52 protein-coding genes and 1 pseudogene (2 of these 53 only partly in view) are annotated in these 55,250 nt (G+C 71.5%); 26 read left to right on the top strand and 27 right to left on the bottom strand.

What is annotated here, in order from left to right:
- From ACLJQZ_RS28115 to ACLJQZ_RS28130, 4 genes are all read left to right on the top strand, one after another.
- A protein-coding gene (locus ACLJQZ_RS28115; RefSeq protein WP_410622873.1) for a universal stress protein crosses the window boundary here: on the top strand, positions 1 to 467 show its 3' portion. It extends 445 nt beyond the left edge of the window; the window shows 467 of its 912 coding nt (coding positions 446-912); its start codon lies off the left edge, out of view; the stop codon is at positions 465 to 467.
- Positions 468 to 616: 149 nt separating this feature from the next.
- Positions 617 to 1,228 carry an HPP family protein gene (locus tag ACLJQZ_RS28120; RefSeq protein WP_410622874.1) on the top strand — a complete coding sequence of 204 codons (612 nt, stop codon included), beginning with the start codon at positions 617 to 619 and terminating at the stop codon, positions 1,226 to 1,228.
- Positions 1,225 to 2,130: a universal stress protein gene (locus ACLJQZ_RS28125; protein ID WP_410622875.1), complete on the top strand. Its 906-nt coding sequence runs from the start codon at positions 1,225 to 1,227 to the stop codon at positions 2,128 to 2,130. Before ACLJQZ_RS28120 ends, ACLJQZ_RS28125 begins: the two co-directional genes overlap by 4 nt.
- A gap of 196 nt (positions 2,131 to 2,326) precedes the next feature.
- Positions 2,327 to 2,965: a response regulator gene (locus ACLJQZ_RS28130; RefSeq protein ID WP_410622876.1), complete on the top strand. Its 639-nt coding sequence runs from the start codon at positions 2,327 to 2,329 to the stop codon at positions 2,963 to 2,965.
- Here the strand turns inward: ACLJQZ_RS28130 and ACLJQZ_RS28135 are convergent.
- Positions 2,962 to 3,951, bottom strand: a complete 990-nt coding sequence (locus ACLJQZ_RS28135) for an Acg family FMN-binding oxidoreductase (RefSeq protein WP_410622877.1) — start codon at positions 3,949 to 3,951, stop codon at positions 2,962 to 2,964. The two genes, ACLJQZ_RS28130 and ACLJQZ_RS28135, sit on opposite strands and share 4 nt — an antisense overlap.
- Positions 3,952 to 4,084: 133 nt before the next feature.
- Between ACLJQZ_RS28135 and ACLJQZ_RS28140 the strand changes: the two genes are divergently transcribed.
- The 5 genes from ACLJQZ_RS28140 to ACLJQZ_RS28160 all read left to right on the top strand — a co-directional run bounded on the left by ACLJQZ_RS28140 (position 4,085) and on the right by ACLJQZ_RS28160 (position 13,103).
- A complete protein-coding gene (locus ACLJQZ_RS28140; protein ID WP_410622983.1) occupies positions 4,085 to 5,830 on the top strand; it encodes a GAF domain-containing protein in 1,746 nt (581 codons plus the stop codon).
- Between the two features lie 128 nt (positions 5,831 to 5,958).
- Positions 5,959 to 8,586 carry a GNAT family N-acetyltransferase gene (locus ACLJQZ_RS28145; protein WP_410622878.1) on the top strand — a complete coding sequence of 876 codons (2,628 nt, stop codon included), beginning with the start codon at positions 5,959 to 5,961 and terminating at the stop codon, positions 8,584 to 8,586.
- Positions 8,587 to 8,603: 17 nt separating this feature from the next.
- On the top strand, positions 8,604 to 9,689 hold the full coding sequence (locus tag ACLJQZ_RS28150) for an acetate/propionate family kinase (protein WP_410622879.1): 1,086 nt from the start codon (positions 8,604 to 8,606) through the stop codon (positions 9,687 to 9,689).
- Between the two features lie 22 nt (positions 9,690 to 9,711).
- A complete protein-coding gene (locus ACLJQZ_RS28155) occupies positions 9,712 to 10,428 on the top strand; it encodes a hypothetical protein (protein WP_410622880.1) in 717 nt (238 codons plus the stop codon).
- A 2-nt stretch (positions 10,429 to 10,430) separates the two neighbouring features.
- Positions 10,431 to 13,103: a cation-translocating P-type ATPase gene (locus tag ACLJQZ_RS28160; protein ID WP_410622881.1), complete on the top strand. Its 2,673-nt coding sequence runs from the start codon at positions 10,431 to 10,433 to the stop codon at positions 13,101 to 13,103.
- A 260-nt stretch (positions 13,104 to 13,363) separates the two neighbouring features.
- On the opposite strand, the pseudogene ACLJQZ_RS28165 reads toward ACLJQZ_RS28160, so the two are convergent.
- A pseudogene (locus tag ACLJQZ_RS28165) lies at positions 13,364 to 13,657 on the bottom strand (universal stress protein); the annotation flags it as partial.
- Between the two features lie 220 nt (positions 13,658 to 13,877).
- Here ACLJQZ_RS28165 and ACLJQZ_RS28170 point away from each other — a divergent pair.
- The 5 genes from ACLJQZ_RS28170 (at position 13,878) to ACLJQZ_RS28190 (ending at position 18,503) form a co-directional block, all read left to right on the top strand.
- The gene (locus tag ACLJQZ_RS28170) at positions 13,878 to 14,786 is read left to right on the top strand and encodes an ATP-binding cassette domain-containing protein (RefSeq protein ID WP_410622882.1); all 909 of its coding nucleotides are present in this window, start codon (positions 13,878 to 13,880) and stop codon (positions 14,784 to 14,786) included.
- On the top strand, positions 14,783 to 16,372 hold the full coding sequence (locus ACLJQZ_RS28175; RefSeq protein WP_410622883.1) for an ABC transporter permease: 1,590 nt from the start codon (positions 14,783 to 14,785) through the stop codon (positions 16,370 to 16,372). Before ACLJQZ_RS28170 ends, ACLJQZ_RS28175 begins: the two co-directional genes overlap by 4 nt.
- Positions 16,373 to 16,670: 298 nt before the next feature.
- Positions 16,671 to 17,267 (top strand): hypothetical protein, encoded by a 597-nt coding sequence (locus ACLJQZ_RS28180; protein ID WP_410622884.1) that lies wholly within the window; start codon positions 16,671 to 16,673, stop codon positions 17,265 to 17,267.
- 22 nt (positions 17,268 to 17,289) lie between these two features.
- Positions 17,290 to 17,799, top strand: a complete 510-nt coding sequence (locus ACLJQZ_RS28185; RefSeq protein ID WP_410622885.1) for a universal stress protein — start codon at positions 17,290 to 17,292, stop codon at positions 17,797 to 17,799.
- A gap of 11 nt (positions 17,800 to 17,810) precedes the next feature.
- Positions 17,811 to 18,503, top strand: a complete 693-nt coding sequence (locus tag ACLJQZ_RS28190) for a CBS domain-containing protein (RefSeq protein WP_410622886.1) — start codon at positions 17,811 to 17,813, stop codon at positions 18,501 to 18,503.
- Positions 18,504 to 18,561: 58 nt separating this feature from the next.
- Here the strand turns inward: ACLJQZ_RS28190 and ACLJQZ_RS28195 are convergent, their stop codons facing one another.
- From ACLJQZ_RS28195 to gap, 4 genes are all read right to left on the bottom strand, one after another.
- The gene (locus tag ACLJQZ_RS28195; RefSeq protein ID WP_410622887.1) at positions 18,562 to 19,599 is read right to left on the bottom strand and encodes a zinc-dependent alcohol dehydrogenase family protein; all 1,038 of its coding nucleotides are present in this window, start codon (positions 19,597 to 19,599) and stop codon (positions 18,562 to 18,564) included.
- Between the two features lie 76 nt (positions 19,600 to 19,675).
- Positions 19,676 to 20,275, bottom strand: coding sequence for a DoxX family membrane protein (locus tag ACLJQZ_RS28200; RefSeq protein WP_410622888.1), 600 nt, complete (start codon positions 20,273 to 20,275; stop codon positions 19,676 to 19,678).
- Positions 20,276 to 20,398: 123 nt separating this feature from the next.
- A complete protein-coding gene (locus tag ACLJQZ_RS28205; protein WP_410622889.1) occupies positions 20,399 to 20,644 on the bottom strand; it encodes a PLD nuclease N-terminal domain-containing protein in 246 nt (81 codons plus the stop codon).
- A gap of 110 nt (positions 20,645 to 20,754) precedes the next feature.
- The gene (gene gap / locus ACLJQZ_RS28210) at positions 20,755 to 21,768 is read right to left on the bottom strand and encodes a type I glyceraldehyde-3-phosphate dehydrogenase (protein WP_410622890.1); all 1,014 of its coding nucleotides are present in this window, start codon (positions 21,766 to 21,768) and stop codon (positions 20,755 to 20,757) included.
- A gap of 159 nt (positions 21,769 to 21,927) precedes the next feature.
- Here gap and ACLJQZ_RS28215 point away from each other — a divergent pair, with 159 nt between their 5' ends.
- Positions 21,928 to 22,407, top strand: coding sequence for a universal stress protein (locus ACLJQZ_RS28215; protein ID WP_410622891.1), 480 nt, complete (start codon positions 21,928 to 21,930; stop codon positions 22,405 to 22,407).
- A gap of 368 nt (positions 22,408 to 22,775) precedes the next feature.
- Here the strand turns inward: ACLJQZ_RS28215 and ACLJQZ_RS28220 are convergent, their stop codons facing one another.
- A complete protein-coding gene (locus ACLJQZ_RS28220; protein ID WP_410622892.1) occupies positions 22,776 to 23,237 on the bottom strand; it encodes a hypothetical protein in 462 nt (153 codons plus the stop codon).
- A gap of 10 nt (positions 23,238 to 23,247) precedes the next feature.
- On the opposite strand from ACLJQZ_RS28220, the gene ACLJQZ_RS28225 reads away from it, so the two are divergent.
- The 4 genes from ACLJQZ_RS28225 to ACLJQZ_RS28240 all read left to right on the top strand — a co-directional run bounded on the left by ACLJQZ_RS28225 (position 23,248) and on the right by ACLJQZ_RS28240 (position 27,224).
- On the top strand, positions 23,248 to 24,090 hold the full coding sequence (locus ACLJQZ_RS28225) for an ice-binding family protein (RefSeq protein WP_410622893.1): 843 nt from the start codon (positions 23,248 to 23,250) through the stop codon (positions 24,088 to 24,090).
- Positions 24,091 to 24,313: 223 nt separating this feature from the next.
- Positions 24,314 to 25,189 (top strand): slipin family protein, encoded by an 876-nt coding sequence (locus tag ACLJQZ_RS28230; protein WP_410622894.1) that lies wholly within the window; start codon positions 24,314 to 24,316, stop codon positions 25,187 to 25,189.
- Between the two features lie 44 nt (positions 25,190 to 25,233).
- On the top strand, positions 25,234 to 26,538 hold the full coding sequence (locus tag ACLJQZ_RS28235; protein ID WP_410622895.1) for an Acg family FMN-binding oxidoreductase: 1,305 nt from the start codon (positions 25,234 to 25,236) through the stop codon (positions 26,536 to 26,538).
- The gene (locus ACLJQZ_RS28240; RefSeq protein ID WP_410622896.1) at positions 26,535 to 27,224 is read left to right on the top strand and encodes a hypothetical protein; all 690 of its coding nucleotides are present in this window, start codon (positions 26,535 to 26,537) and stop codon (positions 27,222 to 27,224) included. The genes ACLJQZ_RS28235 and ACLJQZ_RS28240 overlap by 4 nt, the downstream gene beginning before the upstream one ends.
- A 1,188-nt stretch (positions 27,225 to 28,412) precedes the next feature.
- On the opposite strand, the gene ACLJQZ_RS28245 is transcribed toward ACLJQZ_RS28240, so the two are convergent.
- Positions 28,413 to 29,147, bottom strand: a complete 735-nt coding sequence (locus ACLJQZ_RS28245) for a hypothetical protein (RefSeq protein WP_410622897.1) — start codon at positions 29,145 to 29,147, stop codon at positions 28,413 to 28,415.
- A gap of 14 nt (positions 29,148 to 29,161) precedes the next feature.
- On the opposite strand from ACLJQZ_RS28245, the gene ACLJQZ_RS28250 reads away from it, so the two are divergent.
- Positions 29,162 to 29,674: a flavodoxin family protein gene (locus tag ACLJQZ_RS28250; protein WP_410622898.1), complete on the top strand. Its 513-nt coding sequence runs from the start codon at positions 29,162 to 29,164 to the stop codon at positions 29,672 to 29,674.
- A 115-nt stretch (positions 29,675 to 29,789) separates the two neighbouring features.
- Here ACLJQZ_RS28250 and cydD read toward each other — a convergent pair whose 3' ends face one another.
- From cydD to ACLJQZ_RS28270, 4 genes are all read right to left on the bottom strand, one after another.
- Entirely contained in the window at positions 29,790 to 33,155 is a 3,366-nt protein-coding gene (cydD, locus tag ACLJQZ_RS28255; RefSeq protein WP_410622899.1) for a thiol reductant ABC exporter subunit CydD, read from the bottom strand.
- Entirely contained in the window at positions 33,152 to 34,171 is a 1,020-nt protein-coding gene (gene cydB / locus ACLJQZ_RS28260) for a cytochrome d ubiquinol oxidase subunit II (RefSeq protein WP_410622900.1), read from the bottom strand. Before cydB ends, cydD begins: the two co-directional genes overlap by 4 nt.
- Positions 34,172 to 34,187: 16 nt before the next feature.
- Positions 34,188 to 35,588, bottom strand: a complete 1,401-nt coding sequence (locus ACLJQZ_RS28265; RefSeq protein WP_410622901.1) for a cytochrome ubiquinol oxidase subunit I — start codon at positions 35,586 to 35,588, stop codon at positions 34,188 to 34,190.
- Positions 35,589 to 35,712: 124 nt separating this feature from the next.
- Positions 35,713 to 36,171: a universal stress protein gene (locus tag ACLJQZ_RS28270; protein ID WP_410622902.1), complete on the bottom strand. Its 459-nt coding sequence runs from the start codon at positions 36,169 to 36,171 to the stop codon at positions 35,713 to 35,715.
- A gap of 195 nt (positions 36,172 to 36,366) precedes the next feature.
- Here ACLJQZ_RS28270 and ACLJQZ_RS28275 point away from each other — a divergent pair, with 195 nt between their 5' ends.
- The 3 genes from ACLJQZ_RS28275 to ACLJQZ_RS28285 all read left to right on the top strand — a co-directional run bounded on the left by ACLJQZ_RS28275 (position 36,367) and on the right by ACLJQZ_RS28285 (position 39,894).
- Positions 36,367 to 37,356: an Acg family FMN-binding oxidoreductase gene (locus ACLJQZ_RS28275; RefSeq protein ID WP_410622903.1), complete on the top strand. Its 990-nt coding sequence runs from the start codon at positions 36,367 to 36,369 to the stop codon at positions 37,354 to 37,356.
- Positions 37,357 to 37,431: 75 nt separating this feature from the next.
- Entirely contained in the window at positions 37,432 to 38,802 is a 1,371-nt protein-coding gene (locus ACLJQZ_RS28280) for an MBL fold metallo-hydrolase (RefSeq protein ID WP_410622904.1), read from the top strand.
- Positions 38,803 to 38,907: 105 nt separating this feature from the next.
- Complete coding sequence (locus ACLJQZ_RS28285; protein WP_410622905.1) at positions 38,908 to 39,894, top strand: Acg family FMN-binding oxidoreductase; 987 nt, start codon at positions 38,908 to 38,910, stop codon at positions 39,892 to 39,894.
- A 3-nt stretch (positions 39,895 to 39,897) separates the two neighbouring features.
- On the opposite strand, the gene ACLJQZ_RS28290 is transcribed toward ACLJQZ_RS28285, so the two are convergent.
- Positions 39,898 to 40,296 (bottom strand): HPP family protein, encoded by a 399-nt coding sequence (locus ACLJQZ_RS28290; RefSeq protein WP_410622906.1) that lies wholly within the window; start codon positions 40,294 to 40,296, stop codon positions 39,898 to 39,900.
- 235 nt (positions 40,297 to 40,531) lie between these two features.
- Here ACLJQZ_RS28290 and ACLJQZ_RS28295 point away from each other — a divergent pair, with 235 nt between their 5' ends.
- Positions 40,532 to 42,043 (top strand): WS/DGAT domain-containing protein, encoded by a 1,512-nt coding sequence (locus ACLJQZ_RS28295; RefSeq protein WP_410622907.1) that lies wholly within the window; start codon positions 40,532 to 40,534, stop codon positions 42,041 to 42,043.
- A gap of 6 nt (positions 42,044 to 42,049) precedes the next feature.
- Here ACLJQZ_RS28295 and ACLJQZ_RS28300 read toward each other — a convergent pair whose 3' ends face one another.
- Genes ACLJQZ_RS28300 through ACLJQZ_RS28315 form a run of 4 tightly spaced genes read right to left on the bottom strand, consistent with a single transcriptional unit; the run spans position 42,050 to position 46,263 of the window.
- Positions 42,050 to 43,414, bottom strand: coding sequence for a wax ester/triacylglycerol synthase family O-acyltransferase (locus ACLJQZ_RS28300; protein WP_410622908.1), 1,365 nt, complete (start codon positions 43,412 to 43,414; stop codon positions 42,050 to 42,052).
- Positions 43,415 to 43,431: 17 nt separating this feature from the next.
- A complete protein-coding gene (locus ACLJQZ_RS28305; protein WP_410622909.1) occupies positions 43,432 to 43,665 on the bottom strand; it encodes an SHOCT domain-containing protein in 234 nt (77 codons plus the stop codon).
- A 13-nt stretch (positions 43,666 to 43,678) separates the two neighbouring features.
- Positions 43,679 to 44,698 carry an Acg family FMN-binding oxidoreductase gene (locus tag ACLJQZ_RS28310; protein ID WP_410622910.1) on the bottom strand — a complete coding sequence of 340 codons (1,020 nt, stop codon included), beginning with the start codon at positions 44,696 to 44,698 and terminating at the stop codon, positions 43,679 to 43,681.
- A gap of 2 nt (positions 44,699 to 44,700) precedes the next feature.
- Positions 44,701 to 46,263, bottom strand: coding sequence for an AAA family ATPase (locus ACLJQZ_RS28315; protein ID WP_410622911.1), 1,563 nt, complete (start codon positions 46,261 to 46,263; stop codon positions 44,701 to 44,703).
- A 269-nt stretch (positions 46,264 to 46,532) separates the two neighbouring features.
- Between ACLJQZ_RS28315 and ACLJQZ_RS28320 the strand changes: the two genes are divergently transcribed.
- Positions 46,533 to 47,510: an Acg family FMN-binding oxidoreductase gene (locus tag ACLJQZ_RS28320; protein WP_410622912.1), complete on the top strand. Its 978-nt coding sequence runs from the start codon at positions 46,533 to 46,535 to the stop codon at positions 47,508 to 47,510.
- Positions 47,511 to 47,547: 37 nt separating this feature from the next.
- Here the strand turns inward: ACLJQZ_RS28320 and ACLJQZ_RS28325 are convergent, their stop codons facing one another.
- Genes ACLJQZ_RS28325 through ACLJQZ_RS28345 form a run of 5 tightly spaced genes read right to left on the bottom strand, consistent with a single transcriptional unit; the run spans position 47,548 to position 50,971 of the window.
- On the bottom strand, positions 47,548 to 48,795 hold the full coding sequence (locus ACLJQZ_RS28325; protein WP_410622913.1) for a GNAT family N-acetyltransferase: 1,248 nt from the start codon (positions 48,793 to 48,795) through the stop codon (positions 47,548 to 47,550).
- Entirely contained in the window at positions 48,792 to 49,133 is a 342-nt protein-coding gene (locus ACLJQZ_RS28330) for an ArsR/SmtB family transcription factor (RefSeq protein WP_410622914.1), read from the bottom strand. The genes ACLJQZ_RS28325 and ACLJQZ_RS28330 overlap by 4 nt, the downstream gene beginning before the upstream one ends.
- Before the next feature lie 28 nt (positions 49,134 to 49,161).
- Entirely contained in the window at positions 49,162 to 49,569 is a 408-nt protein-coding gene (locus tag ACLJQZ_RS28335) for an arsenate reductase ArsC (protein ID WP_410622915.1), read from the bottom strand.
- The gene (gene arsB / locus ACLJQZ_RS28340; protein ID WP_410622916.1) at positions 49,566 to 50,612 is read right to left on the bottom strand and encodes an ACR3 family arsenite efflux transporter; all 1,047 of its coding nucleotides are present in this window, start codon (positions 50,610 to 50,612) and stop codon (positions 49,566 to 49,568) included. The genes ACLJQZ_RS28335 and arsB overlap by 4 nt, the downstream gene beginning before the upstream one ends.
- Positions 50,609 to 50,971: a metalloregulator ArsR/SmtB family transcription factor gene (locus ACLJQZ_RS28345; RefSeq protein ID WP_410622917.1), complete on the bottom strand. Its 363-nt coding sequence runs from the start codon at positions 50,969 to 50,971 to the stop codon at positions 50,609 to 50,611. The genes arsB and ACLJQZ_RS28345 overlap by 4 nt, the downstream gene beginning before the upstream one ends.
- An 83-nt stretch (positions 50,972 to 51,054) precedes the next feature.
- On the opposite strand from ACLJQZ_RS28345, the gene ACLJQZ_RS28350 reads away from it, so the two are divergent.
- Positions 51,055 to 51,534, top strand: a complete 480-nt coding sequence (locus tag ACLJQZ_RS28350) for an ArsI/CadI family heavy metal resistance metalloenzyme (protein WP_410622918.1) — start codon at positions 51,055 to 51,057, stop codon at positions 51,532 to 51,534.
- A 19-nt stretch (positions 51,535 to 51,553) separates the two neighbouring features.
- Here the strand turns inward: ACLJQZ_RS28350 and ACLJQZ_RS28355 are convergent, their stop codons facing one another.
- The 5 genes in view from ACLJQZ_RS28355 to ACLJQZ_RS28375 are tightly spaced (at most 50 nt apart) and all read right to left on the bottom strand, a layout consistent with a single transcriptional unit that may run on beyond the window.
- Positions 51,554 to 52,099, bottom strand: a complete 546-nt coding sequence (locus ACLJQZ_RS28355) for a hypothetical protein (protein WP_410622919.1) — start codon at positions 52,097 to 52,099, stop codon at positions 51,554 to 51,556.
- Between the two features lie 47 nt (positions 52,100 to 52,146).
- Entirely contained in the window at positions 52,147 to 52,881 is a 735-nt protein-coding gene (locus tag ACLJQZ_RS28360) for an FAD:protein FMN transferase (protein ID WP_410622920.1), read from the bottom strand.
- Positions 52,878 to 53,321 carry an FMN-binding protein gene (locus ACLJQZ_RS28365; RefSeq protein WP_410622921.1) on the bottom strand — a complete coding sequence of 148 codons (444 nt, stop codon included), beginning with the start codon at positions 53,319 to 53,321 and terminating at the stop codon, positions 52,878 to 52,880. The genes ACLJQZ_RS28360 and ACLJQZ_RS28365 overlap by 4 nt, the downstream gene beginning before the upstream one ends.
- A 13-nt stretch (positions 53,322 to 53,334) precedes the next feature.
- Entirely contained in the window at positions 53,335 to 54,723 is a 1,389-nt protein-coding gene (locus tag ACLJQZ_RS28370; RefSeq protein ID WP_410622922.1) for a ferric reductase-like transmembrane domain-containing protein, read from the bottom strand.
- A 50-nt stretch (positions 54,724 to 54,773) separates the two neighbouring features.
- Positions 54,774 to 55,250 carry the end of an ATP-binding protein gene (locus tag ACLJQZ_RS28375; RefSeq protein WP_410622923.1) on the bottom strand. 903 nt of this gene lie beyond the right edge of the window, so 477 of the gene's 1,380 nt are visible here — the last part of the coding sequence; its start codon lies off the right edge, out of view — the gene reads right to left on this strand; it ends in the stop codon at positions 54,774 to 54,776.

Here is a 55,250-nt window from a genome sequence, read left to right on the forward strand (position 1 = left end):
CGCACAGCCCGCCGCCGGTCACCGGTCCGGTGCTCGTCGGCGCCGACGGCTCGCCCGACAGCGAGGCCGCCTTGGCGTTCGCCTGCGAAGAGGCCCAGCTGCGGGGAACCGGGCTGACCTTGGTGCACACCTGGACCGACGTCCTCGCCGACGACGTGCCGCGGCTCTATCCGCTGCACGTGGACGCGGCCGCCATCGAGCGCACCGAACGCGCGAAGCTCACCGAGCAGCTGGCCGGCTGGCAGGAGAAGTATCCGGACGTCCCGATCGAGCTCGACGTCGCCCGCGGGCGGCCGGTGCGCACGCTGCTGGAGCGCGGGGAAGACGCTCAGCTCATCGTGGTCGGTTGCCGCGGCCTCGGTGGATTCACCGGCATGCTGATGGGCTCGACGAGCCAGGCGCTCATCGTGCACTCGCCGTGCCCGGTGGCCGTCGTGCGACCCCAGCCGACCGGGAACGGGTCGTGAGTGCCCCGCACGACCTGCGCGAGGATCTTCGTCCTTTGTGGACGTATTCGGTCGAAGGGACGTAAGTCCTCGCGACCGGTGACCGACGCCAGCTGTGCCCGAGGTGTCGCCATCTTAAGTTGGAAGTGACACGAAAGGCAGGAAACCCGATGCGAGCACGCGACGTGATGACCTCGCCGGTGATCACTGTGCAGCCGTGGACGTCCGCCAAGGAGGCGGCCGAGCTGCTGTCCACGCACGGCTTCACCGCGCTCCCCGTGGTCGACGACGACGACGGCCTGATCGGCATCGTCACCGAGGCGGACCTGATCCGCGGCCGGATCCCCGTCGACGTCCGGTTCACCCACGAGCACCACGAAGCCGTCGCCGCGGGCAAGACGGTGGGGGACCTGATGACCAGCCCCGCCACCGCCATGAGCACCGGCACGGACGTGGCCGACCTCTGCCAGGCGTTGATCGACGCCCGCATCCGCGCGATGCCGATCGTCGACGGCTCCGCCGTGGTCGGCATCGTGACCCGCGGCGACATCGTCCGCGTGCTCGCGCGGGACGACTCCGCCATCGCCCGGGACGTCAAGCACCGGCTGGAGATCTACGGCGGCAGCGGCCGCTGGGAGATCGACGTCCACGACGGCAACGTCCACATCGCCGACCGGTTCGACGACGACTCCGACCGGCACGTCGCCCAGCTGCTGGCGCTGGCCGTGCCCGGCGTCATCACCGCCGACACCGCTTATGCAGGTCAGGAGCAGAGCCGATGAACACCATCGACCCGAGGATCACCGTAGGCGTGGACGGCTCCGCCGGTTCCACGGCCGCGCTCGCGTGGGCCGCCAAGACCGCGTCCCTGCGCCATCTGCAGCTGCGGATCGTGCACGGACTGCAGCTCACCAGCCTCTACTACGGCGGTGGCCTGCCGGGCGCCGGCGCCGGTGCGTTGTTCGACGCGATCCAGGCCGACGGTGAACGGATCATCGCCGACGCCCGCAGCCTCGCGGCGTCCGTCGACAAGGACCTCGTCATCACGACGGAACTGCCGAACGCCCCGCCCGTGCCGATGCTCATCGACGAGTCCCGGCACACCCGGATGCTCGTCGTCGGCCGAAGCGGCTCCGGCGGGTTCGCCGGGATGCTGGTCGGCGCGACCGCGGCCACGGTCGCGAGCCACGCGCACAGCCCGGTCGCCCTCGTCCGCGGCCGCGAGGACACCTCGATGGTCCCGGATTCGGGCCCGGTCGTGGTCGGCGTCGACGCCAGCGCGAACAGCGAGCCCGCGCTCGGCGTCGCGTTCGAGGAGGCCTCCCTGCGCGGTGTGCCGCTGGTCGCGGTGCACGCGTGGGACGACGTCACTTACGAGGACACCCACGGCACCGCCCGGATCCTGACCCAGGCCGGCACGCTGGAGGAGGGGGAGCGGCGGCTGCTCGCCGAACGGCTCGCGGGCTGGCACGAGAAGTACCCCGACGTCACGATCCGGCCCCGGCTCGTGCACGACCGCCCCCGCCACGTGCTGCTCGAAGAGAGCGAGACCGCGCAACTGGTCGTCGTCGGCAGTCACGGCCGGGGCGGCTTCACCGGGATGCTCCTCGGCTCGACCAGCCAGGCGCTGATCCAGCACGCCCAGTGCCCGGTGCTCGTCGTCCGCCCGGAACGGAAGGCATGACCGCGGCTCGATGCCCGGCAGCACCGCACTGACCGGTGGACGCACTCGGCGGGTCGCGAACTACTTCGCGGCCCGCCGAGTGCGCTGCCCCGAAGTGACCTCCGGCGCCGGTTGGAGGTCTTTGGTCGTCTTCCCGAGAGCTTTCGCGGTCGTACGCTGGCCCCTGTCGAAACGTTCCCGTCACAGGAGGTCGGAGATGCTCCGCGTGTTTCTCGTCGACGACCACGAGGTCGTCCGTCGTGGGGTCGCCGACCTGCTGGACGAGGACGAGGAGCTGACGGTGATCGGCCAGGCGGGCAGCGTCTCGCAGGCCTTGGCCCGGATCCCGGCGCTCAACCCCGACGTCGCGGTGCTCGACGTCCGCCTGCCCGACGGCAACGGCATCGAACTGGCCCGTGAGCTGCGCTCCAAGCTGCCGGAGCTCAAGTGCCTGATGCTCACCTCCTACACCGACGAGCAGGCGATGCTCGACGCGGTGATGGCCGGCGCCAGCGGGTTCGTCATCAAGGACATCAAGGGCATGGACCTGGTCTCGGCCGTACGCGACGTCGGCGCGGGCAAGTCCCTGCTCGACGCGCACGCGACGGCCGCGCTGATGGCCAAGCTGCGCGAGAGCCAGACGAAGAAAGGCCCGTTGTCCGACCTGTCCGACCAGGAGCGGAAGCTGCTGGAGCTGATCGGCGAAGGCCTGACCAACCGGCAGATCTCCGAGCGGATGTTCCTGGCCGAGAAGACCGTCAAGAACTACGTCTCGCGCCTGCTGACCAAGCTGGGCATGGAGCGCCGCACCCAGGCCGCCGTCCTCGCCACCGAGCTGCGCCAGCACGGAAACTAGGCGCTGAGCCGATCCGGTTCCAGCAGGACGTCGTCCAGGGACCGGCGCGGTGTCCACGACGCCGGCGTGCCGCGGCCGAGGCGCAGCACGACCTGCGGCCACAGCCCACCGCCCAGCAGGGTGCGCAGCTGCGCCCGGACCGCGGGAACCTCGACCGGCTGCGAGATGAACGACGCGTCGAATCCGGCGGCGGTGGCCGTCAGCAGGACCCGCTGCATGGCCTGACCGGCCCGGATCCGGTCGGCCTTCTTGTCGTCGAAGGAGCCCACGACCACGACCAGGGGGTCGGAGTCGTCGACCGGACTCCGCCGTGGCGAGCCGGAGTCGCTCAGGATCCGGTCTCCGTCTTCCGCAGGCACCGCGCCGGCGGCGTACTCGGGGGCGCCGTCGCGGCTGTCCCGGGAGCGAGAGGTCCAGTGCCGCCGCTCGGCCAGGAACGCGGGGTCGGACACCTGAGCGTGGTGGCTCTTGTGCACCAAGTCGCGCAGCCGGTCCAGCTGGTTCGCGTCCAGCCGGGGCAGCCAGGCCTGCTCGGCCTCGGCGGCGAGGCGCAGCTCGGCGACGACCGTTTCCGGGATCACGGCGCCCTCGAAGGGGGTACGGTTCGTGTGGCGCCGAGGGATCGCGTCGGCCAGCCTGACGAGCCGTCGATCGGGCTTGCGAGCCGCGAACGGCCGGACCACCGCGAGCAGCGTCGGGTCGTCGCGCCGGGGCAGCAGCGTCGTGGCGGGGTGCGCGCCCAGCGCGTGGATCGCGGTCCGCAGGTTGAACAGCACAGCACCGCAGGAGATCAGCAGTTCGCGCCGGTCGGCGTCGGCCACCGGCAGGGCGCGGTCCGGATCGGCGTGCAGCTCGATCCCCGCTGCCGTGCAGCGGAACCGCCAGGGCTGCGTGTTGCGCGTCGACGGGGCGAGCACCGCCGCGCCGAGCACGGACTTCACCTGATCAGGATCCAACAGGCCGATCGAGGTGATGGGTGGTGTCATGGTTCCCTCTCGGTGCTGCCGGGCGGCACACTGTGGTTCCGGACAGCTTCCGATGACGGTCTCTCGTGCCACCGGACGGTGGAAAGGGGAGAAAGTCACCAGCGGTGAGGCTGGAGTGGACAATGTGAAGGTCGTGGGCAAGGTGTCGGTGAACGAATCCGGACAACAGCCGGACTACGGCTCCCGGCGAACGGCCGGAACGCTGTCCGGGCTGCGGCTGCGCGAGGTCCTGCGCGATCTGCAGGACCGCATCGAGCTGCTGATCGGCACCCGCGACAAGATGGACGGCCTGCTCGACGCGGTACTGGCCGTCGCGTCCGGACTCGAACTGGACGCCACGCTGCGGCGCATCGTGGAGGCCGCGATCGAGCTCGGCGAGGCCAAGTACGGCGCCCTCGGCGTGCTCGCCGAGGACGGCTCCTTATCCGAGTTCATCTACCTGGGGATCGACGACGACGCCCGGCACCTGATCGGGCACCTTCCCGAGGGGCATGGTGTCCTCGGCGTGGTCATCGACGAAGCGAAACCGTTGCGGCTGGAGGAGATTTCAGCCCATCCGGCGTCGGCCGGTTTCCCGGCACACCACCCCCCGATGCACTCGTTCCTCGGCGTGCCGGTCCGGGTGCGCGACGAGGTGTTCGGCCGGCTTTACCTGACCGAGAAGAAGAACGGCGAGCCGTTCACCGACGACGACGAGGTCGTCGTGCAGGCACTGGCTGCCGCGGCCGGCATCGCGATCGAGAACGCGCACCTCTACGAACAGGCGCAGGTGCGGCAGCGGTGGCTGGCCGCGACCGGCGAGGTGACGACCGAGCTGCTGGGCGGCACGGACCCGGCCGAAGCGCTCAACATCATCGCGACCCGCGCGCTGGAGCTGACCGGCTCCGACGTCACGATGCTCGCCCTGCCGAACTCCGGCCGGCTCGACGTCGACGAGGACTGGGGCGACGACGTCGACGACCTGACCGTCACCGTCTGCGCGGGGGTCCGGGCGGCCGAGCTGTCGGGCCTGCACATCGACCTCGAAGGCAGCCTGCCCGGCGCGGTGTACCGGGACCGGACGCCGCGCAGTGTCCCCGAGCTCGAACTCGGCGAATACCGCTTCGGGCCGGCGCTGGTGGTGCCGCTGCGGGCGGGCGACCGCACGACCGGCGTGCTCATCACCGTCCGGGAGCCGGGCGCGGCGTCGTTCGAGTCGGCCCAGCTGTCGGTCGTGGCCTCTTTCGCCGACCAGGCCGCGCTGGCTCTGCAGCTGGCGGCGCAACAGCGCGCCGCCCGTGAGCTGGACGTGCTCGGCGACCGCGACCGGATCGCCCGTGACCTGCACGACCACGTGATCCAGCGGCTGTTCGCGGTGGGTCTGTCGATGCAGAGCACGCAGCGGCGGACGAAGTCGCCGGAGCTGCAGAAGCGGCTCGGGGACAGCATCGAGCAGATGCACGAGATCGTGCAGGAGATCCGGACGGCCATCTTCGATCTGCATGGCGGCGCAGCGGGGGAGACCCGGCTGCGGCACCGGCTGCACGACGCGATCGCCGACCTGACCGACGACGCGCCGGTGCACCCGACGGTCAGCATGTCCGGCACGCTCGACGCGGTGCCCGTGCAGCTGGCCGAGCACGTCGAAGCGGTGGTGCGTGAGGCGGTCAGCAACGCCGTCCGGCACGCGGAGGCCTTGACGGTGTCGGTGTCGGTCGCGGTGAAGGACGACGTGCTGCGCGTCGTCGTGGTCGACGACGGCAAGGGCATCCCCGCCGACGTCTCGCCGAGCGGGCTCGGCAACCTACGCGAACGGGCGGAGGCTGCCGGCGGGCGGTTCTCGCTCGAACCCGGGCCCGAGGGCGGCGTGAAGCTGGAGTGGTCGGCACCGCTCGGTTGATCGCAGCGCACTTCGGTGACGAAGGTCCTCGGAGTTCGGGTAGTCCGGCCGCGTCGCGGCGCCCCCGGTCCGAGGTCTCCTTGACAGGCGACGCCAGACCGTCCTGGTGCCGCCCGAGGAGGGACAGCATGAGTGTGGACGCAGGCTCCCGAGCCCTGCTCGCGGACGGCGACGTGGTGTTCGTACGCCCGTTGCACCCGGCCGACACCGCCGAGGTGCTGGGCCTGCACACCCGGCTCACCGAACAGGACACGTACTTCCGGTTCTTCGGGGCCCGGCCGTCCATTTTGGACAAACTGGCCGGGGAGATCGCCGCGGAGACGGGTCCTGGCCACTACGCCGTGGGTTGCTACCTGCGCGGTGAGCTCGTCGGCGTGGCGAACTACGAAGTCCTGAAGGACACCACCGACGCCGAAGTCGCGCTCGTCGTGGACGCGGCCGTGCGCACCCAGGGCGTCGCGACCCTGCTGATGGAACACCTCGTCTCCCACGCCCGGAAGACGGGTCTGAAGCGCTTCGTCGCCGAGGTGCTCGCGGAGAACGCCAAGATCATCCACGTCTTCGCCGACCTCGGGCTGCGGTTCGAGGCGAGCGTCGAGGGCCCCGAGCGGGACGTCGTGATGGTTCTCGAGGAGGACGCCGCCTACCTGGACGCGGTGCTGAAGCGCGACTCCGTCGCCGATGTGGCCAGCCTGGCCCACGTGCTCAAACCCGCGTCGATCGCGGTGATCGGTGCGGGACGGCGGCCCGGTTCGGTCGGGCACGCGGTCCTGGCCAACCTGGTCGCGTCCGGCTACCCGGGTCCGGTCGAGGTGGTGAACCCGAACGCCGGCGAGATTCTCGGCGTGCCGTCCGCGGCGAGCGTCGCCGAGCTGGCCCGGACGCCCGAACTCGCCGTGATCTGCCTGCCCGTCGCGGCCGCCGCCGACGCCGTCGAGGCGTGCGGCGAGCGAGGCGTGCGTGCCGTGCTCGTGATCTCCTCCGGGCTGACCGGGACCCCGGCGGGGACCCGGGTCCGCGAGGCCGTCGGCCGCTACGGCATGCGGCTGGTCGGCCCCAACTGCCTCGGCGTCGTCTCCACCGACCCCGATCGCCCGCTGAACCTGACTTTCCTGGCCGGAGCGGTCGCACCCGGCAACATCGGCGTGGTCACCCAGTCCGGCGGCGTGGGGATCGCGCTCGCGGAATCCCTCGGCGATCTCGGTCTCGGCATGTCGAGCCTGGTCTCGACCGGTGACAAGTACGACGTCAGCGGCAACGACCTGCTGATGTGGTGGACCGCCGACCGCCGGACCGAGATCGCCGTGCTCTACCTCGAATCCTTCGGCAACCCCCGCAAGTTCAGCCGCGTCGCCCGGCAGCTGGCCCGCACCCGTCCGGTGCTCGCCGTCCGCTCGGGCAGCAGCAAGACCGCGCAGCGCGCCGCCGCCTCGCACACCGCCGCCGCCGCGACCCCCGCCGTCACGCGTGACGCGCTGTTCGAACAGGCCGGGATCATCGCCGTCGACACCGTGGCCGAGCTGGTCGACGTCATCGCCGGGCTGTCCTGGCAGCTGCTGCCGGGCGGCCCGCGCGTGGCCGTGGTCAGCAACGCCGGCGGGGCCGGAGTCCTGGCCGCGGACGCCTGCGAGCGCGAAGGCCTGGTGATGGCAGAGCTGTCCGACGACACGCGCGAGCGGCTGGCGAAGTTGCTGCCACGCGAAGCCGCCGTGCGGAACCCGGTCGACACGACCGCGGCCGTCCCCGCGGAGGTGTTCGCCGACGCGCTGCGCGCGGTGCTCGCCGACGACGGTGTCGACGCGGTGATCGCCGCGACCGTACCCACCGCGGTCGGCGACCCCGGGACCGCGCTCGCCGCCGTGCTCCTGCCGGAGTTCAAGACCGTCTTCGCGGTGCGGCCCGGGCAGCGCGCCCGCGTCGCCCCGCTGGTGCCCGGCACCGGCGTGACCGCGTGCTACGACGACCCGGCCGCGGCTGCCGCGGTCCTGGCCCGCCTCGTCCGCTACGAGCAGTGGCTGAACCGGCCCGAGACCGACGATTCCCTGGCTCCGCTGGAAGATCCCGACGCGCTCCGCGCCTTCGCCGCCGGACACGAGGGCTGGCTGGCCCCCGCGGACGCCGTCGAACTGCTGCGCCTGGCCGGCATCCCGATGGTGGAAACGACGTACGTCAAGACCGGCGACTCGATGGATGCCGTGGTCTTCGACCCCGGCTCGGCGGTCGTGCTGAAGGCCGACGCCGAAGGCCTGCTGCACAAGTCGGCGGGCGGCGGCGTACTGCTGAACGTGCGCGGTGCCGAGATCCTCGACGCGTTCCGCACCTTGCGCTCCCGGTTCGGCGCCGCCCTGCACGGGGTCACGGTCCAGCCAATGGCCGAACCGGGCCGGGAAGTGCTGGTCGGCGTGCGTTCGGACCCGGTGTTCGGGCCGCTGGTCGTGTTCGGCCTCGGCGGTGTCGACACCGACCTGATCGCCGACCACGCCGCTCGGCTGGCCCCGCTCACCGGGGCCGACGCCGACCTGCTGCTCGACGGCCTGCGCTCGGCGAAAGCGCTCTGGTCGGCGCGGCTCGACCGGGCGGCCGTGCGGGAACTGCTGCTCAAGGTCAGCCGGCTGGCCGAGCTCGTGCCCGAGCTCGCCGAGCTGGACCTCAACCCGGTGCGGGTCCGCTCCGACGGCTGTGTGGCGCTCGACGTCCGCGCCCGGTTCGAGCGGTCCACGTCCACCGACCCGTTCCTGCGCCGGTTGCGGGACTGATCCCGAGGAGGAAAGCCGTGCGCGTACTGACCCTGAACCCCGGCTCGTCGAGCATGAAGGTCTCGCTGGTCGTCGACGGCACCGCGGTCGGCTGGACCGCGTGGGACCTGGCCGACCCCGGCGCCGTCGCCCAGACGATCCGTCGCTGGTCCGACGTCGACGCGATCGCTGTCCGCTTCGTCCACGGAGGCGCTCTGACCGCGCCCGCGCCGGTCGGCGACGAACTGCTCGCCAGCCTCGAACAACTCACCTCGCTGGCGCCGAACCACCAGCCGTTGTCGCTCGAGGTGACGCGGGCGGTCCGGCGCCTGTTGCCGGACGTCCCGGTCGTGGCCTGCTTCGACACCGCGTTCCACGCCGAGATGCCCGAATCCGCCGCGCGGTACCCGTTGCCGCGGGCGTGGACCACGCAGCACCGCCTGCGCCGCTACGGTTTCCACGGCCTCTCGTGCCGGCACGCGCTGCACCGCACCGCCGAACTGCTCGGCCGGGCGCCGGACGAACTGCAGCTGATCTGCGCCCACGTCGGCGCCGGGGTGTCGGTGACCGCGATCCGCGACGGCCACGGCGTCGACACCAGCATGGGGTTCACGCCGCTGGAAGGCGCCATGATGGCCACCCGGTCCGGCTCGGTCGACCCGGGTCTGCTGCTGCACGTGATGCAGACGGTGCCGATGAGCCCGGCCGAGATGGCCGATGCCCTGTTCAACCACTCCGGGCTGGCCGGGATGAGCGGTACCAACGGCGACCTGCGCCAGGTGCTGGCCGCTGCCGCCCGCCGGGAACCGGACGCCGAGGTCGCCCTCGACGTCTACCGGCACCGCCTGCTCCGGGAAATCGGTGCGGCCGCGACCAGCCTGTCGCGGCTGGACGCCGTCGTGTTCACCGGCGGCGTCGCCGAGTACCAGCCGGAGGTGATCACGTCGGTCATCGAGGGGCTGGGTGTCCTCGGCCTGCGCGCCGGCGACGTCCCGCGCACGGACGTCGACCGGATCGTCACCGCGGCCGGTTCGCCGGTACCCGCCCTGATCGTCCTGCCCCGGGAAGAACTCGAACTCGCGCGCGGCGCCGAAGACGCGCTTTCCCGTCTGGCTGTGGCGTGAGCAGGCACTTCGGTGTGGGCCGATGACAACACTGGGCTTCCAGTGGGACCGGTCGTCGCGGACGGTGCTGGCCGACGCGCTGCTGCGGCTCGGCCCGAATCGCTGCGTCGCGGAGGTCCGGCCGGACGAGGTCGTGCTGACCGAGCCGCCCACCCGGCGCACGGCCGCTGGCCTCGAATGCGGGGCGGCGCTGTCGACGATCTGGACCGTCGTGCGGGTGCTGGGCCGCGAACCGGTGGTTTCGTTCCCGCACGACCCGGATCGCCCCGACGTCGCGGCCGTCGTCCGGGCCGGCGACGCACGCGGGACGTCCAGCGGCGAGTGGGCGCGCTACGCGGCGCTGCGCAAGCTCGACGAACCCGGCCGCGGCACGGTGCTGCGCCCGGTCAGCCTCGCCGTGCTGGGCGCGCTGGCCGGCGACGACTTCTGGCCGGACACGACCGTCCGGATCGTCCGTCCCGACTGGGTCCCGGCACTCAAACGCCTCGGTGGCGACGTCACCGGGCATTCGTCGTTGCTGATCACCACGCCGGGCGACAGCCGTCGCCACCACGTCCTGGCCGGTGCCGCGCTGCACTCGACGCGGCTCGCCGCGGCGAGCCGCGGCTTCGCCTCGCGGGTACTGCCGATGCGATCACCCGCCGAGCGAACCCGGTACGCCGAGGAGTCGTTGCTGCCCGGCATCCCGCAGGCGGTGCTCCTGGTCGGCCTCGCCACCCCGAAGCGAAGGAAACCCTGACGATGACCACGGAGCTGAAGACGACGCCGGACGCCGAGGACGCCGCGGCGATCGACGCCCGGGAGCCCGTAGACCGGCTGATGCGGGACCTGCGCACCAGCGTCACCGGCTTGACCGCCCGAGAAGCCATTCGACGGCTCCAGGTGAGCGGTCCCAACACGTTGCCGTCGCATCGCGGCGCGACGTGGCCGCTGGCGCTGCTGCGGCAGCTGATCCACCCGCTCGCGCTGCTGCTGTGGGTCGCGGCCGGGCTCGCCTGGCTCGCCGGGACGGCCAACCTCACGTTCGCGATCGTCGGGGTGATCCTGCTCAACGGTCTGCTGGCGTTCTTCCAGGAGCAGCAGGCGGAAAAGGCCGTCGAAGCACTCGGCCGCTACCTGCCCGACCGCGCGTCCGTGCTTCGCGACGGCGCGGTTTGCCAGGTGCCCGCGACGGAGGTCGTGCCCGGGGACGTCCTGGTGCTCGCCGAGGGCGACCGCGTCCCGGCCGACGCCCGGCTCGTGGCGGGCACCCTCGACGTCGACGCCTCGATGCTGACGGGGGAGTCGGCCCCGGTGACGCGGATGGCCGACACACCCGACGACGCGACGCGGCCGCTGGAGTCACCGGTGCTCGTCTTCAGCGGCACGGTGTGCGTCGCCGGCGCCGCACACGCGGTCGTGCACGCCACCGGGCGGCACACCGAGATCGGCCGGATCGCGTCGCTCTCGGCCCGGGTGGGACGCGAAGAGAGCCCGCTGGAGCGGCAGGTGCGCCGCGTCGCGTGGCTGATCGCCGGCGTCGCGGTCGTGGTCGGCATCGGGTTCCTGCCGCTGGGCTGGCTGGCCGGGCTGTCGTGGTCGGCGGCGTTCGTGTTCGCGATCGGCCTGCTCGTCGCGAACGTCCCCGAAGGCCTGCTCCCGACGATCACCCTCGCGCTGGCCGCCGGGGTGCGGTCGATGGCCAAGGAAGGCGCACTGGTCAAACGGCTGTCGGCGGTGGAGACCTTGGGCTCCACGACGGTGATCTGCACCGACAAGACCGGGACCCTGACCCGTAACGCGATGCACGTCGAAGAGGTCCGGGACGGGCTGGGCGAGCCGTTGGACGACGCGAGGGTGCTGGCCGCATCCCTCGCCCGCTGCAGCACCGCGGACCGCGCTTCGGCCACCGGCGACCCGACCGAGCTGGCCCTGCTGGACTACGCGGCCGACCACGGAACCGTGTTCGACCCGGCCGCCCGCGAGGCCGCGCGGGAGACCCTGTACTCGTTCGACCCCCGGCTCAAGCGCATGTCCACTGTGGACTTGATCACCGGTTCGCCGGTCGTGGCCACCAAGGGTGCGCCGGAGCAGGTGATACCTCGGTGTTCGTCGGTCCTCGACGTCTCCGGCGCCGAAATCCCGGTCACGCCCGAGCTGCGGGAGCGGATCCTCGAACGCGTCGACGAGATGGCGGGCCGGGCCCTGCGTGTACTGGCCGTCGCCCGCCGCGGCGTTCCCACGGTGCCCGGGAGCCGCGACGAGGCGGAGTCGGATCTGTGCTTGCTGGGGCTGGTCGGGCTCGTCGACCCGCCGCGTCCCGAGGTCGCCGCCGCGGTCGCGAACTGCCATTCGGCGGGGATCACCGTCCACGTCGTGACCGGCGACAACGGCCGGACCGCGGCGGAGATCGCCCGGCGTGTCGGGATCGACGCGGACCGCGTGATCAGCGGCGACGAACTCTCCCGGATGCCCGAACCGGTCCTCGACGAGGCACTCACCGCCGGCGGTGAGATCGTGTTCGCCCGCGCCGCACCGGAGGACAAGCTGCGCATCGCCGACGCGCTGCGCGAGTGCGGCGAGGTCGTGGCGATGACCGGCGACGGCGTCAACGACGCCCCGGCCCTGCGCCGGGCCGACATCGGCGTGGCGATGGGCGTCGGTGGCACGGACGTCGCGAAGGAAGCGGCGACGGTGGTGCTCACCGACGACAACTTCGCGACGATCGTCGCGGGTGTGCGGGAGGGGCGGCGGGTCTTCGACAACGTCCGCAAGTTCGTGCTCTACATCTTCGCGCACGCGGTCCCGGAAGTGCTGCCGTTCTTGCTGTTCGCCGTGTCCGGCGGGATGATCCCGCTGCCGCTGACGGTGCTGCAGATCCTGGCCATCGACCTCGGCACGGAGACCCTCCCGGCGCTGGCCCTCGGCCGCGAACCCGCGGAGCCGGGCTTGATGGCCCGCGGCCCGCGCCGGCGGTCGGAAGGTGTGGTCACCGGCCGGATGTTGTTGCGTGCGTGGGGGATCATGGGCCTGCTGTCCGGGATCCTCGTTCTGGGCGCGTACTTCGCCGTGCTGTACGCGGCGGGCTGGCACCCGGGCGCGGACGTCTCGACGGGTGCCCCGCTGCACCACGCCTACCTCCAGGCGACGACGGCCAGCTTCGCGGCGATCGTGTTCTGCCAGATCGGTACGGCGTTCGCGTCCCGCACGGAGCGGGTGTCGCTGCGTGCGGTCGGCCTCACGACGAACCGGCTGCTCCTGGGCGGAATCGCGTTCGAACTGGTCTTCGCGGCCGCAGTGATCTACCTGCCGCTGTTGCAGACGATGTTCGGCACGGCGGCGCTGCCGGCGTGGGTGATCGCGCTGATGCTGCCGATGCCGGTACTGGTGTGGGGCGCGGACGAACTTTTCCGCTGGGCCGGCCGCCGCGCCTGAAATGCACTGAGCCGCCGAAGGCCACCATCGGGGAATCCAGTTCCTCTTGGCGGCCTCCAGAGACTTTCCGACGTAGCCGGGACACGGCTCAGGCCGGTGTGAGGTGGCGCGCCGCCTCCGGGGTGATGACGACGATCGGGCAGCGGGAGAAACGTACGCACTCGCGGCCGACACCGCCCAGCACCAGGTCCGCCATCGCGCCGCCGCGGGGGGGCGCCGAGGACCAGCAGGTCCGCGTTCGCCGAAGCCGTCACGAGTTCCGTCGCGGGGTCTCCGTGGATCGTGCGCGTCTCCACCGTGGCTGCGGTGTCGACGCCCAGGCCGCCGACGTGGTCCTCCAGCGAATACTCGCCCTCCGGGACCCGGCCGTGCGGCTGGAGTGCGAGCGACGCGCCCGGCAGCAGAGTGTCGCGGGGCCGGACGAGGATCGCCCGGACGACGTCTCCGGCGTGCGTTCCCGCCTCGAGTGCCCATCTCAAGGCCGCTTCACCGCGGGGTGACCCGTCCATCCCGACGACGATGACCCGGCCGGTGTGCGGATGTGGCGAATTCATGGCGGCTCCTGCTTTCTCCTCGATGTCACCACGATCGTGCGCCGTCCACCAGAGGCGCCGGTAGAGGCCGAATTCCGCCGTGGCTGGGGACTTTGTGCTCCGGTGCCGGCACCTGGCGAGGGTTCACGATGACACCGGCGGGGCGTCCGACTCCGCGTACGGGAGTCGCCGAGGCCGCCCTCGGCGAGCTGTCTCCCGGCGGACACGCGAGAGGAATCCGATGACCGCCGCGATCGAGATCAAGGGGCTCGAGAAGTCCTTCGGACGTGCTCGGGCGCTCGACGGGCTCGACCTGACCGTCGGCACCGGGGAGGTGCACGGGTTCCTCGGCCCCAACGGCGCGGGCAAGACCACCACGCTGCGGCTGCTGCTCGGCCTGCTGCGCGCCGACGGCGGGGAGCTGCGCCTGCTGGGTGGCGATCCCTGGCGTGACGCGGTGTCGCTGCACCGGCGGCTGGCCTACGTGCCCGGCGAGGTGTCGCTGTGGCCCAACCTCACCGGCGGCGAGGTCATCGACCTGCTCGGCCGGCTGCGCGGCGGGCTGGACCCGAAGCGCCGCAAGCGTTATCTCGAGCTGTTCGAGCTGGACCCGCACACCAAGGGCCGAGCCTACTCGAAGGGCAACCGGCAGAAAGTGGCCGTCGTCGCCGCGCTCGCGTCCGACGTCGAACTGCTGCTGCTCGACGAGCCGACCAGCGGGCTCGACCCGCTGATGGAGCAGATCTTCCGTGCGTGCGTCCGCGAGGAGCGGGAGCGGGGCCGCACGATCCTGCTGTCCAGCCACATCCTGTCCGAGGCGGAGGCGCTGTGCGACCGGGTCAGCATCATCCGTGCCGGGCGCCTGGTCGACTCGGGCAGCCTCGACGAGCTGCGCCATCTCACCCGCACGACTATCACCGCGCAGATCTCCGGCAGCTCGGACGGCCTGGCGCACCTGGCCGGGGTGCACGACCACACCGTCGATGGCGACCGCGTGCGGCTGACCGTCGACAACACCGAGCTGGCCGCTGTGCTGGGCTTGCTGAGCCGCTCCGGGGTCCGGAGCCTGACCAGCAATCCGCCGACGCTGGAGGAGCTGTTCCTGCGGCACTACCGCACGGGGGGCACGCGTGAGGCGGTGCCGGCATGAGCTCGCTGACCGGCACCGGCACGCTGGTCCGGCTGGCGCTGCGCCGGGACCGCGTCCGGCTGCCGGTGTGGACCGTGGTGTTCGCCGCGGTCGCGGCGTCCTCGGCGGCGGCGACCGCCGCGATCTACCCGGCCACCGGAGACCGGCAGGGCGCGGCCGACAGCATCAACTCGGTCCCGGCCCTGGTGGCGCTCTACGGGCCGGTGTACGAACCGACGCTGGGCGCGACGTCGGTCTTCAAGCTCACCGCGTTCGGCGCGGCGTTGATCGCGCTGCTGATGATCTTCACCGCGGTCCGGCACACCCGGGCCGAGGAGGAGGCCGGACGGCGGGAACTGCTCGGCTCCGCCGTGGTCGGCCGCTACGCCGGCTTGGCGGCGGGCCTCATCGTGACGGCGGTATCCAGCCTGGCCCTCGGCCTCTTCAGCGGGGCCGGGCTCACCGCGGCGGGCTTGCCGGTGGCGGGCTCGCTGGCGTTCGGCCTCGGCTGGGCGTCCGCCGGTCTTGTCTTCGGCGGGGTCGCCGCGGTGACCGCCCAGCTGACCAAGAGCGCGCGAGCCGCTTCGGGGCTCGCCGTAGTCGCCCTGCTCGCCGCGTACCTCCTGCGGGCGGTCGGTGACTCCGCGGGCCCGCACTGGTTGTCGTGGGCCTCACCGATCGGCTGGACTCAGCAGGTCCGGCCCTTCGCGGGTGACGTCTGGTGGGTCCTGATCGTCCCGCTGCTCGCCGCGGCCGTACTGACCGTGGTGGCCGTCGTGCTGGCCGGCGTCCGCGACCTCGACGCCGGGCTGCTGCCGGACCGGGCGGGTCCGGCCCACGCCGGCCGCTCGCTGAGCGGCGCGTGGGGCCTGACGTGGCGGCTCAACCGCGCGAACCTGACCGCCTGGCTGGCGGGCTACGTCCTGCTGGGACCGGTCTTGGGCGGCCTCGCGGGCAACGTCGGGAAGATGCTCGACAGCGCGGGAGCCCGGGCGCTGATCACCGCGCTCGGCGGTGAGCAAGCCATGGAGAACGCTTTCCTCGCGGCCGAATTCTCGATGGCGGCCGTGATCACCTCGGCGTACGCGATCACCGTCCTGGTCCGGCTGCGGGCGGAGGAACGGGCGTCGCGCGTCGATCCACTGCTGGCCACCGCGCTCGACCGCCGCCGGCTGCTGGCCGGGTACCTGCTGCTCGCCGCGGCCGCACCGGTGGTGCTGCTGACGGCACTGGGCCTCACGGCCGGGCTGGCGCACGGGAGCCGCACCGGCCACCCCGGTACCGAGGTCGCCCGGCTCGTCGGCGCGGGATTGGCGCAGCTGCCCGCGGTCTGGGTCCTGACCGGGCTCGCCGCGGCGCTGTTCGGCTTCGCCGCGCGGGCCGTCACGCTCGCCTGGGCGGCGCTGGCGACCTTCCTGCTGCTCGGCGAGTTCGGCACGCTGCTGAAGCTCGACCAGTGGGCACTCGACCTCTCACCGTTCACCCACCTGCCCCGGCTCCCGGGCTCGGTGGTGCACGCGACGCCGTTGCTCTGGCTCACGGCTTTGAGTGCCGCCCTGATCACGGCGGGCGTCCTCGGATTCCGGCGCCGCGACATCGTGGCCTGAGCCCACCAGACCAGGAGGTCCCTGCCCGGCTCCGGCAATGGATCCCGGGCCGCATGAATGTCCACTTCGGACAGCAGGCCCAGCGGATTGCCGTCTGGTGAGCTCCCGTCGGCCGCGGGACTGCGACGATGCGGCCCGGACGCGGCGGGGGACAGGGTCTCAAGTCACCGGCCGCCGGCCGGAGGACCCGCGATCGAGCCGGCGCGGTCCCGGCCGCTGGGGTCCAACGCCTCTTCGACCGAAGGGCCGGAGCGCCCATCCTGGATGTGGACCAGTTCCGGGCCGGAAAGCGAGAGCCATGAACACGTGGAACCGCATCGCGCGGATGTGGTACGTCGTCCTGCCCCGCCGCGGTTCGGTGGCGCGCCCCTCGGACCGCGTCCAGGGCGGCCTGCTGGCCCTGGCCGTCCTGCTGGGGCTCGCGCTGCTGCCGTTCGCGGCCGGCCTGGGATCGGAAACCTATGTGCGCCAGAGCAGCCAGTCGGCCGAGCAGGTCCGCGCCCGCACGCCGTCCACCGCGACGCTCCTGGTCGACGGCCCGCCGCTCGAGGCGAACACGCGCAGCGGCGTCGTCGGCGCCGGCGAACCCACCGACGCGACCTGGACCCCGGCGGACGGCACCCGCCACGTGGGCAAAGTCGTCGCCGGCCAGGGCACGATCAAGGGCGAGCAGCTGCCGATCTGGGTGGACCGGGCGGGCAACCTCACCGAACCGCCGTTGAGCGGCGCCGGGGTCCTCATCGACGCGGTCGGCGTCGCGCTCGGCCTGTGGCTCGGCGTCCTGGTGCTGCTGACGTTCGGCTATCGCCTGACCGCGTACGCCTTCGACCGCTACCGCTACGCCCGCTGGCAGCAGGAGTGGTTCCAGGAACAAGACCGCGAAACCCATTCGTGAGGAAGAGGAGAAGGTGATCACCATGACCACGGAACCCGCACGCGATATCGTCGTCGGCGTCGACCATTCGGCGGTCAGCGTGGCCGCTCTGCGCTGGGCGGTCGTCGAGGCCGCAGCGAGCGGCCGCCGGGTCGTCGCGCTGCGGGCGTGGACGTTCGAACCGGTCTACGATCTGGGCGCGGGCATCGCAGTCTCGCCGCAGGAGGCCGAAGAGATCCAGCGGTACCAGCTCGACGACGTCATCACGCCGGTGAGGGCGGATCACCCGGAGGTGGAAATCCAGCCCGAACTTGTCGAGCGTTCACCGTCGGCCGCGCTCACCGAGGCGTCGAAGACCGCGGCGATGGTCGTGCTCGGCAGCCACGGCCGCGGCCGCATGCTGAGCATGCTCGTCGGCTCCGTCGCCGAGCACTGCCTGCGTGAGGCGAGCTGCCCGGTAGTGGTCATCCCGGCGCGGACCGTCCCGGAGCCAGCGCAGACTCTGGTCACCGCGGAGCCGGAGGGCACGTACTACCCGGGACCGCTGCTGTGAAGGAGATCAGGATGCCGAGCCGTCGCAAGGTGGGCGCGGTCATGACGACCGACGTCGTCACGGTCACCCCGGGCACTCCGTTCAAGGCCGTTGCCATGCTGCTGGCGTCGTGGAACTTCAGCGGGGCGCCGGTGGTCGACGTCGGCCGGCACGTGCTGGGCGTGGTGACTCAGGGCGACCTGCTCGAGCACGAGGCCCCGCACGGCCGCCTGGGTTCGCGCCAGGCCAAGCGGAAGGCGAGTGCGGCGTTCACCGCCGACCTGATGACGGCGCCGGCGTTCACCGTGCACGCGGACGACGACGTCAGCGTGGCCGCGAAGCTGCTGGAGGAGCACCACTTCCACCGGCTGCCCGTGGTCGACGAGGACAACGTGCTCGTCGGGATCGTGTCGCGCTCGGATCTGCTGCGGGTGTTCCTGCGCACCGACCAGGAGATCCGGGAAGAGGTCCGCGACGAGGTGATCCTGCGGGAGATGTCGATCGAACCGGGTTCGCTCTACGTCGCCGTGCACAACGGCATCGTGACGCTCAGCGGCGTGGTCGAGCGGACCAGCGTGATCGCGGTGCTGGTGGCGTTGATCCGCCGGGTCGACGGGGTGGTCGAGGTGCGCCAGACCCTCACGGCCCACTTCGACGACCGCGAGGTGTCTCCGGTCCCGCCGGGTCCGGTGGGGGTGCTGAGCCCGCACAAGCCGCACAACTGAACCGGTACCACGAAAGCGGCCACCGTCCGAATCGGACAGTGGCCGCTTTCGACGTCGTTCAGCCGCGGAACAGGGCGACCTTCAGCGCGTTGCTGTCCTGCGGGTGCGCGAACACGTCGTAGGCCTCGTCCATCTCCTCGAGGCCGAACCGGTGCGTGACGAACCGGCTCGTGTCGAGCCGCCCGGCGGCGAGCATCCGCAGCAGCATCGGCGTGCTGGACGTGTCCACCAGGCCGGTGCTGATCGTGACGTTGCGGGTCCACAGGTCCTCGAGGTGCAGCGTCACCGGTGTGCCGTGCACCCCGACGTTGGCGACGTGCCCGCCGGGGCGGACCAGCTGCGTGCACAGCTCGAAGGTCTCGGGAACACCGACCGCCTCGATCACCACGTCCGCGCCGAGCCCGCCACTGGCTTCGGCGACCGCGGCAGCGGCTTCGCCGGGCTGAACGAGCACGTCGGCTCCGAACGCCTTCGCCGCGTCCAGGCGGGCGGGTTCCTTGTCGACCACGATGATCAAGCTGGGGCTGAACAGCTGCGCGTTGACGATCGCGGCCAGCCCGATCGGCCCGGCGCCGACGATCGCGACGGTGTCGCCCGGCTTGACCGTGCCGTTGCGCACGCCGACCTCGAACGACGTCGGCATGATGTCGGTCAGCATCAGCGCGGACTCGTCGCTGACCCCGGCCGGCAGCAGGTAGGTCGAGGTGTCCGCGAACGGGATCCGCGCGAGCTCGGCCTGCACGCCGTCGATGCGGTGGCCGAGGATCCAGCCCCCGCCGCCGAGGCACTGGCCGTAAGCCGCCACACGGCAGTATTCGCAGCGGCCGCAGGCGCTGATGCACGAGACCAGCACCCGGTCGCCGGGCTTGACGGTGGTCACGGCGGTGCCGGTCTCGACGATGGTGCCGATCGCCTCGTGGCCGAGGATCCGGCCGCGGTCCACTGTGGGCACGTCACCTTTGAGGATGTGCAGGTCGGTGCCGCAGATGGTGACGGCGTCGATCCGGACGATGGCGTCGGTCGGGGCGGTGAGTGCGGGGTCGGCGTGGTCGGTCCAGCTGCGGCGGCCGGGGCCGTCGTACACGAGTGCCTTCATCTGATTTCTCCTTTGGTTCTTCGGAACAGCGCGAAAGGGCGCCCGCCGGGATGGCGGGCGCCCGGGGACGCGGGGATCAGCGCAGCCACTTGCGGTCGCCGGTGAGGTCGGCCCAGCGGCGGCCGAGGCCCCAGGTGTTCCCGCCCGCTGCCGCGGCCACCACGATGAGGATCAGCGCGTAGATGATGTGGTAGTCGATGATCGGGTTGCTCGAGTGCGTCGCTTCGCCGGTGCTCATGCTCTGTGCGAACGGCCATTCAGCGCTCCACATCATCAGCATCATGAGCGAGCCGGCGATCGCGCCGAGCCGCAGGCCGACTCCGGCGATGACGGCGATGCCGACGCCGGCCAGGCCGAGCATGAACAGCGTGTCGGCCCACCAGGTGCCGGCCCAGGCGTGGAACATCGACTCGAAGGGGCCGATGTGCACGCTGCTCAGGAAGCCCTTGGTGGGAGAACCGCCGCTGATCCAGGCGCCCTTCGCCGGGGTCGCGTAGCCCAGGCCGAACAGCTTGTCGAGGAACGCCCACAGGAACACGAACCCGGTGACGATCCGCAGGACGGCCAGGATCTTCCCGGCGGTCGGGGAACCGGCGACGAAATCGGGGAACGACGTCGGCTGGGCGGATCGCTGGGCAGGGACGTGGGCGGTGTTCTCGTGCGGCTTGAGGGACATGGTAGGACTCCGTTCGTTGTGTGTTGGGAGCAGTCTGTGCTGGTGCCGCAAGGGTTTCTGGGGCCGAAGGTCCCCGGCTGGAAGGTCCTTGGGTGCCTGTTCGCCGGACGGGGGAGCCATGTCCTACGCGCTCTGCCCGGTGGTGGCCGCCCGCGGCGGCACCCGACCGGCGGTGAAGTAGGCGATCGGGCCGATGAAGTTCACCGCGATCACGCAGGCCCACGACCACTTCGGCCCGCGCACCCGATCGGCGGGTCGCCGGGCCAGGTCCCACCAGGCGCTCGCGGCGAGGACGGTCTGGACCGCACCGGCGGCGGCGATCGCGGTGCGTTGCGACCAGGGCAGGTCACGCCACTTGCGGTGGGTCATGGTGTGCTCCTCTTTCCCGCGGGATCCTCCCGGCGGTTTGCTTCGTCATTCCGAGGGACGAGTGCCCGCCGGGTCAGGGCACCGGCGGGCACGCGAGGCACGGTTTCCGGTCACGCCAGGGAGCGCCCGATCAGCTCGACGAGTTCGATGGTGCGCGCGGCGTAGGCCCATTCGTTGTCGTACCAGCCGAAGACCTTCGCGAGGTGCGAGTCGGCTTTGGTCAGCGGTGCGTCGAACACGCACGAGGCGGGGTCGCCGATGATGTCGCGGGACACGAGCGGGGCCTCGCTGTAGCGCAGAATCCCCTTGAGGTCGCCGTCGGCCGCTTCGGCGAAGGCGTGGTTGACCTGCTCGGTGGTCACCGGGTGTTCCAGTTCCACGGTGAGGTCACTGAGCGAGCCGTCCTCGACCGGGACGCGGATCGCGACGCCGTCGAGCTTGCCGGCCAGCTCCGGCAGCACCAGCCCGATCGCCTTGGCCGCGCCGGTACTGGTCGGCACCATGTTGACGGCGGCGGAGCGGGCGCGGCGCGGGTCCTTGTGCGGCCGGTCGAGCAGGGCCTGGTCGCCGGTGTAGCTGTGGATGGTGGTGAGCAGGCCGCGGCGGATGCCGAACGCCGAGTGCAGCACCTTCACCATCGGCGCGACGCAGTTGGTGGTACACGAGGCGTTGGAGATCACGTCGTGGCGCCGCGAGTCGTAGGCGTCCTCGTTGACCCCGAGCACGATCGTGGCGTCGACGTCCTTCCCCGGTGCGGAGATGACGACCTTCCGCGCGCCCGCGGCCAGGTGCGCGGCAGCGGCTTCGCGGGTGCGGAACTTGCCGGTCGACTCGATGACGATGTCGACGCCGTACTCGGCCCAGGGCAGCTGGGCGGGGTCGGTCTGGGCGGTGACCTGGATCAGCTGGTCGCCGACCCGCAGCGCCTCGCCGTCGACGACCTCGACCGGGGTGTGCAGCCGGCCGTAGGTCGAGTCGAACGCCAGCAGGTGCGCGAGCATCTCCGGCGAGGTGATGTCGTTGACCGCGATCACTTCCAGCGGGCTGTCGGGCGTCTGGAGGATGCTGCGGAGGACGTCCCGCCCGATCCTGCCGAAACCGTTGATCCCGATCCGTACCGTCATGGGCTTCTCCCTGTCGTCGTGCGTACCTTCGATGGTTCGCACCACAGGCGGGCCTTCATAGGGACCAAGTTCCTCGCGGCTCGGGTACAACGCCAGGTTCGTCGTGCGGTCCTCGGGTGTTGTCTGGAAAGCGAAGGGATTCGACCGAAAGGAATGGCGATGACGGAAGTATCCGCACGGATCGTGGTGGGTGTGGACGGCTCGGACGCCAGTACCGCGGCGCTGGTCTGGGCACTCGACCAGGCCACCGCGAGCGGGGCCGAGGTGGACGCCGTGACGGTCTGGACCCATGACGCCATGCTCGATGACGCATCGGCGGGGCGGACGCTCGAAGAGGCTCGCGAGGTGCACGTCCACGAGCTCGAGACGCTCGTCGCCGCGGTCACGAAGGACCGGCCCGCGGTCGAGGTGCGTTGTTCGGCTCCGGACGGCGACCCGGCCGACACGCTGATCGAGCGGACCGGCGAGGCGACCGTGCTGGTCGTCGGCAGCCACGGCCGGGGCCGGTTGCGCGACGTGCTCGCGGGATCGGTGAGCAGTGCCTGCCTGCGGCACGCGACGTGTCCGGTCGTCGTGATCCCGCCGCTCGCCCGGACGCCGGAGAACGGCCTCGGTCAGCGCGTCGCGAAGGTCATGTGACCCGGTCCCGGGCGGATCCCGTGGAGCCCGACGCCGCTGGACCTGTGCGACGGCCGGGTGGGTCGGCTCACCTCCCGGTGTGATGACGGTGCCTGCGGTGCCGCGCAGCATCGCGGCGGGGGAGTCGAGCGCGCCGATGGCCGCGATGTGGCCGGTGAGTTCGACGAAGCGGCAGGCGGCGTCGACCTTGGGGCCCATCGAGCCGGCCGGGAAGTCCCGGGAGCGCAGCTGCGCCGGTGTGGTGGATCGGAGCGGCGTGCCGGGTGCAGCACGCCGAGAGAGCTGGGGAGAGCAGCACCGAGGTCTGGGGCACCAAGAGTCAGCGAGCCGCGGCCACACGGGTGGCCGGTCGGCGTTCGGTCCGGTCGTCACGGCCGGGTTCCCTCTGAATCGGCCGTCTCACGCAGTGTCACCGCACTACTCGTGGCCGAATCGACGACTCGCGACACCGGCTCGAAATTCGTTGTGCCATTTCTGTCAGCGAACCCTCCGTCGCTCCCGTGACTTTCGGGACTTTCGTCCGCGGCATTGCCGCCATCCGGCACTCCCCGTGTGCTGCTTTCCTGATGAGACTGGAGCAGCCGATCGAGAGGGCCGTGACGACGGCGACGATCTGTAAGCCGGGAATCAACAATCCGAATCGAGTCACAAAAGATCATGAATCGATCCATCGCTGTTCGATCGAAGATCTTGATTTTTCTCGCCCTGTTTCTCACGACCACCTTGCTCGGCGTACTCGGACCGTCGACCGCCAACGCGGCCGTCCAAACGGTTCCGCTTGGCTCGGCCGCCGATTTCGCGGTACTTGCCGGTTCAACGGTCACCAGCACCGGAGCCACGGTGGCTACCGGGGATCTCGGGCTGAGCCCCGGTGCTTCGGTGACCGGCTTTCCGCCCGGTGTCGTGAACGGGACCATCCACGCCGCCGACGCTGTCGCGGCGCAGGCCAAACTCGACTTGGACACCGCCTACAACGACGCCGCGAGCCGTCCGTCCACCGCCACAGTGCCGGTGGAACTGGGCGGGACGACCAAGACTCCTGGCGTCTACACATCACCCGCCGGGACGTTCGGGATCACGGGCACGGTGACCCTGGACGCCCAGGGCGACCCGAACGCCGTGTTCATCTTCAAGGCCGCCTCCACCCTCATCACGGCGTCGGCGAGCAACGTGGTTCTCGTCAACGGAGCCCGTTCGGCCGAGGTCTTCTGGCTGGTCGGCAGTTCCGCGACCCTGGGCACCTATTCGGTCCTGCGCGGAAACCTCATGGCGCTCGCCTCGATCACCGCCACCACCGGCGTGCTGGTGGACGGCCGTGCCATGGCCAGGACCGCCGCGGTGACGTTGGACACCACCACGATCACCCGCCCGACCGGGGTTCAGCAGCCCGTCGCCACCACCACGAGGCTGACCTCTTCGGTCAATCCCACTGTGGCCGGTCAGCCGGTCACCTTCACCGCTGTGGTCACCGCGGTGACCGGCGGTGCCGTTCCGACCGGCATGGTCGTATTCAGTGACCGGCGGACGCCGATCGCTGTGGCGAGCCTCGACGGCACCGGGCACGCGGTGTTCACCACGTCCACCCTGGCCGTCGGCCGGCACCCGATGATCGCCACCTATGTCGGCACGAAGCAGTTCACCGGCAGCACGTCACCCAACCTCGTCCAGGTGGTGCGCGCTTGAGCTCCACGCGACGACCGGGAGCATCCCACCGCGGTCGGAGTGCCTGAGGTCCTGGGCATCGGTGACTTCCGGACATAGCCGAGTCGAGGCCCGGAAGCTTGACTCGGGAGTACGGCCGCCGGATGGCGGTCCTCCACCTGCGCTCCGGGACCAGACCGTGTCGCACCGCCTGCACCTGCGCTCCTGGGTGAAGCGGATTCCACCTCTCAATGGGAGACTTGTCATGAATGGCTGGATCATCGTCGCGATCGTCGTGGTCGTCCTGCTTGTGCTGAGCTTGTCGATCAGGATCGTGAAGCAGTACGAGAAGGGTGTGTTGTTCCGGCTCGGCCGGGTCATCGGCGTTCGCGAGCCAGGGCTGCGGTTGATCATCCCGGTCGTCGACGTCCTGCGGCAGGTGCCGCTGCGGATCGTGACGATGCCGATCCAGTCGCAGGGGATCATCACGCGGGACAACGTGAGCGTCGACGTCTCGGCCGTCGCGTACTTCCGGGTGGTCGACGCGACCAAATCGGTGGTCGCGATCGAGAACGTCTACGCGGCGATAGACCAGATCGCCCAGACAACCCTGCGGAAGGTCGTCGGGCAGCACACTCTCGACGAGACACTGTCCGAAACGGACTCCATCAACTCCGACATACGCCAGATCCTCGACGTCACGACGGCCGACTGGGGTGTGGAGGTCACGTTGGTGGAGCTGAAGGACATCCAGCTGCCGGAGTCGATGAAGCGGGCGATGGCCAGGCAGGCGGAGGCCGAGCGGGAGAAGCGCGCCAAGATCATCAACGCCGAAGGCGAGTCGCAGGCCGCAGCGGCGCTGGGCGAGGCGTCGGACATGATGATGGCGCACCCGCTGGCGTTGCAGCTGCGGAACCTGCAGAGCCTGGTGGAGATCGGCGTGGACAAGAACACCACGGTGGTGTTCCCGGCGCCGTTGATGAGCACCATCGGCGAGCTCGGGTCGTTCCTCGCCCGAGAAGCCGCGTCGGCCACCGCGTCGGTTCCGCCTCTGCCTGATGCCGCTGTCCCCGCTCCGGCCCCGGTTGTCCCCCGGCAGGAAGCGCCGACCAACGGCGGACCCGTTCCGGCCTCGGTCTAGACACCTCGGCCGGCTCGGGTGGACAGGGGCATCGGTGCACCGGGATGTGTGCTCGGCACTCCTTCCCGGTGCACCTGTGCAGACGATTGGCTGAATGGAACCAGGTCTTTCTTCAGGAGATGACGATGGCCACGAACATCGAACCCCGTGCGGTGCGGAGCGGCGGCTCGCCGCGTCCGCCGGTCGCGTCCCGCAGATCCGCGCTCAAAGTCTTCGGCGCCGGCGCGGCCACGGTCCTCGTGGCGGGGACCGGCGTCGTCAGCTACCGGGCGTTCGACAACGGTGTCCTCGACCCCGGCGCGGGCGCTCCCTATGACGCGTGGTCACGGTGGCAGGACGACGACAGTCCGATGGGGGCGGTCGGGGCGGCGATCCTCGCCGCGAACCCGCACAACACCCAGCCCTGGCTCTTCCACGTCACGGCCACCAGTGTCGACCTGTTCGCCGACCCGGCGCGGGACATGCCCTTCGTGGATCCACTGCGCCGTGAACACCACGTCGGTCTCGGGTGCGCCGTGGAGAACCTCGTCCTCGCGCTGGTCGCCCGCGGACACCGGCCGACCGTGAACCTGATGCCCGATCCCGCCGACCAGTCCCATGTCGCATCGCTGGTGCTGGTGCGGGCACCGGCGAGTACGTCGCCGCTGTACGACGCGATCGGCGCGCGTCACAGCAACCGCGGACCGTATCTCGCCCAGAACGTCCCCGCCGCCGTGCTCGACGAACTGACCGATCACGTCACGGACCTGCCCGGAATCGGGACACGCTGGTTCACCTCGACCGCCGAGAAGGCAGCGCTCAGCGCGGTGATCATCGCCGCGACGGAAGCGTTCATCGCCGACCCGCGGCAGTCGCAGGACGCGTTCGGCTGGTTCCGGAACAACCGCGACGACATCGACGAACACCGCGACGGGCCGACACTCGATGCGCAGGGCCTCAGTCCCGTCACGTTGACCCTGGCCAAACTGCTCCCCGCGTCCTCACGGACGGCCGGCGACGCGTTCTGGCTGGACCAGACCCGAACCGTGCACACCGCGACCGCGGCCGCCTACGGCGTCATCACCGTCGCCGACACCGACGACCCGGCCACGCGGCTGAACGCCGGACGAGCACTGCAACGCATCCACCTCGCGGCCACGACTCTCGATCTCGGCCTGCAGCACATGAACCAGATCACCGAACGCGTCGACCGCGAACGCCGGCTGGGCTTGCCCGCCACCTTCGAGCCACGGCTGCGGGATCTTCTCGCCCAGCCCGGCAGAAAGCCCTTGGTGACCTTCCGTCTCGGCTACCCGGTCCGCGCCGCCCGGCCGAGCCCTCGCCGGCCGCTCGCCGCGGTGATCCGATGACCACGCGCACTCACCTGCTACCGGTAGCGGCGATGCTGGGACTGATCGGTGGCTCCCTGGGGGTGATCGCGGGTGTCGTCCAGGCGGCCGCAGGGGTGCACATCCCGGAATGGAGCGGGAGCAAGGCCGACCCGCTCGCGCTCGGAGCGTTGACGGTCGTGCTCAGCGGTCTCAGTCTGTTCTGTGCCACCAGACTTCGTGGTCCGAGATCGCTGTCATCGGCCGGCCGCGTGGCCGTGTCGGTCGGCATGCTCGTAACCGGGGGTCTCTGTTTCAGTACCGTCGGTGCGCTGTGGTACCTGCCCGGGGCCCTGCTGCTCGCGGCGACGGCGCTCGTGCTCGGCAGCGGACACGCGCGAGAAACCGGGCAGGTCTTCGCCGACAACTGGCTGCGGGGTCTTCTCGCTGCGCTGGGTGGCTTCGAACTGCTGATGGCGGTCAGCGCCGGCGAGCCCGCGATCGTCGCGGTCGGTGTGGTCGGCGGGCTCGCGTTGCTGGTCGCTCCCTGGACGCCGGCGGTGCGCCTGCGTGTGGTGCTCCTGCTGATCGGGACTCTGCCGTTCGCGGCGCTGACCTGGTGGAGCCTGGTGAGTCCGCTGCTGGCGGTAGTGGCGTTCGTCCTCGGACTCGTCACCTTGGGGCGTCCCAGGCGGCATCTCTCACCGCAGAGCACGGCGACCGGGTAGCACCACAGGTGTGGCCGTCGATGACGATGTGGCGTTCCGCGGTCTGCCGATGGCCGGTGGTCGGGTCCGGGTGACGATCCAATTTCGATCGAGGGAGGTCAGCTTGTCGATCGACCGAACTGTCGTTCTTGATGGCGTTGCCGCTGGTTGGGTAGCTGCGTCATCGCGCACGCCGAACGCCATCCGGGCGACTTGCGCTTGGCGCGGGGACCGTCCCGCTGTCGGCCTCGTCCACAGGCGACGATGCCCCGGTCACCGTGACCAGTGAAAGCCTGGACGCGCCGAGTCGTCTCCTGCGCGTGCGAGGCGACACGGCCGAGCCGGTGCAAGCGGGGCCGAATCCACGCCGTCGAACTGCTCGGCAGCGAACAGCCGCCGTGGACGTCGAGCGGGACGGCGGTCGGGCGATCCGGATCGTGGAACTGGCGACCGGGCGGACACGACACGTGACGGCGATGTCCCGAACCTCTCAAGTGAGTTCGATCGACGCGACCTATTCCATCCACAGCAGGGAATGCGGGTGTCGAGGCCCTGTGGCCTCGGTAAACCCTGTCCGGCCGGGTCAAATCCCGCGTTGACCAAAGCGATATTGGAGCTGCGCGACGTGCGGGGTGAAGTGCTGCCTGAACTGGCAGGACACAATCTTGACAATTTCGTGCAAGTCGGGACCTTGTCCCCTTTGCTGAAGAGTCCTGCAGATCGACAATTGATCTTGCGGTCAATGGGTCTTAGTGTACCGACGGCAATAACTGCCGGGTGCTCGGCGCGCGCAGAGTCCGTTTGAATCTACGATGGGATGAGACGCAGTGAAGGACCTTCGATTCCTGGTTCCAGTCACGATTGTGCTCGCGGCGTCTGTCAGTTGCGGCACGCCCGCAGGCGAGAGTGCCGCCGGTACGGCGAACTGCTCGGATCCGAATCTCTCTCAATCCGATTGGACAACCTACTGTGCATCTGTTGCTCCGGCCTCGTCGAACATCGAGACCCAGCAGCATACCGCGCCCCCCTTGCAGTTCACTCAAATGTACAAGGGGCAACGTGCCACCGTAACCGTGACGAAGCCGCGGCCGTACAGTCCCAGTGCTTCAGCTGCAATCGGACACGATGACAAGCGTGCGATCATCGTCTCGATCACTGTCTCCAACATCTCTGGTGATGTGCTGCACAGCTATGACTGGATCACCAAGGTCACTGCGGACGGAATGGCAGGCGATGAGGTGTTCGACTCTGGCAGCGCGGGCGGGCCCAGCACACCGCCAGACATCCTGCCGGGCAAAACCGGCTCGTGGCGGGTCGTGCTTGGCCTCCCAGTAGCAGGCGCAGCTGATGTGGTGCTATCGCTGAGTTGGGGGATGGCAGAGCCGATCTACTGGGAAGGGCAAGCCTGAGGGGCGGAACCACCCCTCGACGCCTCTGGTCGCGCGTTCCTGCTGCGGGCTCATTTCGCAGCTTGCCGTCCTTGATGATCGTCACGGACTCGCACAGCTGCTCGGCCTCGGCGAGGATGTGGCTCGACAGCAGGGCCGTCCGGCCCGCGGCAGCTGCTTTCCTCACACAGCTTTGGAAAACCTCCTCCATGAGCGGATCGAGACCGGACGTCGGCTCGTCCGGCACGAGCAGTTCGGTCGGGGCGGCGAAGGCGGCGACGAGGATCACCTTCTGCCGGTCGCCCTTGGAGTAGGTGCGGACCAGCCTGTGCGTGTCCAGCGCGAACTCGGCCACGAGCCGTCGTTCGGCCGCGAGGTCGCGGGTCCCGCGCAGCCCGGCCAGCGCGTCGAGGATCTCCTGGCCGGTGAGGTTCGGCCAGAGGTCCACTTCTCCAAGCGACAACTGCTGCGGGATCTGCGTCGCGGAGTGTCCTTGTGGCGCCATCGAAATGGTCCCCGAAGAATCCTGACCCGCAAGCCGGTCCGGCTTGATCACCGAGGAGTGAGCGCATGCGTATCGTCATCGTCTTCGAGTCGATGTTCGGCGGCACCGAGAAGGTGGCGCGGGCCATCGCCGACGGGATCTCCGGCGCGGAGATCGTGAACGTCGACGACGCGCCTTCGGATCTCACGGGCGTCGAGCTGCTCGTCGTCGGCGGGCCCACCCACGCGCACGGCATGAGCCGTGCCGCGACCCGGAGCTCGGCCGCGCAGCAAGTGGACCACCCGAGCCGGTCGCGCACGGGGGTGCGCGAGTGGCTGGACTCCGTCGGTCCGGTCCCCCAGGGGCTCGCGGTCGCGGCGTTCGACACCCGGATGGACCAGTCGCGCGTGCTCACCGGTGCCGCTTCGCTCGGCGTCGCAAAGCGGTTGCGCCGGCTCGGGTGCCTGCCGGCAGTGCCTGCCGAGAGCTTCTTCGTCGACACGGTCCCGGTCGACGCCGGGCCCAAGGCCGGCGAGCCGGACCGGGCCGAGGCCTGGGGCGCGGCGCTCGGCGCGACCGTACGCCGGACCGTTTCCTGAGCCGCGTCGAAGCCTTGCCCGCGGTGTGGCACGCCCTTCTGAAGGACCTTTGTTCGCCGTGACGCCGCCGTTCGACGGGGTTTTGACATGGGCGGCAACCGAGTCCCGTAGGTGCCTACTGGGCGACGTCGAGGGAGGGCGCCGCGGTGAGATCGACCGTGGGCAAGGCCGCGAAGTCCGCCGGGCGGTGCGTCACCACCAGCGTCGAGCGGCCCTCCGTCGTGGCCAGGACGTCTGCCGCCAAGGCCGCGGCCGTCGGGGCGTCCAGGTGGGCCGTCGGCTCGTCCAGGAGCAGGATCGGGCGGTCCGACAGCAGGGCCCTGGTCACGCCGATCCGCTGGCGCTCGCCGCCGGAGACCGGGGTGCCGTGAGCGCCGAGTGCGGTGTCCAGGCCCTCGGGCAGCCGGTCCAGCCACGCGCCCAGCCTGGCGAGCCCGAGCGCCGCCCGCAGGTCGTCGTCCGTGGCGCCGGGACGGGCCAGCCGCAGGTTCTCCCGCAGGGTGCTGTCGAACAAGTGCGCCTCCGGACCGCACCACGCGATCCGGTTCCGCACCGCGCTCCCGGCGTGGTGCCGGGTGTCGACGTCGTCGAGCAGGACCCGGCCGGCGGCCGGGTCGAGGTAGCGCATCAGCGCCGCGATCACGGTGCTCTTGCCCGCGCCGGAGCGGCCGGTGAGGGTCAGGCGGCGGCCGTGGCCGATCCGGAGGTTCACGTCCTGGACCGCGTCGCGCCGGGCGTCTGGCCAGCGGACCGACAGGTGCTCGGCCACCAGGTCGCCGGCCGCCGGTACGGGTTCGGCGACGGCGGGTTCGGTCTGCGGGGCCGGGACGGCGTCCAGGTTCGCGAGCCGGTGTGCGGCGTGCCCGGCGCCGAGCAGGCGTTGCGCGGCTTCGGGCAGGCCCGCGACCAGTTCGGCGGTGGCCAGTGGAGTCAGGGCCAGGACGACCAGCGCCGGGCCGGAGACGGCGCCCGCGCGCACTGCGAGAATGCCCAGTGCGAGGCAGGTCAGGGAGGTCAGGCCGACCCCGAGCGTCGCGATCCCGGTGCCCAGTCCGCGCCGCACCGCGGACCGGCGGGCCAGTGCGGTGAGTCCGGCGTCGAGTTCGCGCAGGCGGGAGTGGCGGCGGCCCGCCGCGTCGTGCGCGATCAGGTCGGCCGAGGCCTGCAGCAGCTCGACGGTGCCCGCGACCAGATCGGTGCGCAGCCGGGCCGTGTCACGCTGGGCCTGCCGGGTCGTCAGGGCGGCGACGAGCGGGGCGAGCACTCCGGCGGTGAGCAGGCCGGCGGCGGCCGCGAGTCCGGCGCCGGGCAGGATCACGCCGAGGGTGACCGCCGTCCCGGCGAGGACCGCGAACGTCGAGAGCCCGGGGACCAGGCCGCGGACCAGCACGTCCTGCTGACTGTCCACATCGGATATCAGCCGGTGCAGCAGATCCCCGCGGCGCAGCCGGGCCGTGCGGGCCGGACCGATCCGGATCAGCTGGGCCCACACCCGCACCCGCAGCTCGGTCAGCGCGCGCAGGGCGACATCGTGCGACAGCAACCGCTCGAGGTAGCGCAGGATGCCCTTGGCCAGACCGAACGTGCGCACCGCGACGATCGCGACCATGAGGCTCAGCACCGGCGGGTGCAGGGCCGCACTGGCGATGAGCCACGACGACGTCGCCGTCAGCGCGACTCCGCAGCCGAGTGCCGCCGTGGCGGCGAGGCAGGCGAGGGCGAGGCGCCACCGGTGCGGGCGTACGGCGTCGCGCAGCGGCCGCCACTTCGATCGCGTTCCCTCCACAGTGGACAATTCGACGACCGGCGCGACGGCGACCGGGCGAGCCGGCGCGGACGACGCCGGGACCGTGTCGCGCGCAGGTGCCGGAGCCGGGCCGCCGAGGGTGACGACCCGGTCGCACCCGGCCAGCACCGCGGGGTGGTGACTGATGATCACCGCGGTCCGCCCGGCGAGGACCTGGGGCAGGCGGTCCAGGATGGCGGCCTCGGTCCCGGCATCGACGCCCTCGGTGGGCTCGTCGAGCAGGATCAGCGGCCGGTCGAGCAGGACCGCGCGGGCCAGCGCGACACGACGGCGTTGCCCGGTCGAGAGCCCGGCGCCCAGCTCGCCGATCGCGGCGTCCGAGGCGAGGTCGAGCGCGGCGTCGTCGGCGGCCGCGTGGACGTCGTCGTCGGTCGCGTCCGGAGAGCCCAGCCGGATGTTCTCCGCCACGGTCCCGGCGACGAGGTGCGGCTGCTGCGGCACCCAGGCGATGCGGCGGTGCCAGGTCGCGCGGCCGACGTCGGCGAGATCGACGTCCCCGAGCACGACCCGGCCGGAGTCGGGCCGCCGCCAGCCGAGCAGGACGTCGAGCAGCGTCGACTTGCCCGCCCCGCTCGGCCCGGTCACCCCGACCACCTCGCCGGGTGACACGCGCATGCTGAACCCGTCGAGGATCGGCCCGGACCGGCCCTCGACCGTGACGTCCTCGCAGCGCAAGGCCACGCGGGTGAGGTCGGGAACGGTGCGGGTACCGGTGGTACCGGTAGGTGTGTCGGCGAGCGCGATGATCTCCTCGGCCGCGGCCAGGCCCTCGGCGCTGTCGTGGAACCGGGCGCCGACCGCACGCAGCGGCAGGTAGACCTCCGGGGCGAGGATCAGCACGACCAATGCGGTGTGCAGGTCGAGGTCGCCGGCCAGCAGGCGGAGGCCGATGGAAACGGCGACGACCGCGACCGACAGCGTCGCCAGCAGCTCGAGGGCGAGCGCCGACAGGAACGCGACACGCAGCGTCTTCAAGGTCTGCGTCCGGTACTTCTCGGTGATCTCCCGCAGCGAACGCAGCTGGGCGCGGGCCCGGCCGAACGCCGTCAGCTCGGCCAGCCCGGCGACCAGGTCGAGGAAGTGGTTGCCCAACACCGAAAGCGTCTTCCACTGCCGCCGGACGTCGCGCTGGGTGTAGCGGCCGATGAGGATCATGAACAGCGGGATCAAGGGCACCGTGAACCCCACGATCACCGCGGCCACCCAGTCGGCCACCAGGATCCGCACCCCGACCACCAGCGGCACGACCGAGGCGATCAGCAGCTGCGGCAGGTACCGCGCGAAGTAGCCCTCCAGCCGGTCGACGCCGTGCGTCGCCAGCGACGCGACCTCGGCGGGGGAGCGGTCCGCCTGCCGGGGCCCGATGCGCAGCGCGGCGCTGATGACCGTCTCGCGCAGCTGGGAGAGCGCGAGGGCGGCGGCGCGGTGCGCGGTCGTTTCCGACAGCCACGCGATCCCGGCTCTGGCCAGCACCACCAGCAGGAGCATCCCCAAGGGGACCAGCAGGCCGGGAAGGGCCGCGCCGTCGAGGAAAGCCCGCGTGATCGTCGTCGCCAGCAGCTCCGCCTGGGCGAGCACCAGCAGCGCGGTCAGCCCGCCCAGGGCGGCGCACGCGAGGACGAACGGCCGGACCGCACTCGCGTGGCGGAGCAGCCGCGGATCGAGAGGCCTCATCCGCGGGCCGCGGGGAGCCCGCCGCCGGCCGGGATCGAGTCCCGGCCGAGGCGCTTGCGGAACACCCAGTACGTCCACGTCTGGTAGGCCAGCACGATCGGGGTGAACGCGACGGCGACCCAGGTCATGATCTGCAGGGTGTAGTGCGTCGAGGACGCGTTCGTGGTGGTCAGGCCGAACGCCGGGTCGGTCGTCGAGGGCAGCACATTCGGGTACAGCGACCAGAACAGCGTCACGGTGACGGCGACGATCGCGGCGGCCGTGCTCGCGAAGGCGTACCCGTCGCGGTCACCCGCCGCGAACAACACGCCCGCGACCAGGAACGCGGCGGCGATCAGCGACGTGGGCCACGCCCAGCCGCCGTGCTCGATCGCGGTCCAGCCGAGGAAGACGCCGCCGAACACGATCGCCGCGCCGCTGAGCACGCGGCCCAGCGTCCGGGCTCGGCCGCGGATCTCGCCGGTGGTCTTCAGCGTCAGGAAGACCGCGCCGTGGAAGGCGAACAGGGTGAGCGTGGCCAGCCCGCCGAGCAGCGCGTACGGGTTGAGCAGGGTGAAGAACGTGCCGGTGAAGTGGTGCTTCGCGTCGAGCGGGACGCCGTGCACGATGTTGCCGAAGGCGACACCCCACAGCAGCGCCGGGCCGCCCGAGGCGAAGACGATGATCCAGTCCCAGGTGCTGCGCCAGCGCGGGCTGTCGATCTTGCCGCGGAACTCGAACGCCACCCCGCGCAGGATGAGCGCCACCAGCACCAGCAGCAGGGCCAGGTAGAACCCGGAGAACAGGCTCGAGTACCAGAGCGGGAACGCGGCGAAGGTGGCGCCGCCGGCGACGAGCAGCCAGACCTCGTTGCCGTCCCAGACCGGGCCGATCGTGTTGATCAGCACCCGCCGGTCGGTGTCGTCGCGGCCGAGGATCCGCAGCAGCATGCCGACGCCGAAGTCGAAGCCTTCGAGGACGAAGTAGCCGGTCCAGAGGACCGCGATGAGCAGGAACCAGATGTCGGTGAGGGCCATGACGGGTCTCCGGCGCTTAGTAGGCGAAGGCCGCGGGCCGCGGCTCGTCGGAATCGGCGGTGTCTTCGGGCGCCTCCGGCGGCGGGGGACCGGCCTTGGCGTAGCGGACCATCAGAACGCCGTCGACGACCGCGAGCACGCCGTAGAGCAGGGTGAACACGATCAGCGACGTCAGGACGCTGCCCGCGGGCACCGTGGGCGACACCGAGTCGGCGGTCTTCAGCACGCCGAACACCGACCACGGCTGGCGCCCCATCTCGGTGAAGATCCAGCCGACGCTGTTGGCCAGGAACGGCAGGGCGATCGCCGCGGTGGCGGCGGGGAAGAACCAGCGGCCGCGCGGAGTGCGGCCGCGGCGGAACAGCCACAGCCCGGCCAGCGACAGCAGTAAGCAGAGGAAGCCGAAGCCGATCATCAGGCGGAACGTCCAGTAGGTGACGGGGACGTCGGGCCGGTACTCGCCGGGGCCGTAGGCCTGCTGTTCGGCGGCCTGCAGATCGTTGATGCCTTCGACCCGGCCGTCGAAGGTGCCGGTGGCCATGAACGACAGCACTCCGGGGACGCGGATGGAGAATTTCTCCTGCGAGCCGTCCAGCGAACCGATCGTGAGCAGGGAGAACGACGCCGGTGCGACGGTGTCGTAGAGCGCTTCGGCGGCGGCCATCTTCATCGGCTGCTGCTCGGTCATCAGCCGGGCCTGCAGGTCACCCGTGACGATGACACCGAGGCTGGCGATCATGACGGTGACCAGCGCGAGCTTCATCGACGGCCGGAACACGTCGGCGTTGCGGTTCTTCCGAAGCTGCCACGCGCTGATCCCGACCACGAACATGCCGCCGGTGAGGAAGCACGCCGTGATGGTGTGGGCGAACGCGCCGACGGCGGTCGAGTTGGTGAGCACGGCGCCGAAATCCTTCAGCTCCGCGCGGCCGGTGGCGGGGTTGACCGTGGAGCCGACCGGGTGCTGCATCCAGGAGTTGGCGGCGAGGATGAAGTACGCCGAGAGCAGCGTGCCGATCGCGGCGATCCAGATCGTGGCCAGGTGGAGTCGCTTCGAGAGCTTGTCCCAGCCGAAGATCCACAGGCCGAGGAACGTCGACTCGAGGAAGAACGCCAGCAGGCCTTCGATGGCCAGTGGCGCACCGAAGATGTCGCCGACGAACGTGCTGTAGTCCGACCAGTTCATGCCGAACTGGAACTCCTGCACGATCCCGGTCGCCACGCCCATGGCGAAGTTGATGAGGAACAGTTTTCCCCAGAACTTCGTCATCCGGCGGTACTTGTCGTTGCCGGTGCGCACCCACGCGGTCTGCATCCCGGCGACCAGGAAGGACAGCCCGATGGTCAGCGGAACGAAGATGAAGTGGTAGACGGTGGTGATCCCGAACTGCCACCGCGCCAGGTCGAGGGTGCTCATCCGGATCTCCTGCTCGCCGGGGTCTTACTGACCCACGCAGCATCCGATCCTCGGGGCGCCCACCGTGAGGGTCCTTGGTCACTTTCTGGACGGTCACCGGTCCCCAGGCACCTCGACCAGCGAATCAGGCGGCAGTGAGGTGGTGCGCGGCCTCGGGGGTGACGACGACAACCGGGCAGCGGGAGAAGCGCACGCATTCGCTCCCGACGCCGCCCAGCACCAGGTCCGCCATCGCGCCGCTGTGGTGGCTGCCGAGAACCAGCAGGTCCGCGTCGACCGAGGCGATGACCAGCTCGGTCGCCGGGTCTCCGCGTACGGTGCGGGTCTCGATCTCCCGGCCCACCTCCAGGCCGGCGACGTGGTCTTCCAGGGAGTACTCCCGCTCCGGGACGCGGCCGTGCGGCTGGATCGCGAATGACGTGCCCGGCAGGAATGTGTCCCGGGATCGGACGAGGATCGCGCGGACGGTGTCCCCGGCGTGCGCGCCCACCTCGAGCGCCCAGCGCAGGGCCGCGTCCCCGCGAGCGGAGCCGTCCATGCCGACGACGATGATGCGACCGGTGTGGGGGTGCGGCGAGACCATGACTGCCTTCTTCCTGTTCCGGCGATCATGCGCCGCCCGGCCCGCACGCGGGTAGGGGAGGAGGTCCCCGCCAGGTGGGGGGCAGGCGGACGAATTCCGCTGTGGCAGAGGACTTTGTGCTCCGTTGCCGGCACCCGCCGAGGGCGCACGATGACTCGAGCGGGGCGCCCGACCCCGCGCACGGGAGTGACCGCGATGACCACCGCAGCACCGGCAGCACTGAACTCCGAGCAGATCGGCATGCTCGCCCGCGCGGTGAACCGCGCGCCCTCGGTGCACAACAGCCAGCCGTGGCAGCTGCTCGTCCGCGGTACCGAGGTGGACCTGCTGGAACGTCGCAGTGTTGTGCTGCGCCGGCAGGACCCGTTCGGCCGGGACCGGATGATGTCGTGCGGCGCCGCGCTCACCAACCTCGAACTCGCGTTGCGCGTGCTCGGGCGGGACTGCCACGTCGCGTTCCGGGACGACGAAGACGTCGCGGCCACGGTGACCATCGGTCGTCCGCGTGCGGTCTCCGAACGGGACTTCGCGCTCTACCAGGCCATCGGCCGCCGCCGCAGTCATCGGCACGAGTTCTCCCACGGCCGGGTAGCGGCGACGGTGCACACGGCGCTGGTCGCGGCCGGGGAGACGACCGGCGTGCATCTGGTGGTGCCCGAGCACCTGGACAGGTTCGCCCAGCTGCTCGGGTTCGCGACCCGGGTGCTCCGCGAGGATCGTGGTTACCAGCGTGAGCTCGCGATGTGGACCGCCTGCACCACAAGTCCGCCGGCGGCCGGGGACGGCGTCCCCGAGGACGCGCTGAGCCCGGAAGCCCTGCCGGTCGCCGGGCTGGTGCGTGCCGACACCCCGGTGCCCGACGACGCCGTGCTCGCCGACCGGCTGGCCGCGGAGAACCTGCTGGTCGTCTGTACCGATGGCGACACCAGAGCCGAACACCTGGCCGCCGGGATGGCGCTGCAGCGCGTCTGGCTGACCGCGACGGCGAAATCCCTCGTCGGATCGGTGATCACCCAGCCCCTGCACCTGACCGGATTTCGCGCCCGGCTGGTGTCGGAGCTGGTCCTGCCGGGAGTGCCGCAGGCGATCTTCCGGTTCGGCTACCCCGACGTCCCCTCGGCTCCCTCGCCGAGGCTGCCCCTCGGCGAGCTGTTTCCCGGCGGACACGCGGGAGGAATCCGATGACCACCGCGATCGAGACCAAGGTCGGGTTCCGTTACCGCGCCATCGTGGCCTGAGCCCCACACCCAGGAGAGCACCATGACCAGTTCTGGCAACGGATCCCGGATCACCACGCTGACCGAGGCTCCCCGACCCGCACTCGTGCGCCGCCGGGTCTGCTCGGCGCTGACGTTCCTCGGCGGCGCCGGGACGTCGACCGGCGCGCGCTACCTCGTCGAAACGCCCGGCGCCCGGGTCCTCGTCGGCTGTGGCGCGTTCGCCGGGCCCGCGGACCTCGCCCGGCGCAACTGGTCGCCGATCCCGGACGCGTTGCGCTCGCTGGACGCCGTCGTGCTCACCGGCGCCGACCCGGCGCACAGCGGGTTCCTCCCGCAGCTGGTCGCGGAGGGGTTCACCGGGCCGGTCTTCGCGACTCCCGGCACTGCGGCACTGCTTCCGATCACCCTGTCGGAGGCAGCCGAGCAGTTCGCCGAAGTAGAAGCCGGTGACTGGCCGGAGTACTTCGCGACACCACCGTTCCGGCCGGCGGACGTCGACCGGGCGGTCGCCCTGTTGCGTCCGGTCGTCCCCGGCGCGGAGACCGGGTTCCGGGATGTCGGACTGGTGCTCGGCCGGGCCGGTGGGCAGCCGGGCGCCTCGTGGGCGCGACTGCGGGCGGGCGACCGGTCGGTGCTGGTCACCGCCCCGCTCGGCGGCGCGAACCATCCGCTGCTGCCCGGTCCGGAGCCACGGCTCGACGCGTCGACGCTCGTCCTCCCGGTGGCCGGCCACGCCACCGGCCACGAAACCGGCCGCCTGGCCGCCGCGGTGCACCGCGCGGTCCACCGCGGGGGCAGCGTGCTGATCCCCGCGCCGGCCACCGGCCGCGCCGCCGTGGTGCTGGCGCTGCTGCGCGATCTGATGGACGCCAATGAGATCCCGGTATTGCCGGTGCACGTCGACAGCCCGGCCGGGCTGTCCGCCATCGACGGGTACCGGTGGGACGGCGAGCCGCGGCTGCCCGAGGACCTCGTGGAACACCGCCGGCCGGGGGATACGGCCTGGTGGGACGCCGGCCCGTCGATCGTCCTCGCCGGGCCGGAGACGGCCGGGCCCGGGCGGGTGCTGGACCACCTCGCCCGGCTGCTGCCGGACGCGCGCAACGCCGTCGTCGTCGCCGGCCCGGTCGTCCCCGGGACGCGGGCGGCGCACCTGGCGAAACAACCGCGGCAGGTGAAGATCCGCGGCCGCTACGTACCCGTGCGCGCCGAGATCACCCCGTTGGCGGACTTCCGCGAGTACGCCGACGACGCGGCGCTCCGGGCGTGGGCGACGGCCGCCGCACCGCCCGAGACGGCGTTCGTCGTCGAGGGAGAGACCGAACCCGCTCGTGCACTGGCGAAGGCGCTGCACGCCGAAGCGGGCTGGTGCGCGGTCGTGCCCGCCGACGGGGAGCGCGTGCTGCTCTGATCGTGGGGCCTTTGGTCACCTCGGCTCGTGACACGCGACCGTCGTCGCGGCCGGGCCACGCGGTGATGCTGAGGGGGATCGTCACCCCCGAGCCCGGAGCCACCGATGAGCCGACCACTTCCGACCGTGTTCGACCAGGCCCTCGCCGCGGCCGTGCGCGCGCCGTCCCCGCACAACACCCAGCCCTGGCGGTTCGTCGTGGAAGGGGATGTGATCGAGGTCTGGCTGGACCGGGAGCGCGTGCTGGCCGTCGCGGACCCGCACCGGCGCGAAGCCCGGCTGGCCTGCGGTGCGGCCGCGTTCAACCTCGTCATCAGCCTGCGGGCGAACGGCCTCGCGGTGGTGGTGCGGACGCTGCCCGACCCGGCCGAGCCGGACCTGGTGGCGGTGCTCCGCCTCGACGGCAACCAGAAGGCCGCCCAGGCCGAGCGACGGCTCGCCGAAGCCGTCTTCCGGCGGCACACCAACCGGCGTCCGTTCCTGGACAAGGAAGTGCCGCCAGGAGTGCGTACCGCGTTGAAGTCCGCGGCTTTGGCGGAGGGCGGCCAGGTCGAATACCTCGACGCGTCGGGCCGGTACACGGCGGTGGCGTCGCTGGTCCGGCAAGCCGAGTCACTGCAGGAAGACGACCGGGCTTTCCGGACGGAGACGGCCTTCTGGACCCACCGCCCGCCGGAGAGCCCGGACGGGGTGCCCAAGACGGCGGACGGTCCGCCTCCGGACCACCACGGCGTGGTCACGTTGCGCGCCTCGCACGAAAACGCGGCTTTGCCGGCCCGCGAGTACGAGCAGCAACCGCTCCTCGCGGCGGTGCTCACCCGGGACCGGGGTCCGCACGCGGAAGTCCGGGCCGGGATGGCGATGCAGCGGGTGCTGCTCACCGCGACGGCCGAGGGCCTCGCGGCGTCGTTCCTGTCGCAGCCGTTCGAGACGCCGCGGACCCGGGAGTCCCTGGACCGTCTCTTCACCGGGCGGGGCCAGCCGCACACGCTGCTGCGCATCGGCTACGGCTACCCCACCCGGCTGACGGCCCGGCGCGCGGTCGCCGACGTGCTGACCCACCGCGCCCGACCGGACGTGCCGGCCGGCTGAGCGTCAGCTCGCGCCGAGAGTGCGCAGCACGTCCTGGAAGGTCACCATGCCCACGACCCGGCCGTCCAGCAGCACCGGCAGCGCCCGCACGCCCGCGTCGGTCATCTGCTCGGCGAGCGCGGTCACCTCGGTGTCGGGATTCGCCTCGACGCCCGGTGCGCGCATCGCCGCGCCGGCGGTGCGCACCTGCCGGTCGATCATCACGCCGGAGTCCGGGTCCGCCGGACCACGCGGCGCCTGCACGATGTCGGTTTCGGACAGCAGACCGAGCAGCCGGCCGTCCGTGGCGACCACGGGCAGCGTGGTGAACCCGTGCGCCGCCATCACCTCGGCGGCGTCTTCGAGGGTCGCCGAGGGCGTGACGGCGATGGTGCGGGTGGTCATGATGTCGCGGGTTCGCATGGTGTCTCCGGTCCGATCGCGGGATTCCGACGATGCGACGGGGACGCGGCGCAGGACAGAGTCCTTGGTCCCCAACCCCTCGCCGGAGGGCCCTCCATCGCGCCGGATCCGGGCCGCCGTAGGGCCCGAGTTCCCCAGGGCAGGGGCCGAACGTCGGCGACCGGTGACTTACGGCCCTTGGGCGGGGTCCGCGTCCCTCGCAGAGTGGAGACCAGCGGGGACGAGGAGCGTGGACATGGCAGCGCGGAATCTTGCGGGGCCGCACCGGCGGATGCCGGCCCAGGACGGCCTGTGGCTGCACCTGGACCGGCCGGAGAACCTGATGGTCGTGACGTCGGTGCTGTGGACCCGCACCCCGGTCGATCCCGCGCGGCTGCGGTCGGTGGTGTCCGACCGGCTGCTCGCGCGGTACCCGGTGTACCTCCAGAAAGCCGTGCGCCACGGCAGTGATTTCAGCTGGGAGACCGATCGCGGCTTCGACCTCGCCCAGCACCTGGTGGTGCTGGATCTCCCGGCTCCCGGGACCCGGGCGGTGCTCGAGGAATTCGTCGCCGCGCGACGCGGTGAGCCGCTCGACCCGAATCGTCCACTGTGGATGATCGACCTGCTGCAGGGCTACGACGGCGGCAGCGCGCTCGTCGTCCGGACCCACCACTCGTTGGCCGACGGGATCCGGCTGACCCAGGTGCTGTTCAGCCTCCTCGACCCCGCCGACGGCGAAGAGACGTCGCCGCCCGCGAAGGTCGGTGGCGCCGGTCCGCATCGCGACGCCGTCGCCCAGCCGGTGGTCCGGCTCGCCGCGGAGGCGTTGCGTGCGCTCGGCGGTGCCGGGGCGAAGGCCCAGCGGCAGGCGGCCCGCGTGCATCCGCTGCTCGAGACGGCCGTCGCCCTTCCCGTGCTCGGCGCGACCGCGGCGGTGGGCGTGACCGGCGCAGTCGCCGGGTTCGTGTCCTCGGCCCTGAGCGCCGGCCCGCGACACGTCGTCGACACCGTCGCCGGTGCCGCCACGACCGTCTGGCACAGTGCCACCGGCGTGGGCGAGCTGATGGGACGCTCGAGCGCGACCGGGCTGTGGGACGGCGAAGTCGGCGTCGAGAAGACCGCCGCGTGGGGCGACCCCGTCCCGCTCGCCGACCTGGCCCGGATCGGCCACGACACCGGCACGACCGTCAACGACGTCTGCACCGCGCTCGTCGCCGGCGCTCTCGACCGGTACTTCGCCGCGCACGCCGCCGCCCGTCCCGGTCCGAGCGACCTCGGCTGGCTGATCCCGGTCAGCCTGTCCTCCTTCGACGACGAGCTGCCCGCGACGCTGGGCAACCACTTCTCGCTCGTGCTGGCGCAGCTGCCGCTCGGGCGCCGGAGCTTCGCCGAACGCCTGGCCGCGGTGCACCGTCGCATCGCCCGGATCCGCGACTCCTACGAGCCGGTGCTGACCTTCGGTATGCAGTACGTCATCGCGCGGAGCCCGGCGCCGCTGGGCCTGGCGTTGAGCCGCTACTTCGCCGGGAAGGCGGTCGGGGTGCTCACCAACGTGCCCGGCCCGCGGGCGCCGATGACGCTGGCCGGCGCGCCCGTCGAAGGCATCGTCGGCTGGGCGCCGTGCAGCGGGCATCAGGCGATCACGATCTGCGTGTTCAGCTACGCCGGGCAGGTGCGGTTCGGGTTCGGCACCGACCGCTCGGTGATCCCGGACCCGGGCGAGCTGGTGGCGGGGCTCGCCGCGGAGTTCGCGGCAGTCGGGTGAGCGGGTTCAGCACGCCGCGTCGCGCAGGATCAGGACTTCCCGTTCGATGGCCTTGGCCAGGAGATCGGTCTCCGGGACGGTGTCCGCGTCGGCGGTGATCCCGAACGACATCCGTCCGGCGTAGCTGAGCATCGCCACGCCGGTCCGGACCCGCAGGGCGATCGGGACGTAGGGATACATCGCGACGATCTCGCGTCCCAGCACCGAAAGCGGCTCCGCCGGCCCGGGCACGTTCGTCGTCACGGTGACGACGTTGCGCTGCGGCAGATGTGCCGCGGCGCGGATCGCCCAGGCGATCGGCGCGAACGGTTCGTGCGCGGCCGTCGCGGTGAGCATCGCGCCGGCGTCGGCCTCCTTGTCCGCCTTGAGGGCGTCCAGCCGCTCGTGCACGCGGACCAGCCGTTGCACCGGGTCGGGCACGTCGACGGGCAGCAGGGGCAACAGCAGCGAGACCTCGTTGTCCACTGTGGACCCAGTGCGCACGGAGACCGGCACGAGGGTGCGCACACTGTCCGCTGCCGGGTTCTCGCCGCGGTGCAGCAGCAGTTCCCGGAAGCCGCCGGTGACCGCGGCGAGCAGGACGTCGTTCATGGTGACGTCGAACTTGCGGGCCGCGGTCTTGACGTCGGCCAGCGCGACCGAGGCGATCGAGTACCGGCGGTCGTGGCCGAGCGGCCCGGTCAGCGGCGTCGGGGAGACGGGCAGGAGGGCCGTGCTCAGCGCGGCGAGGCCGCGGGCGGCGTCACTCACGCGGTGCGCCGACCGGTTCGGGTGCAACAGGCTCTTCGCGAGCACGCGCGCCTGGTGCCACGGGTTCCGCAGTACCGTGCCGACCGCGTCGAGCAGGAGCTTCGCGGCGCCGGGGTCGACCGCTTTTTCAAACCGGGCCGGCGGTCCGGACGGTGGATCCCCGAACAGGAGGCTCTGCAGTCCGGCCGCCGCCAGCCCGTCGGCCAGCGCGTGGTGCACCTTGGACAGGATCGCCCAGCGGCCGTCGGGCAGCCCCTCGATGACCCAGAACTCCCACAGCGGCCGGTCGCGTTCGAGTCGTTCACCCATGAGCAGCGCGACCAGGTCGCAGAGGGCCGCCTCGTCGTGCGGGGGCGGAACCGCGATGCGGCCGAAGTGCGCGGCGGGGTCGAACGCCGGGTCGTCGACCCAGGCCGGTGGCCCGAGGTCGAAGGGGACCGTGCGGACCTTCTGGTGGTAGCGCGGGATCCCGTCCAGCCGGGCCAGGACCGCGGCGATGAAGTCGTCCAGTGCAGGCACCGGTCCCTCGACGACGGCCACCGATGCGATGGCCAGCGACGAGCTGGGATCTTCGTCCTCGATTTCGAGGAATGCGGCGTCGAGCGGGCTGAGCCGGTCCATGACGTCCTCTCGTCGGATCAGGCCCCGGTCAGGGCGTCACGGCGGCGTTCGTAGTCCTCGTGGTCGATCTCTCCGCGCGCGAAACGCTCGTCGAGGATCTGCCGGGCGGTCCGGTCCGGGGTGGCCGGCTGCCACCGGCGCCGGAGGACGAGCGCGACGACGATCAACGCGGTCAACAGGAACAGCATCAGCACCAGCATGCCGAGTCCGCCGGCCCAGCCCATGGTTCCCATCTGGTTCCAGTACGGCATGGTGCGGTCCCTTCTAGTGGCTCTGGTAGTGGAAGTGGTCCCTCGGCGGCGCTTCCAGCGGCTGCAGGACATCGGCGAGCTCTCGCCGCGGGGTCGCGAGGAGCGGGTCGGCGTTGGCCGGGCCCCAGCCGGCGCGCAGCACCATCTGCGGGTACGAGCCACCGGTCACGTTCTCGGTGACGGACTCGCGGACTTCGGCGATCTCCAGCGGCTCGGTGAGCGGGCAGGTGGACAGGCCGAGAGCGGTGGCGGTCAGCAGGACCGCGCTGGTCGCCTCGCCCGCGCGCAGCCGCGACATCCGGTCGTCGGAGGCGGTGCTCAGCACCAGCAGCACGGTCGCGTCGTCCTCGGCCTTGGCGTCGGCCGGCTGGGTCAACATCGGGGCGGCGAACGGCCTGGCCCGAAGCGCGCCCGGGGTGTCGTCCGGTACCGGGGTGTTGCGGGACGGAACGCCGTCGAGTGCGAAGTGTCGCCCGCTCCAGGCCGCGAGTTCGGTGCGGTAAGCGGGGTCTTCGGCGTGGCGTTGGGACGCTTCGTCGATCGCGGCCGCCAGGTGGTAGCGGGCCGAGTTCTCGGCCACCTGGAGCACGGTGCCCTCCGAAGCGGCGGCCCGGGCCATCGCCTCGACGTGCCCGCCGGGCACCGCCCACGAGCTGAGGCGCCGGCGGTCGGTGCGCCGCCGCGGGATCGCCGCGGCCATCGCGACCTCGTCCGGTGACGGCTCGTGCCGGTGCAGGGTGACGGCCGCGAGGTGGTCGGGTTCGTCGGGGTTGGGGAACCGGCGTACTTCGGCGGCCCAGCCGAGCGCGGCCAGGCCCACCCGGAGGTGGTGCAGGGCGGCGCCGCAGCTGAGCATCAGGTCCCGGCCGTCCGGGTCGGTCTCGATCAGCTGCCGGTCCTGGTCGGCGTACAGGTGCAGCGTGCTGCTGCCGATCCGCCAGGACCAGGGCTGGGAGTTGTGCACGGACGGGGCGCGGATCGCCATGGCCACCGCGGTCTTGACGGTGAAGTCGTCCCAGAGTCCTCGGTCCATCATCAGCCTGCTTCGCGATCGGTGTGGAGTTCTTCCGACGACTCGACCCTCGCGTCGCCGGCGCTCTCGCCATCAGGGCCGGAATGCTTCCGGACTGGGGACTTTCGGTGTTCGGGCACCAGCCACGCCACCGCTCGCGTGATCGACTCCTGCGGGGTCCCGCTGGTGTCCAGCGGGTGCGCTTCGGGCCACGGGTCGGCGTCTTCGGTCATCCGGTGGGTGATCTCCGGCGTGGCGTCGGACGGGCCGGGCGGGCGTGCCGCGATGCGTTCCTTCGCCACGGCTTCCGGGATCTCACAGCGCACGGCCGGCATCGGGCTGCTCGCCGCTTCGGCGGCGTCGGCGGCGAACCGGCGGTGACGGTCGGCGGACCAGGACGCGTCCAAGACGACGGTTTCGCCGAGCGCCAGCAGTTTCCCGGCGCGACGGGTGAGTTCGGCGTAGGTCGAGTCCGTGTGGGCGCTGTCGTACAGGCCTTGCCGGTAGCCCTCGGCTGGAAGCTGCACGGGCGTCAGCCCGGCCAGCTGCTTCCGCAGCCGATCGGACTGCAGGAGAGTGGCGCCGAGCCGGTCGGCCAGCCCGCCGGCGACCGTGGACTTGCCGGTGCCGGGCGCACCGCCGACGAGGAGCAGCCGGGCGCGGCCGAGCCGCAGGTTTCGCAGCGCGATGTCGGCGTACTCGCGGGCGAGTTCGGCGGTCTCGGAGTCGCCCTGTGCGGAGCGCAGGCACGCGACCTTGACCCGGACGAAGGCGCGGTAGGCGAGGTAGTGGTGCAGCAGCGCCGGGGGAGCGGGGTCACCGGCGAACTCGCGGTAGTCGGCGACGAACTGCGCGGCCAGGTGCGGGGCGCCGAGCCGTTCGAAGTCCATCGCGAGGAAGGCGACGTCGTCGAGGACGTCGACGTGGCGGAGGTGATCGTCGAACTCCAGGCAGTCGAGCACGCGCGGGCCGTCGTCGAGGCAGAAGATGTCGTCGGCGAGCAGATCGCCGTGGCCGTCGACGACGTGGCCTCCGGCGATCCGGCGGTCGAACAGTGCCTCGCGGCCGGCGAGGAACTCCTCGGCCAGTGCCTCGATCTCGATCGCCGTGGCCGCGTCGAGCACGGTGCCGTGGAAGGGCCGGACCTGCTCGAAGCTGTCGCGCCAGCGGGCCCGGACCGCGTCACGAGTCTCGTCCGCATCGATTTCGGGTCCGCGGTCGGCCTGCGCGTGGAACGCGGCGAGCTGCCGGGCGAGCTGCCGGATCGGCGCGGCCAAGGGCGCGTCCTGGCGGACCAGGGTGGAGAGGCGGCGGTCCTCGGGCATGCGGCGCATGACGATGAGGTGGTCGCACACCGAGCCGTCCGGCCCGGTGACGTCGGAGACGCCGAGGTAGACGTCCGGCGCGAGCCGCCGGTTGAGCTCGACCTCGCGGTGGCACACCCGTTCACGGGTCTCGCGGGCGGAGAAGTCGAGGAAGCCCAGGTCGACGGGCTTCTTGAGCTTGTAGGCGAGGTCTCCGACGAGGAAGACCACACCGATGTGGGTTTCGTGCACATCGGCCCAGGAGGGCAACGGAACGGCCATGTTCTTCAGCGTCGACCGGCCTGCGACACGCGTGAAGGGTGTTAGGTCCCCGATCGGGCGCCGGAAGTCCCGACGACGCGGACCGGTGCCGGCTCCGGCGCGGCGGCCAGGTGACGAAAGTCCCTCGGCAAGTGGCCGAACGCCGATATCCGGGCCGGCGGCGGAACCGTAGCGTCGGCGACGCGACTCGCTCCGGCAAGGACTTGCTGCGGCTGGCCGTTCTCGCGGCGAACCGACTGATCGGATCATCCATTGTGGAGGGAGCGGCGATGGCCGGGGACTGGATGAAGACCGAGATCGAGGTGCTCGTGCAGTCGATGACGCGGGCACCGTCGGTGCACAACCTCCAGCCGTGGCTGCTGGACATCGGACCGGACGAACTCGTCGTGCGTGAACGCACCGAGCTGCGCCTTCCGCACCACGACCCGCGCGGCCGCGATCGGGCCGCGTCGTGCGGTGCCGCCGTGGCCAACCTCGAACTCGCGATCCGGACGCTCGGCCGGGTGGCGGACGTCGAACTCTTGCCCGACCCGGCGCGGCCCGAGGTCGTGGCCCGCCTTGCCGCCGGGACCGCGGCGGCGCCCACCGTGGCGGACCTGCACCGGTTCTCCGCGATCGCCCGCCGTGCCAGTCACCGCGCACCCTTCGAGGACGCCCCGGTCCCGGCGGTCGCGCTGCGGCTGATCGGCGAGACGAGCGCGGCGCCGGGTGTCGAGGCCCGCCTGGTCCGGCCCGGCCGGGAGATCGCCGTGGTGGCCCGCCTGCTGCACGTCGCCGCGGAGCACTTCAAAGCCGACGGTGCCTATCAGCGGGAACTGTCGCTGTGGACGATCCGCGACGAACAAGCCCACCGGCACGGGGTCGGCCTTCCCGCGAGCCGGGTGCCGGCGGGATCGGTGCCCTGGGCCGGGCTGATCCGCCGCGCCACCGAGCTGCCCGACACCGCGGAGATCGAGGCGCGCTTGGCCGCGGAGTCCTTGCTGGTCTTCGTCACCGCCGGCGACACCCGCTCCGACCACGTCCGGGCCGGGTATGCGATGGAACGCGCCTGGCTGACCGCGGTCGACCTGGGGCTGGTGGCCGCCGTGCTCACGCAGCCGCTGCACTTGGCCGAGATCCGGTCCGCTCTGCGCCGGGACCTGACGTTGAGCGGGTTCCCGCAGGTCCTCATGCGCGTCGGGTACAGCAGCGAACCGGATCCGGCCGGGCCACGCCGGGCCGTGGAAGAGGTCCTGGGTCAGCCGTGAAAGTACGCGGACGGACCTGGCCGGAGCGGCAGACCGACTACGCCTCGCCGCGCCCGGTGCTCCCGTCCGGCGCGGTGCGGCCCACCACCGGGCTTCGGCGTTCGATCATGATGACGTCGCGCCAGCGGCCGTGGTGCTCACCGATCTGTTCGCGGGTGCCGATTTCGCGGAAGCCGGCCCGCTGGTGGAGGGCGCGGCTGGCGGTGTTCTCCGGGAAGATCCCGCTCTGGACGGTCCAGATCCCCGCGGCCTCGGTCGAGGTGAGGAGCGCGGCCAGCAGGGCGTCGCCGACGCGCCGGCCGCGATGGCCGGGGTGGACGTAGACGCTGTGCTCGACGACACCGGCGTAAACGCACCGCGAGAAAACCGTGCTGACGGCGGTCCAGCCGAGGACGCGCCCGGCGGGGTCCAGAGCCACCAGGCGGTGCGCGGAGAGGTGGGCGGCGTCCCAGGTCGCCCAGCCGGGTGCGGTGGTTTCGAAGCCGGCGTCTCCGGTGTCCAAACCGGACTGGTAGATCGCCAGGACCTGTTCCGCGTGCTCCGGCGTCATCGGGGCGACGTGGACCGGTTTCGCCGCGCGGATGATCGCCGAGTGCAGCCGGTCGCCGACTTCGTGCGTGAGCCGGACGTCGATGCCGAAGAGTCCGGCTTCGCGCAGCAGCGCCCGGTACCTGCCTGCGGTGAGCGCGCCGCCGACACATTCGACCGCGCCGGTGCGGGCCGCGCGTTCGGTGTCGGTGAGCGTGTCGCCGGCGACGATGTCGGTGACGCCGACGCGGCCGCCGGGGCGCAGGACGCGGGCGATTTCGGCGAAGACAGCGGGTTTGTCGGGGGAGAGGGCGATGACGCAGTTGGAAATGACGACGTCGACCGAGGCGTCCGGCAGCGGGATCCGCTCGATCGTGCCCTTGGCGAACTCGGCGTTGGTCACACCGGCCTCCGCCGCGTGCCGACGCGCCAGGGTGAGCATCTCGTCGGTCATGTCCAGGCCGATCACCCGGCCGGTGGGTCCGACCCGGCGGGCGGAGAGCAGCACGTCCAAACCGCCGCCGGAGCCGAGGTCGAGCACGGTCTCGCCGGGGTGGAGGTCGGCGACGGCGAGCGGGTTGCCGCAGCCGAGGCTGGTCGCGGTCACGTCCGCCGGGACGTCTTCGCCGGGGTAGTGGACGGCGCCGAGGCGGTCGGTGTCGTCGGGGCCGGTCAGCAGGCCGGTGCCTTCGCCGGCCAGCGCGCGCCGGGCCGCGGCGGTGTACCGGTCGCGGACGGCGTCGCGGTCCGGGTTCATCGGGCGGCCTCATCGGAGGTGAACGCGACGGCGTCACGGCCCATGACGACGTCGGCCGCGCTGGGAAAGCACGACACGCACGCCTGGTTGACCCGGTAGTGCCGGGCGGTGCCGCGGGGTTCGACGAGGACGAACCGGGTGTCGGTGAGGATCTTCAGGTGCGCCGAGACAGTGGACTGGCCGACGCTCACCTGCTCGACGATCTCGCCGACGCTCACCGGCTCGCAGGCGGCCGCGATCAGGTTGAGGATCTGCACCCGGGTGGGATCAGCGAGGGCCCGGAACCATCCGGCGTAGGTCTCGGCAGTGGCGCGATCCAGCACGGTGACCCCTTTCATCGTCTATCGACGATAGACGATGAAAGGCTCAGGCGGAAGGAGGGGCCAACTCGACGAGCAGGGTCCGGACGCGGCGGTCGATCTCGTCGCGGATCGGGCGGACCCGCTCGACCGGGAGGCCGGCGGGGTCGTCGAGCTGCCAGTCGAGGTAGCGCTTGCCGGGGAAGACCGGGCAGGCGTCGCCGCAACCCATGGTGATCACGACGTCGGCGGCTTCGACCGCGTCGGTCGTCAGGCGCTGGGGGAGTTCGCGGGAGACGTCGATGCCGAGTTCGGCCATGACCGCGACGACGGCCGGGTTGACCTCGTTCGCGGGGGTGGAGCCGGCAGAGTGGACGGTGACCCGGCCTGCGGCGTGGTGGTGCAGCAGCGCGGCGGCCATCCGGGAGCGGCCGGCGTTGTGGACGCAGACGAACAGGACTTCCGGGGTGTTCACGCGGCGACCTCCAGGCGCCGGCGGCGCAGAGTCAGGGATACGTGGACGAGGGCGACGAGTACGGGGACTTCGATCAGCGGCCCGACGACCCCGGCCAGCGCCTGTCCGCTCGTGGCCCCGAACGTCGCGATCGCGACCGCGATGGCGAGTTCGAAGTTGTTGCCCGCCGCGGTGAACGCCAGTGTCGTGGTGCGTTCGTAGGACAGGCCCACGGCGTTGCCGAACGCGTAGGAGCCGGCCCACATCAGTCCGAAGTAGACGAGCAGCGGCACCGCGATCCGGACGACGTCGAGCGGCCTCGCGGTGATCTGTTCCCCTTGCAGGGAAAAGAGAATCACGATGGTGAACAGCAGGCCGTAGAGCGCGATGGGGCCGATTTTCGGCAGGAACTTCGTCTCGTACCAGGCGCGCCCCTTGGCGCGCTCGCCGAGACGACGGGTCAGGTAGCCGGCGACCAGGGGGACGCCGAGGAAGATCAGGACGCTCTTGGCGATCTGCCACCCGGACACCGCGAGGTCGGCTTGCGGCAATCCCAGCCAGCCCGGCAGGACCGAGAGGTAGAACCAGCCGAGCAGGCCGAACGCGAGCACCTGGAACACCGAGTTCAGCGCGACCAGCACGGCGGCGGCTTCACGGTCGCCGCGGGCGAGGTCGTTCCAGATGATCACCATGGCGATGCAGCGGGCGAGGCCGACGATGATCAGCCCGGTCCGGTATTCGGGCAGGTCCGGCAGCAGCAGCCAGGCGAGGGCGAACATCAGCGCGGGACCGACAACCCAGTTCAGCGCCAGCGACGGCCACAGCAGCCGGCGATCGCGGGTGACGGTGCCGAGCCGGTCGTAGCGGACCTTGGCCAGCACGGGGTACATCATCACCAGCAGCCCGAGGGCGATCGGCAGGGAGATCCCGTCGACCTGTACCGCGGACAGCGCCGTGTTCAGGCCGGGCACCCAGCGGCCGGCGAGCAGCCCGGCGGCCATCGCGGCGGCGATCCAGGCGGGCAGGAACCGGTCCAGTGTGGACAGTCGACCGGGCGTCGTCATGCGGGGACGATCGCGTCGCCGGGGACCAGGACGGCCGCCAGCCGGGCCAGCACCTCGGGGTGGACGCGGTAGTAGACCCACGTGCCGCGGCGTTCGCCGGTGATCAGGCCGGACTCGCGCAGCACCTTCAGGTGGTGGGAGATCGTCGGGCCGGTCAGGTCGAACGCGTCGGTCAGGTCGCACACGCACGCCTCGCCGCCGGCGTGGGAGGCGATGAGCGACAGGAGACGCAGGCGCACCGGGTCGGCCATCGCCTTGAACAGCTTCGACAGCTCCACGGCCTGCGGCTCCGTCAGCGGCTCGCGGGCCAGCGGCGAGCAGCAGGCGTCCATCGCGACGATCGGCAGCTGTTTCGGCATGCGTCTATGTTGACACACGTCTATCTAGAGAGCAATCTAAGTCCCGTCGCTGTTTTGATGAACGTCTATCCAAGGAGACTGGGATGTCACGAGTACAGCTCGCGCTGCGGGTCGGGGACCTCGAAGGCTCGATCGATTTCTACTCGAAGCTGTTCGGCACCGAGCCCGCCAAGCTCCGGCCCGGCTACGCCAATTTCGCCATCGCCGAGCCCGCGCTCAAGCTCGTGCTCCTGGAGGGCGAGCCCGGCCAGGCGACGGTCATGGACCACCTCGGCGTCGAGGTCGAGACCACGGACCAGGTCGGCGAAGCCGCCAAGCGCCTGACCGGAGATGGGCTGGAGACGCTGACCGAGGACAACACCACCTGCTGCTACGCGGTCCAGGACAAGGTCTGGGTGCACGGCCCCGGCCAGGAACCCTGGGAGGTCTACACGGTGAAGGCCGACTCGCGGACCTTCGGCACGGACAGTGCGGCGCTCGCCACGCCGGCCACCTGCTGCACTCCTGATGCCGATACCGGCCGGGTCGACGAGGCGGCGCGGCCGGAAGGCTGTTGCTCCTGACCGCGCCGCCGGCGATGGCTCAGTGACCTGCGCCGCGGGGGGTGGGTGTGGCGCTGAACTGGTTCTGCCAGCTGGCCTGCGCACCGGAGTCGCCGATGCGGTAGATGTCGTAGAACGCCGCTCCCGCGGCCACGACCGCCAGCACGGAAAGCACCACGGTCACCGCGGTCGACGCCGGGGCGAGGAACGTGCGACGGCGCGTCGCGACCGCGCTCGAGTCCGTGTCGGCCGCCTGCGACGCGAGGCTTTCGCGGCGGCGCCACCACACCAGCAGGGCCAGGATCGCGACGGGGATCGCGACCCAGAGGGCGGTGTCGCCGAGCTCGGTGTGGGTGCGCACGGCCGGGGTCGAGGCGACGCGGCGTTCGAGCCATTCGCCGGCGTCGGTGGTGATCGGGACCAGGATCACCACCAGGACGGCCAGGATCGCGTTCGGGCCGGCGAGTTTGGCGCGGGCGGCGGGCCAGAGCGCGCTGAGCACCAGCAGCAGTGCGGCCAGCGGGAGCAGGACGACGATGGCGTGCACGAGCAGAACGTGGGCGGGCAGGCCGTTGACGGTGGTCATGGTGTCCTTTGTGGAGTGCGGATGGCGGAAGCTCGGGTGGGACGGGCTCAGGGCGCGCGGGCGAGGGCCGCGACTTCGTAGCCGGGCGCGAGCGCGGTGACCCACCGGGTGACGTTGCCGCCGCGGGCGAACGCCGCGGTGGCGAAGACGTCGGCCCACAGCAGCGTCGGGCCGGTGATCGTCACCGACAGCAGGTTGCTGGTGTGGCGGCCGGTGTGCGGGTCGACGATGTGGTCGCCGCGGGCGGCCGCGCCGGAGGTCGCGAGGCCGCCGGTGCGCAGGTCGAGAATGGCGAGGAAGGCGGACGGGTCGGTGGGGTCTTCGACGCCGACCCGCCACGGCTGGGTGCGCGTGGAGGCGGTGATGTCGCCGCCGGCGTTGAGGTAGTGGTCGTAGCCGCGCAGCCGGGCGAGGTGGGTGGCGGCGTTTTCGACGGCCCAGCCTTTCACGAGCCCGGAGGGGTCGAAGCCGCCGGGCAGCCGCCACGGGTCGAAGTAGCCATCGGTGCGTTCGCGGGCTTCTTCGCACAGGGCAACGACTTCGGTGACCCACGGGTGCCACTGGTCGCGGGGGAGTTCGTCGCGGCGGATCGCGGTGACCTGGCTGTCGGGCCGGTAGGTGCTGAACAGTTCGTCGGCGGCGCGCAGGTGCCCGAACACCGCGGCGACGGCCGGTTCGACGGCGGGGTCGGTGTCGACGCGGTGGCCGCGCAGGTGGAGGCTGACCTGGGTGCCCATGACGGCCCGGGTCCAGGACCGGCGTTGCCGGGGCGCGGTGCTCACCCGTGGGCCGCGTCGATCGCGGACTGCAGGGACTGCTGGTAGCCCTCGGAGGTGTAGGTGGCGCCGCTGACGGTGTCGATCTGCGCGCTCTGGGCCTGCAGCGTCTCCTGGTTCAGCTCGGGCACGGCGGCGGAGTTGATCCGGACGTCGCGGCCGCTTTCCTGGGGGTACTGGACGGCCTGGGCGTCGGTGATCTTGCCGCCCGCCACGGTGATCTGCACCTGGACCGGCCCGTAGCGGGTGTCGGCGGCGCTCCCCGTGAACGTGCCCCCGCCACCGGTCTGCGCCGGTGTGGCCGGGCTCGTGGTGCGGGTCGGCTGGGTCCCGGTGCCGAGGGGACGGCCGACGGCGACCGGGGTCGAATCGGTGCTGGTGCGGTAGCTGAACAGCAGCACCACGACCGAGACGGTCGCGGCGAAGGTGATGGCGATCCTGCGCATCGGAAGTCCTTTCCTACCAGCCGAATCTTTCGGAGTGGACGCGGTCGGCGGGGACGCCAGCGCGGCGTGCGGTGTCGAGCACGGCTTCGGTCCAGGCGTCCGGGCCGCAGACGTAGACGTCGTGCTCGGCGATGTCGGGGACGAGGTGGCGCAGCACCTGCTCGTCGGGGACGGGGGCGTAGTCCGCCGGGAGCCACGACGCGCGGTCGCGGGAGCGGCGGCCGAGCAGGTAGTGGATCCGGAGGCCGCGGCGCGCGGCGAGCTCGTCCAGTTCGCGCCGGAACAACAGGTCGGCGTGCCGCCCGGCCCGGTGGAACAGCACGGCTTCCCCGGGAAGGTAGGGCAGTTCGGCGAGCAGCGCGCGCAGCGGTGTGATCCCGATGCCGGAGGCGAACATCGCCAGCTTGGGTCCTTTGCGGACGGTCCCTGTGAGCCGGCCGTAGGGGCCTTCGAACAGGGCGCGGGTGCCGGGACGCAGCCGGGCCAGCCGGCGGCTGCCCGGTCCGAGGTCCTTGGCCGTGATCCGGAGCCGGTTGCCGTGGGTGTCCGGGACGGCCGAGAGGGAGAACGGCTTGCCGCGCGTCCAGCCCGGGCCGGACCGGAACCGCCAGACGAAGAACTGCCCTGCTGCCACGGGAAGCCGGTCGAGGCGGCGGCCGTGCAGGTAGACCGAGACGACGCCGGGCGCTTCGCGCACGACCTGGTCGACGACGAGGTGGTGGCGGGCGTTGAGCCAGATCGGCAGCCCGAGCCGGAACACCAGCACCGCGCCCGCGGCGGCCGCGTAGGCGGTCCACCAGAACGCCGTGGCCACCGGGGAGGCGGTGAAGTCGGCGCCGGTCCACAGCTGGTGCGGCAGCGCGAGCCCGGCGCCGAGGTAGGCGTAGAGGTGCAGCAGGTGCCAGGACTCGTACCGCAGCCGCCGCCGGGCGGCGCGCATCGACGTCACCGCGACCATGACGAGGGCGAGTGTCCCCGCGGTGGCCAGGAGCATGCCCGCGTAGGTGGTCACGAGCGTCCAGACCTCGCCGAGGAGGCCGGAGCGGTCGGTGGCGGCGTAGCCGAGGCTGTTCAGCACGATGTGCGCGGCCAGCAGCGTGATCGAGGTGAACCCGGTCAGCCGGTGGCGGCGGGCCAGCTCGTCCTGGCCGTAGCTGCGTTCCACCCAGGGGATCCGCGCCATCAGCAGCAGTTGCAGCAGCAGGAGATCCGCCGACACCAGGCCGGTCAGGCGGCCGGCCGAGGTGAAGAAGTCCGAGCCGAGGTCCTGCAGCCCGCGGCCGGACACCCACAGCGCGATCACGAACAGGACGCTCAGCCAGGTGGCCAGGCCCGCGGCGTCCCGCCACCACGCGCGGACCGGACGCCGGAGCGTGCTGCCGGGTGGTGCGAGGGTGGTCATCGGGGCTCCTGGGAGTGGTGATCCTTGTGGACCACCCTTCCGGCCCGCGGTTAGTCGCCGACGTGACGAGGGTGAGAATCCGGTAAGAGAAGATCGGCTCCGACAGTGAACCCGACCGCGGCCCCGCCTCCGGGCCGCGGCTCGGCGAACACGCTGCCGCCGTGGGCCAGCGCGATCTCCCGGACGATGGCCAGCCCGAGACCGGAACCGGGCAGGCCGCGGGCACCGTCGGCCCGGTGGAACCGGTCGAACACCCGCGCCGCGTCGTCGTCGCCGATGCCGGGACCGCGGTCGAGCACCTGCACCCGGCCGTCGCGCACCACGACGTCGATCACTCCTTCGGGGGCGAACTTCACGGCGTTTTCCAGCAGGTTCGACACCGCGCGTTCGAGGGCTTTCGCCTGGCCGGTGAGCGCGGTGGCGTCGACCTCGACGGTGATGGCGCGGCCGGTCCGTCGTCGGACGCGGTCGGCGGCGCGCTCGACGACCTCGCCCAGCGCGAGCGGAGCGGGCTCTTCCGTCTCGTA

This window comes from Amycolatopsis sp. cmx-8-4 (assembly GCF_046548675.1).
Taxonomy (GTDB): Bacteria; Actinomycetota; Actinomycetes; order Mycobacteriales; family Pseudonocardiaceae; genus Amycolatopsis.

Coding starts and splice junctions, on each gene's coding strand:
- ACLJQZ_RS28120 (WP_410622874.1), top strand. CDS start 617: ATGCGAGCACGCGACGTGATGACCTCGCCGGTGATCACTGTGCAGCCG.
- ACLJQZ_RS28125 (WP_410622875.1), top strand. CDS start 1,225: ATGAACACCATCGACCCGAGGATCACCGTAGGCGTGGACGGCTCCGCC.
- ACLJQZ_RS28130 (WP_410622876.1), top strand. CDS start 2,327: ATGCTCCGCGTGTTTCTCGTCGACGACCACGAGGTCGTCCGTCGTGGG.
- ACLJQZ_RS28135 (WP_410622877.1), bottom strand. CDS start 3,951: ATGACACCACCCATCACCTCGATCGGCCTGTTGGATCCTGATCAGGTG.
- ACLJQZ_RS28145 (WP_410622878.1), top strand. CDS start 5,959: ATGAGTGTGGACGCAGGCTCCCGAGCCCTGCTCGCGGACGGCGACGTG.
- ACLJQZ_RS28155 (WP_410622880.1), top strand. CDS start 9,712: ATGACAACACTGGGCTTCCAGTGGGACCGGTCGTCGCGGACGGTGCTG.
- ACLJQZ_RS28160 (WP_410622881.1), top strand. CDS start 10,431: ATGACCACGGAGCTGAAGACGACGCCGGACGCCGAGGACGCCGCGGCG.
- ACLJQZ_RS28170 (WP_410622882.1), top strand. CDS start 13,878: ATGACCGCCGCGATCGAGATCAAGGGGCTCGAGAAGTCCTTCGGACGT.
- ACLJQZ_RS28175 (WP_410622883.1), top strand. CDS start 14,783: ATGAGCTCGCTGACCGGCACCGGCACGCTGGTCCGGCTGGCGCTGCGC.
- ACLJQZ_RS28180 (WP_410622884.1), top strand. CDS start 16,671: ATGAACACGTGGAACCGCATCGCGCGGATGTGGTACGTCGTCCTGCCC.
- ACLJQZ_RS28185 (WP_410622885.1), top strand. CDS start 17,290: ATGACCACGGAACCCGCACGCGATATCGTCGTCGGCGTCGACCATTCG.
- ACLJQZ_RS28190 (WP_410622886.1), top strand. CDS start 17,811: ATGCCGAGCCGTCGCAAGGTGGGCGCGGTCATGACGACCGACGTCGTC.
- ACLJQZ_RS28195 (WP_410622887.1), bottom strand. CDS start 19,599: ATGAAGGCACTCGTGTACGACGGCCCCGGCCGCCGCAGCTGGACCGAC.
- ACLJQZ_RS28200 (WP_410622888.1), bottom strand. CDS start 20,275: ATGTCCCTCAAGCCGCACGAGAACACCGCCCACGTCCCTGCCCAGCGA.
- ACLJQZ_RS28205 (WP_410622889.1), bottom strand. CDS start 20,644: ATGACCCACCGCAAGTGGCGTGACCTGCCCTGGTCGCAACGCACCGCG.
- gap (WP_410622890.1), bottom strand. CDS start 21,768: ATGACGGTACGGATCGGGATCAACGGTTTCGGCAGGATCGGGCGGGAC.
- ACLJQZ_RS28215 (WP_410622891.1), top strand. CDS start 21,928: ATGACGGAAGTATCCGCACGGATCGTGGTGGGTGTGGACGGCTCGGAC.
- ACLJQZ_RS28230 (WP_410622894.1), top strand. CDS start 24,314: ATGAATGGCTGGATCATCGTCGCGATCGTCGTGGTCGTCCTGCTTGTG.
- ACLJQZ_RS28235 (WP_410622895.1), top strand. CDS start 25,234: ATGTGTGCTCGGCACTCCTTCCCGGTGCACCTGTGCAGACGATTGGCT.
- ACLJQZ_RS28240 (WP_410622896.1), top strand. CDS start 26,535: ATGACCACGCGCACTCACCTGCTACCGGTAGCGGCGATGCTGGGACTG.
- ACLJQZ_RS28250 (WP_410622898.1), top strand. CDS start 29,162: ATGCGTATCGTCATCGTCTTCGAGTCGATGTTCGGCGGCACCGAGAAG.
- cydD (WP_410622899.1), bottom strand. CDS start 33,155: ATGAGGCCTCTCGATCCGCGGCTGCTCCGCCACGCGAGTGCGGTCCGG.
- cydB (WP_410622900.1), bottom strand. CDS start 34,171: ATGGCCCTCACCGACATCTGGTTCCTGCTCATCGCGGTCCTCTGGACC.
- ACLJQZ_RS28265 (WP_410622901.1), bottom strand. CDS start 35,588: ATGAGCACCCTCGACCTGGCGCGGTGGCAGTTCGGGATCACCACCGTC.
- ACLJQZ_RS28270 (WP_410622902.1), bottom strand. CDS start 36,171: ATGGTCTCGCCGCACCCCCACACCGGTCGCATCATCGTCGTCGGCATG.
- ACLJQZ_RS28275 (WP_410622903.1), top strand. CDS start 36,367: ATGACCACCGCAGCACCGGCAGCACTGAACTCCGAGCAGATCGGCATG.
- ACLJQZ_RS28280 (WP_410622904.1), top strand. CDS start 37,432: ATGACCAGTTCTGGCAACGGATCCCGGATCACCACGCTGACCGAGGCT.
- ACLJQZ_RS28285 (WP_410622905.1), top strand. CDS start 38,908: ATGAGCCGACCACTTCCGACCGTGTTCGACCAGGCCCTCGCCGCGGCC.
- ACLJQZ_RS28290 (WP_410622906.1), bottom strand. CDS start 40,296: ATGCGAACCCGCGACATCATGACCACCCGCACCATCGCCGTCACGCCC.
- ACLJQZ_RS28295 (WP_410622907.1), top strand. CDS start 40,532: ATGGCAGCGCGGAATCTTGCGGGGCCGCACCGGCGGATGCCGGCCCAG.
- ACLJQZ_RS28300 (WP_410622908.1), bottom strand. CDS start 43,414: ATGGACCGGCTCAGCCCGCTCGACGCCGCATTCCTCGAAATCGAGGAC.
- ACLJQZ_RS28305 (WP_410622909.1), bottom strand. CDS start 43,665: ATGCCGTACTGGAACCAGATGGGAACCATGGGCTGGGCCGGCGGACTC.
- ACLJQZ_RS28310 (WP_410622910.1), bottom strand. CDS start 44,698: ATGGACCGAGGACTCTGGGACGACTTCACCGTCAAGACCGCGGTGGCC.
- ACLJQZ_RS28315 (WP_410622911.1), bottom strand. CDS start 46,263: ATGGCCGTTCCGTTGCCCTCCTGGGCCGATGTGCACGAAACCCACATC.
- ACLJQZ_RS28320 (WP_410622912.1), top strand. CDS start 46,533: ATGGCCGGGGACTGGATGAAGACCGAGATCGAGGTGCTCGTGCAGTCG.
- ACLJQZ_RS28325 (WP_410622913.1), bottom strand. CDS start 48,795: ATGAACCCGGACCGCGACGCCGTCCGCGACCGGTACACCGCCGCGGCC.
- ACLJQZ_RS28330 (WP_410622914.1), bottom strand. CDS start 49,133: ATGAAAGGGGTCACCGTGCTGGATCGCGCCACTGCCGAGACCTACGCC.
- arsB (WP_410622916.1), bottom strand. CDS start 50,612: ATGACGACGCCCGGTCGACTGTCCACACTGGACCGGTTCCTGCCCGCC.
- ACLJQZ_RS28345 (WP_410622917.1), bottom strand. CDS start 50,971: ATGCCGAAACAGCTGCCGATCGTCGCGATGGACGCCTGCTGCTCGCCG.
- ACLJQZ_RS28350 (WP_410622918.1), top strand. CDS start 51,055: ATGTCACGAGTACAGCTCGCGCTGCGGGTCGGGGACCTCGAAGGCTCG.
- ACLJQZ_RS28355 (WP_410622919.1), bottom strand. CDS start 52,099: ATGACCACCGTCAACGGCCTGCCCGCCCACGTTCTGCTCGTGCACGCC.
- ACLJQZ_RS28365 (WP_410622921.1), bottom strand. CDS start 53,321: ATGCGCAGGATCGCCATCACCTTCGCCGCGACCGTCTCGGTCGTGGTG.
- ACLJQZ_RS28370 (WP_410622922.1), bottom strand. CDS start 54,723: ATGACCACCCTCGCACCACCCGGCAGCACGCTCCGGCGTCCGGTCCGC.